Genomic DNA, 57160 nt, shown 5'->3' on the forward strand with positions numbered 1-57160 from the left:
CCCTCGCGGAGAAGAACCGGCCGATGACCCAGATGATCGGGCTCGGCTATCACGACACCGTGACGCCGGCCGTCATCCGCCGGAACGTGCTGGAGAACCCGGCCTGGTACACGGCCTACACGCCGTACCAGCCGGAGATCTCGCAGGGCCGTCTCGAAGCGCTGCTCAACTTCCAGACGATGGTGTCCGACCTGACGGGCCTGGACACCGCGAACGCCTCGATGCTCGACGAGCCGACGGCCGTGGCCGAGGCGATGATGCTGATGCGCCGTGCGTCGAAGGCCAAGTCCTCGACGTTGGTAGTCGACGCCGAGTGCCTGCCGCAGACCGTCTCGGTGCTGCGCACGCGGGCGGAGGTCATCGGCATCGAACTCGATGTCCGCGACCTCTCGCAGGGGCTGCCCGACGAGTTCTTCGGCGTCGTCGTCCAGTATCCCGGTGTGTCCGGTGTGCTGCGCGAGCCGGAGTTCTACTCGCGCATCGGTGAGGCCGCCAAGGAAGCCAAGGCGCTCTACTGCGTCGCGGGTGACCTGCTGGCGCTGACCATGGTGCAGGCTCCCGGCGAGTTCGGCGCCGACGTGGCCGCGGGCAGCAGCCAACGGTTCGGCGTGCCCATGGGATACGGCGGTCCGCACGCCGGTTACCTGGCCGTGCGGAAGGGGCTCGAGCGGTCGCTGCCGGGCAGGCTGGTGGGCGTGTCGGTCGACGAGGCAGGCGCCCCCGCGTACCGGCTCGCGCTGCAGACCCGTGAACAGCACATCCGCCGGGAGAAGGCGACCAGCAACATCTGCACGGCGCAGGTGCTGCTGGCGGTGATGGCCTCGATGTACGCGGTCTACCACGGCCCGGAGGGGTTGCGCGGGATCGCCGAACGCGTGCACGGTCATGCCACGGCGCTGGCAGCCGGCCTGCGGGACGGGGGCGTCGAGGTCGTCCACGAACACTTCTTCGACACGGTGCTGGCCCGGGTGCCGGGTAAGGCCGACGCCGTCGTCACGGCCGCCCGCGAGGCCGGCATCAACCTCGGCCGCGACGGCGCGGACCACGTGCGGATCGCCTGTGACGAGGCCACGTCGGCCGAGACGGTGGCCGCGGTGCTCGCCGCGTTCGGCGTCACCGCACAGCCGGAAGGCGACTCGGCGGTCCCGGTCGGACTCGAGCGCACCACCGAGTACCTGACGCACGAGGTCTTCCACACGTACCGGTCGGAGACGGCGATGCTGCGCTACCTGCGCCGGCTGGCCGACCTGGATTACGCGCTGGACCGCGGCATGATCCCGCTGGGCTCGTGCACGATGAAGCTGAACGCCACCACGGAGATGGAGGCGGTCACCTGGCCGGAGTTCGCGGGCATCCACCCCTTCGCCCCTGCGGAGGACGCGCTCGGCTACCGGGAGCTGACCGACCAGCTCAGTACCTGGCTGGCCGAGGTCACCGGCTATCACACGGTGTCGCTGCAGCCGAATGCCGGCAGCCAGGGCGAGCTCGCCGGGCTGCTCGCGATCCGCGCCTACCACCGTGCGAACGGCCACCCCGCGCGCGACGTCTGCCTGATCCCGTCGTCGGCGCACGGCACGAACGCGGCCTCGGCGGTGCTGGCCGGTATGCGCGTGGTCGTCGTGGCCTGCACCGACGACGGCGACATCGACCTCGCCGACCTGCGGTCCAAGGTGGACGAGCACAGCGACACGCTGGCCGCGATCATGGTGACCTATCCGTCGACGCACGGTGTCTACGAGACCGGGATCGCCGAGCTGGCCGACATCGTGCACGAGGCGGGCGGACAGGTCTATGTGGACGGTGCGAACCTGAACGCGCTGCTGGGACTGGCGAAACCGGGCGAGTTCGGCGGCGACGTGTCGCACCTGAACCTGCACAAGACGTTCTGCATCCCGCACGGTGGTGGCGGTCCGGGCGTGGGCCCGGTGGCGGTGCGTGAGCACCTCGCGCCGTACCTGCCCAACCACCCGCAATTCGAGGAGGCCGGGCCCGCGACCGGCGTGGGGCCGATCTCCGGTGCGCCGTTCGGCTCGGCGTCGATCCTGCCGATCTCGTGGGCGTACGTGCGGATGATGGGCTCGGCCGGGCTCACCAGCGCGACGCAGGTCGCCGTGCTGGCGGCGAACTACGTCGCCGCGCGGTTGAGCCCGCACTATCCGGTGCTCTACACCGGCCAGCACGGTCTCGTGGCGCACGAGTGCATCATCGACCTGCGGCAGCTGACCAAGCAGACCGGCGTGACCGTCGACGACGTCGCCAAGCGGCTCATCGACTACGGCTTCCACGCGCCCACGATGTCGTTCCCGGTGGCGGGCACGTTCATGGTCGAGCCGACCGAGAGCGAGGACCTGGGGGAGCTGGACCGGTTCTGCGAGGCGATGATCTCGATCCGTCGCGAGGTCGCCGAGGTCGCCTCGGGCACGTGGGAGGTCGAGCAGAGCCCGTTGCGGGGTGCGCCGCACACCGCCGAGCAGATCGCGGGGGAGTGGGACCGGCCGTACGATCGCATGCTGGCGGTCTACCCGGGCAAGACGCGGGCCAAGGGCAAGTACTTCTCGCCCGTGCGCCGCATCGAAGGCGCTTACGGTGACCGCAATCTCGTGTGCTCCTGCCCGCCCGTCACCGATTTCGAAAGCTGAGACGATGAAGACTCCGCTACACGACGTCCACAGTGGACTGGGCGCGTCGTTCACCGACTTCGCCGGCTGGGACATGCCGGTGCGGTACTCCAGCGACCTCGCCGAACACCGGGCGGTGCGCGAGGCGTCCGGGCTGTTCGACCTCTCGCACATGGGCGAGATCGAACTGGCCGGTCCGCAGGCCGCCGATGCGCTCGACTACGCGTTCAGCGGAAAGCTGTCGGCCGTGGCCGTGGGCCGCGCCCGGTACACCATGATGTGCAACGAGCGCGGCGGTGTGGTCGACGACCTGGTCGTCTACCGCCTCGCCGAGGAGCGCTACCTGGTGGTCGCCAACGCGGGCAACGCCGCCGAGGTGTCGGCCGAACTGGTGCGCCGCGCCGAGGGGTTCGACACGACGGTCACCGACCGTTCCGCCGAGACCGCTCTGATCGCGGTGCAGGGTCCGACCTCTGCGGCCATCGTCGGCGCCGTCAGCGACGCGGACCTGTCCACGCTGAAGTACTACGCGAGCGTGCCGACCACTGTCGCTGGGCGGGACGTGCTGCTCGCACGCACCGGATACACCGGCGAGGACGGCTTCGAGCTGTTCGTCGCGGCCGACGACGCGGCCGCCGTGTGGCAGGTGCTGACCGAGGCGGGCCAGGGCCACGGGCTCGTGCCGTGCGGTCTGGCCTGTCGGGACACGCTTCGCCTCGAGGCGGGCATGCCGCTGTACGGCAACGAGCTTTCCGCGGACGGGTCCCCCTTCGCGGCGAACCTCGGCCGGGTGGTTCGGTTCGACAAGGAGGGTGATTTCGTCGGCCGTGCGGCTCTCGAGGGCCGGCCCGAACCGGAGACGGTGCTGGTCGGGCTCACCGGCAGTGGTCGGCGCGCGCCGCGGCACGGCTACCGTGTGCTGCAGGGCGACGACGAGGTCGGGGAGATCACCAGCGGTGCGCTCTCGCCGACTCTCGGACATCCGATCGCCATGGCGTACGTGCCCGTCCGGTGCTCGGAGCCCGGCACCACCCTGTCCGCCGACATCCGCGGTCGCCTCGAACCCGTCGAGGTGGTCGCCCTGCCGTTCTACCAGCGTCGCTGAAAGGCCTGACATGACGATTCCCCAGAACCTGCGCTACACCAAGGAACACGAGTGGATCTCCGTCGACGGTGACGTCGCCACCGTGGGTATCACCGCATTCGCGGCCGAGGCCCTCGGCGACGTCGTCTTCGTCGAACTGCCGGAGGCCGGTTCGGAGGTGAGCGCGGGCACGCCGTGCGGCGAGATCGAGTCGACCAAGTCGGTCAGCGAGATCTACGCCCCGGTCGACGGCGAGATCACGGAGGTCAACCAGGCCGTCATCGACACCCCGGAGTCCGTGAACTCCGATCCGTATGAACAAGGCTGGCTGTTCAAGGTCCGCGTGGAGAGCATGCCGGAACTGATGGACGCTGCCGCCTATACCGCGCTCACCCAGGAGGGCTGACCATTGAGTTCGTTCGAAGCCGATCTGTCCACTGTAGACCCTGAGGTCGCGGCGGCCGTCAGCGACGAGCTGCGCCGCCAGCAGTCGACGTTGGAGATGATCGCCTCCGAGAACTTCGCGCCCGTATCCGTTCTCGAGGCGCAGGGCTCGGTGCTGACGAACAAGTACGCCGAGGGTTATCCGGGCAAGCGGTACTACGGTGGCTGCGAGCACGTCGACGTCATCGAGGACCTCGCGATCGAGCGTGCCAAGTCGCTCTTCGGCGCCGAGCACGCCAACGTGCAGCCGCACTCGGGTGCGCAGGCCAACGCGGCCGCCATGGTGTCGCTGCTCAACCCGGGTGACACGATCCTCGGGCTGGACCTCGCGCACGGCGGCCACCTGACGCACGGCATGAAGCTGAACTTCTCCGGCAAGCTCTACAACGTCGCCGCCTACCATGTCGACAAGGAGACCGGCCTGATCGACATGGCCGAGGTCGAGCGGCTGGCGAACGAGCACAAGCCGCAGCTGATCATCGCGGGCTGGTCTGCCTACCCGCGGCAGCTCGACTTCGCCGAGTTCCGCCGGATCGCCGACTCGGTGGGCGCCAAGCTCATGGTCGACATGGCGCACTTCGCCGGTCTGGTCGCCGCCGGCCTGCACCCGAACCCGGTGCCGTACGCCGACGTCGTCACCACCACGACGCACAAGACGCTCGGCGGTCCGCGCGGCGGCATCGTGCTGTCGAAGCAGGAGTACGCCAAGAAGATCAACTCGGCGGTCTTCCCCGGGCAGCAGGGCGGTCCGCTCGAACACGTCATCGCAGGCAAGGCCGTCGCGCTGAAGATCGCTGCCAGCGACGAGTTCAAGGAGCGGCAGCAGCGCGTGATCGAGGGCGCGAAGATCCTCGCGAACCGGCTGTCCGAGTCCGACGCGGCCGAGGCTGGAGTGCGCGTGCTGACCGGCGGTACGGACGTCCACCTGGTGCTCGTCGACCTGGTCAACTCCACGTTGGACGGACAGCAGGCCGAGGACCGGTTGCACGAGATCGGCATCACGGTGAACCGCAACGCCGTGCCGTTCGACCCGCGGCCGCCGATGGTGACGTCGGGGCTGCGCGTCGGCGCGCCGGCACTGGCCACGCGCGGTTTCGGTGCCGAGGACTTCACCGAGGTCGCCGACATCATCGTCCGTGCGCTGCAGCCGAGCACCGGCGATGCCGCGCTCGGTGAGCTGCGCGGGCGCGTCGAGCTGCTCGCCAAGAAGCACCCGCTGTACCCCGGTCTTTCCTGACGGCGGTACCAGCACCGATCGGCAACGGCCCGCTCGCGCCTCGGCGCGGCGGGCCGTTGCCGTGTTTGCCAGAAGAGTGCTCAGCCGGTGACAGAGTGCTCAGCCGGTGACGAGGGCCAGTGCGAAGCCGTCGTAGCCCTTGTCTGCGACGGTCTGCAGTGCCGTGGCGTCCACGCGCGGCTCGGTCGCCATCAGCTCGAACATGTCCCGCGTGCCGCGCACCCCGGGGTCGTCGGAGGCGGCGTCGGCGACGGCGCCGCCCCGGACGACGTTGTCCACGACGATCACCGTCCCGGGCCGGCTCAGCTCGAGTGCCCAGCGGAAGTAGTTGGCGTTGTTGGCCTTGTCCGCGTCGAGGAAGACGAGGTCGAACGGGGCTTCGTCGTGGAGGGTGGGCAGGGTGTCGAGTGCGGTGCCGACACGGATGTCGATCCGGTCGCCGACTCCGGCGCGGTCGACGTTGCCGCGTGCCACGTCGGCGAACCGCGGGTCGGCCTCGAGCGTGATCAGCGTGCCCTCCGGTGGCAGCGCGCGCGCGAGACAGATGGCGCTGTAGCCGCCGAGCGTGCCGACCTCGAGGATCGACCGCGCACCGACCATGCCGGCCAGCAGCGTGAGGAACCGGCCCTGTGGCGCGCTGACGGCGATGTCCGGGAGGCCGGCCTCCGCGGCCGCGCGGGCCGCGCCGTCGAGCGCCTCGTCGGAACCGAGCAGGTTGTCGGTCAGGTAGTCGTCCACCGTGGCCCATGTCCGAGGATCCATGCCCGGTAGGTTAGGCGCTGCTCGCGCAGCGTGCTCGGCAGTTTCCGCCGCGGCTCGGTGCCCGACAGTTGGAGAACCGGTACGCCGATTTGCGCCGGTGCCGGGTGCCGGTCGATCGAGAGTGTCGAATTCACGACCGTAGGCGCGGCGGGGCGGGTGCTGGCACTGCCCGTGATTGCGCTCGGTCAGCTGCCAACGGTCGTGCGGCGGTGTGTCATCGCCCTTGTGCGGGCTTCGCGTTCGGGGTGTTGAGGTGTTGGCTGAGGACGTGTGCCTCGTGGAGGAGTAGTGCGCCGAGTTCGGGTTGCCGCTCGGGTGTGAAGCGGGTTTCGATGCCGGTGAGTGTGAGGGCCCAGGAGGGGCGTCCGGCGGGGTCGAAGACGGCTGCTGCCATGCCCCAGCTGCCTTCGACGACGAGGCCGGGGTTGACGGCGTATCCGTCGCGGCGGGTGCGTTCGATGCGGGCACGGATGTCGTCGGGGGAGTGGGCCTGCCCCCATCGGCGGGTCAGGTCGGTGCGGTCGAGGTAGGAGTCGATCTCCGCGTCGTCGAGGAAGGCAAGGGTGACAAGTCCTGCCGAGACGACGCCGAGGGGGAATCGGGCGCCTTGGTAGAGCACGAACGAGCGGATGGGGAAATCGCCGTCCTCGCGGATCAGGCACACGGTTTCCTCGCCGCGTAGCGCGGAGAAGAAGGCGCTCTCGCCGGTTGCTTCGGCCAGCCGGTGCACGCTGGCGCGGGCGTGGTGGGTGACGTCGTAGCGGCTCCCCGCGGTCTGGCCCAGTAGGTAGAGCTCCGGGCCGAGGAACCAGCGGCCGGTCGACTGGTCGCGGTCGACGAAGCCTTCCTCGGCCAGCGAGGTGAGGAGGCGGTGCACCGTGGGTCGTGGGAGGTCGGTGTCACGGGCCAGCTCGGCGGTGAGGGCGCCGCTGTCGTTTCTCGCGGACAGCGCGCGCAACACGCCTCCGACTCTGCCGACCAGGTGTGCGTTCGATACCTCGCGCATGGCTCGAGCCTAGGCGTTCATTCAGTGAACGCCTAGGAAGGTGTGCGCTCGGTGTGCGATCACCTTTCGGTGGATATGCCTGGATATATTGCCAAACAGCGAGCGAGTCGTTGTACTTCTCGCCGTTCGGTAGTCGGACGGTGGGAGGTGACGAGGTGTCGAAGCTGCGTGCCGGGGCGCAGGAGGCGTTGGCCGATGTGCTCGTGGACGGGATGACGCTCGCCGTCGGCGGGTTCGGCCTGTGCGGGATCCCGAACGACCTGATCGAGGCGGTTCGGGACAGCGGGGTGACCGGGTTGACGGTGGTGTCGAACAACATGGGTGTCGATGGCAAGGGTCTCGGGATTCTGCTGGAGAACAAGCAGGTCGCCAAGGTCATCGCCTCGTATGTGGGGGAGAACAAGCTGTTCGCCCAGCAGTTCCTCGACGAGACCCTGGAGGTGGAGTTCGCGCCGCAGGGCACCCTGTCGGAGCGGCTCCGTGCCGGCGGCGCGGGTATCGCGGCGTTCTACACGCGTGCCGGGGTGGGAACTCCGGTGGCCGAGGGTAAGCCGCTGGCCGAGTTCGACGGGCATTTGCATGTACAGGAACGGGGGATCGTCGCCGACGTGGCGCTGGTGCACGCGCACACCGCGGACCCGGCGGGCAACCTCGTCTATCGGGCCAGCGCGCGCAACTTCAACCCGGTGGTGGCGACCTGCGGCCGGGTGACGGTGGTGGAAGCCGAACACCTCACCGGCGAGTTCCTCGACCCGGAACGGGTCGTGACACCGGGCATCTACGTGGACCGCATGGTTCAAGCGGCGCCGCGCGTCAAGGACATCGAGAAGCGTACGGTGCGCGCTCGCGCCGACGTGCCGACCGACTAGGAGCTACCCATGGCCTGGACACGTGACGACATGGCAGCCGTCGCCGCCGCCGAGCTGCGCGACGGCGACTACGTCAACCTCGGGATCGGCATCCCGACCCTGGTCGCCAATCATGTGCCGGACGGGGTGCAGGTGACACTGCAGAGCGAGAACGGCATTCTGGGTGTCGGACCGTTCCCGGTCGAGGGGGAGGAAGACGCCGACCTGATCAACGCCGGGAAACAGACCGTCACGGTCAACCCCGGCGCCAGCTACTTCGACTCGGCCGCATCGTTCGGCATGATGCGCGGCGGGCACATCGACATCGCCGTCCTGGGGGCGTTGCAGGTCAGCAAAGCCGGCGACCTGGCCAACTGGACGATCCCGGGGGCGCTCGTCAAAGGTATGGGCGGTGCGATGGACCTGGTCGTCGGAGCACGCCGGGTCGTCGTGCTCACCGACCACGTGGCCAAGGACGGTACCCCGAAGATCGTCGAGGAATGCACCCTGCCGCTGACCGGCTCGGGCGTCGTCAACCGGATCATCACCGACCTCGCGGTGCTCGACGTGACCGACACCGGCCTCCGCCTGGTCGCGCTCGCCCCCGGCGTCACCGAAGACGAGGTCCGGAACCGTACCGACGCGCCGATCGCGGAGACGGCCGAAGCCGGTCGCCGATAACCGCCGAACGCGGCGATGCCACGTTCAGTCAGGCGCACCACCGGCGTCCCACGCGTCGGTTCAAGACCTTCTGGATGCCCGGGTGCGAGTGTGGGTGCGAAAAGGTTGCTTATGCGGCCTGGTTCGCACCCACGGTGACGTCTTGCGCGAGTGTTTTCCACCTGTGAACGGGCTGTGCGACGACTGCCGGACGTCTCATCATCCTTCGGCCGTCGGTTCAAGTCCGACCCGGCCCATACCAGCGGAAACGCGCGGATGCGATCTCGTTCAGTGCTCGTACAGCCAAGGACTCGCCCGTCGACGTTTGCACCATGAGCCGTAGCGGAACGAGGCGGGCTTCCGTCTCGCTAGACGACCTGCGTGACCTGCTGCCGGAATGGCAGAGGCACCTGCGTGCCACCAACGACGATGTCGTTTACGGACTTCCCGCGGGTAAGGCTGCTACCCGGGTCGGACGGAGCAGGGTGCCGTTGCAGGTGAGTCGTGCGGGAGCTGGTCCTCGTGTATGCGGGTCGAGTCTCGGTGCGTCGGAGACGGCTGTGTGGCCTCGCCGGTGTCCCACACGTACGCGGCGACGGAGCCGTCCGTGAGCGCGTATAGCTGCCGGAAACGCGGTGCGATCAAGCCGCAGCGCACCACCACGTGCTTGGCTCGGGTGACGTCGGCGGCCGGCATCAACGAGGCTCGTCACTCAAGTCCATGTGAGCCGTGGTTCGATATGGCGCGGTGATGCGACGTTTCTTAGCGTGATGCGTCACTGTGCGACACCGGCAAGTATGGGCCGAGAAGTCGCCGATCCCTGTCGTGACGTGGTGCGTAAGGACTTCAGGCACTCACGTGCAAACACCGGTGCATGGCGCATCATCGGCATGTTCGGGCGCATCAGGGTTCGGCGTGATCCACGGTATCGGCGATAACGCTCCGCCCGGTGAGGCAGCGCCGACTGGCTTCGGGTTGCAATAAGCGCAACAGGAAGTTGCCCCAGGTTCTCGTCAGCCTCACGCTTGGGCGCCGGCAATGACGCGTAGGGCAAGAGTTCCCATGGCTGCGTCTTCGATGTGGTCAGCGGCGAAGGCTGGCCGCTGAGGCAAGGGAGATTGATGTGACGGCGTGGGAGCTTTTTACTGATCTGGGGTTTATGTGCCTCTTACTGCTGGTAGGAACATGGCTGCGAGCGCGGGTCAGGGTTCTCCAGGCTCTTTTCCTGCCGGCCAGTCTTATTGCGGGAATGCTGGGGCTCGTCTTGGGTCCCAACGGCTTTGGCGTTGTTCCATTCTCGGAGTCCCTCGCCGACTATTCGGGGATTCTCATTGCGGTGGTGTTTGCGGCCATGCCCTTCACTTCCCGGCTGGGATCTTTCTCCCAAGCGGTCAGAAACGTCGCTGCGACCTGGGCGACGTTCCAATCGGTTGTCATTCTGTACTGGGGAGTCGGACTTCTCTTCTCTCTGGGAATCATCACCATGTTGTTCCCGATGATGGATATACCTGACGGGTTCGGTCTGATGCTGGCCGCAGGCTTCATGGGAGGACACGGCACCGCTGCGGCCATTGCCGATGTCTACGGTGACAGGTGGGTAGAGGCTCAAGCGCTGGGGATGACGGCTGCCACGGTCGGGATCGTGGTAGCCATCGTCGGTGGGATTCTGCTGATCAAGTACGAGTCTCAGCGGGGTCGGACGTCGTATCTTCAGAAATTCAGCGATCTTCCCCAGGAGCTGCGCACCGGGATGGTCCACCCTGACCGTCGGCAGTCGGTCGGGAAAAGTCCGGTCTCGACCATGTCCATCGATCCGCTGGTCTACCACGCGGGGGTGATCCTGGCGGTATCGGCCGTGGCTTACCTCATCGCCGAATGGATCTCGCAGGCCGCGGGCGGTCTCAGCGTGCCCACCTTCTCTGTTGCGTTCCTGCTTGCGATCCTCGTGGTTCTCGTGATGCGGGCCACCAAGGCGAGCAGGCATTTCGACGTGCAGCTCTTCGAGCGCACCTCCAGCTCCGCCAGCGATCTGTTGGTGGCGTTCGGTGTTGCCAGCATCAGCCCCGACATCGTGGTTTCCTATGCCGGGCCGTTGGCCCTGCTGTTGACCTTCGGTGTGGTGTTCATCGCCTCCTACTACTTCCTGGTCGCCAAGAGGACCTTTACGGACCACCCCGTCGAACAGTCCCTGTTCCTCTGGGGAGTACACACGGGCACGGTGGCGATGGGGATCGCCGTGTTGCGCATCGTCGACCCGGAGATGAAGTCGAAGACGCTCGACTACTACGGGGTGGCCTATGTGCCGATCGGCTTCGTCGACATCGCGATCATCGCTGTGTTGCCCGTGTTGGTCATCGCAGGATGGGCGTGGACAACTGCGCTGGTGCTGACCGCTGTCGGGATCGCCATCATCACGCTCGCCAAGCTGACCTTCGCCCGCACTCCGGCTGCCGCGCAGACGGAGAAGGTGTAGTTGCAAGTCATGCAACACGTAGTTGCACCGGTCGCACCGGCGACAGACAGTGGTTCCATGGACGGCATCGGCGACACGGCGGCGGGGCGGGTTCTGGCGGTACTGGAAGCTCTCGCAGAGGCCAATCGAACCGGGCGGGCCGGCATGACGACCTCGTCTCTGGCGAGGGTTATGGACCGGGACAAGTCCAGCGTGTCGCGCCAGCTCAAGCCTCTGGTGGCCCTTGGTCTGGTGGAGAAGGACCCCGACGGCGTTCACCGCCTCGGGTGGCGCCTGTTCGCTGTGGCGGCTCAGGCGGGAGACCAGCGGCTGCTGCTGCTTGCGCCACCGGTGATGCGGCAACTCAGTCGTACTGTCGGTGAACGCACTCATCTGAGTATCCGTCGCCATGATCAGGTTCTGACGATCCTCACCGAAGGGCCGCAGCGTGCAGTGGAGGCGGTGAACTGGGTGGGTAAAACCGTTCCGATGACAAGCACCTCGACGGGGCGGGCCCTGATGCTCGATGACTCAGCCGACGAGGTTCGCAGTGTGGTCGCCCTCAGTTCCGAACGCAGCGCGGAGGGGGAATCTCCTGTCGGTGATTTGTCGCAGGTCAAAGGCACGTTGGACAGCATTCAGGCTGGCCGTTCGCTGGGCTACGTCGCCGTGGTCGACGAGTTCGAAGAGGGTCTCTCGGCGGTCGCTGCGCCGGTGCGTGATGTCCACGGCCGCATCGCTGCGGCGCTGAACATCTCCGTGCCCTCGTACCGCCTGGGCGGTGGCCTGCCCGACCTGGGGCGGCGCATCCGTCATGCAGCCGACTACGTCAGCACGACCCTGGCCTCACCGGAGGCCGGCCCGACGTATCCGCCCAAGGACCAATGATGTTCGACAGCCATGTACACGCGGGCCCCGATGTCATCGACAGATTCGGGGACGACACGGTCATTGCCGAGACCTATACCAACTCGGACTTCGACGGTTTCGTACTGAAGGCCCACTACGAGTCGACCGTTGGCCGCGCACATGCGGCTTCGCGCGCGGTCGGAAAGCCGGTCTACGGCGGTATCGCCCTCAACCAGCACTGCAGCGGAATCAACCCGAGTGCCGTCGCGGCGGCTCTGGCCGCAGGGGGTCGGGTGGTGTGGATGCCCACTGCGGACGCGCACACCCAGCACGCAGCCGACCTGCCCCGACTGTGCCGACAAGAGCCCCGTCTCGGGACGCACACCTACGCCATACCCCCATTGGACGAGACGGCGGCCGACGATGTCGAACAGGTTATGGCGCTCATCGCCGATCACGATGCCGTCCTGGCGACGGGACACCTCAGCGGCGAAGAATGCCGCTGGCTCGCCGAGAGGTCCCGCTATTACGGCATCAACCGGGTGCTGTTCACGCATCCCTCCTACACCGTCCCCGGGCTGAGCCCAGCGGCGACCGGAGAGCTCGTGGCTGCCGGAGGGTACGCCGAGATCACCACGTTTCAACTGCTCCACCAGCCGGGGTGTACTCCCGCAATGTTGGCCAGGGTCGCCGAGGCGGCCGGTCGCCGGCTGGTGCTGGCATCGGATGCCGGCCAGATCGACTCTCCGGCGCCACCCGATGCCCTGGAGATGCTCATCGACGCCCTGACAGGCGAAGGCCTGGACCGAAACTGGCTCGAGGACGCGGCCTCACGTGTGCCGCAGGGGCTTTTCGCTCCAGCCTAAAGATCCTCACCTCTGTGCCGCGGAAGATTTCTACGAAAGAAAAGGACAGAACCGTGATCGAAAACAAGACTGCCTTCTACAGTGAAGGTGCGCGCCTTCAGGCAAGTTTTTATTACCCCGAGAATGTGCCCGTCAATGTTTCCAAGCCGGTGGTCATCATCAATTCCGGCTATCAGGGTTTCAATGAATTCTACCCGAAGATGTTCGCCAAGCGGCTCACCTCGCAAGGGTTCAGCTGTTTCGGATTCGACTACCGAGGCATGGCTGACAGTGAGGGTGAGAAAGGAACCGTGCTCATCGAGCAGCAAGTCGAGGACGTTCGTAACGCTGTAACCTTCGTTCAATCCCGCGACGACGTCGACTCCCGCCAGGTCGGCCTCATCGGCTGGGGCATGGGGGCAGCCAACGTCGTCCTCGCCGCGCAACAAGGACCGAGGGTCGCTGCCGTTGCGGCGCTCAACGGTTTCTACGACGGCGAACGCTGGCTGAGGTCGGTGCACACGTACGACGAGTGGACCGCCATCCTCGAAACCGTCCGCCAAGACCGGACCCAACGCGTCCTTTGCGGTGAATCCGCACTGGCCGATACATTCGAGCATTACCCGTTGGACCCGGCGACCAAGGAGTACGTCGGTAAGGAGCTCGAGCAGGTCTACGGGTTCGGGCATCCGACTCGGCTGCAGTTCACCGAGTCCGTCATCTCCACCAAGGTCGAACGAGTCGTCCAGCACCTGGCTGGAACTCCGTTGTTCATCGGGCACGGCGTGCACAACACGCTGCATCCCATGACCGAAGCGGAGTCGCTGTTCGCCGCGGCTCCGTCGCCGAAGAGTTTCTACACGATCGACGGTCGCCACAACGACTTCATGTACGGAGACCATCCGGAGTTCATCCGGCTCTGTGAGCACGTGGAAGAGTTCATGACCGACGCCTTTCGTGACAGCGTAGAGCCCGCGCGTCTCGTTCGGGCCTGAACACGTCGGGAGAACTGATGGTGGCGCTTCGCAGCGACCTGACGACACGGGCCGCCTATGCCTCGGACGCGTCGATCTACCGGCGTGTGCCCGAGGTCGTCGTCGAGCCTCGCACCGAGGAGGACATCCGGCAAGCACTCGCTCTTGCGGCCCAGAAGGGCTGGCCCGTGGTCTCTCGCGGTGGAGGTACGTCGGTGGCTGGCAACGCGATCAGCACTGGCATGCTGATCGACACCTCACGGCACTTCAACCGCATCCTGTCCATCGATCCGGACGAGATGACCGCCGTGGTTCAACCCGGGGTTGTATGTGACCAGCTGCGTAATGCGGCCGCGGCGTACGGTCTGACCTACGGGCCCGACCCTTCGACGCATGCTCGCTGCACGATCGGTGGGATGGTCGGCAACAATGCCTGCGGGTCGCATTCAGTGGTCTGGGGTACCAGCGCCGAGAATCTGGTCGCCGTGACTGTGATGCTTGCCGACGGCAGAACGGTGCAGCTGCACAGGGGCGGAACCTCTGATCCGGCGATCGAGAGTGCGTTGGCTGCGATCCGAGATCAGAACCTGTCGACACTGCGTACGGAGCTCGGACAGTTCCCCCGGCAGGTGTCGGGATACGGGTTGCACCATCTGCTCCCCGAGAACGGATTCGATGTCGCCAAATCCTTCGCCGGGAGCGAGGGGACGTGCGGGATCATGACCTCACTCACCGTGAGACTGGTCCGGAAACCCGCCGCGACCGCGTTGAGCGTCATGGGATTCGACGACGTCTTCGATGCCGCGGCAGCTGCACCGCGGCTGAAGCTTGCGGGAGTGCAGACCATTGAGGGCATGGGCGCTGATCTGCTCACTGCCCTGCGTTCCAGGCCCGGGAGAGAGCAGGCCGGATCGGCGCTTCCCCGTGGGGGCGGGTGGCTCTACTGCGAAGTAGGTGCCGATACGCAGGACGAAGCCGAGCGGTTGGCTGCCGAGCTGCCTGGATACGTCTCAGACCTCGTGAGCGATTCGCTGGTCGTCACCGACCCAGGTCATGTCCGCAAGCTGTGGTCGATCCGTGAAGCAGGCGCGGGCATCGTCACCAGACTCCCGGACGGCGGCGAGGCGTGGCCAGGCTGGGAGGACTCGGCCGTCCCCGCGGAGTACCTCAGCGACTACCTGCGCAAGCTCTACGTGTTGCTCGATGAACTCGGGCTGGAGGGGATTCCGTTCGGCCACTTCGGAGAGGGCTGCGTCCATCTCCGGATCTCCTTCGACCTCGAGACCGAACAGGGCCTGGCCCGGTACCGCCGGTTCGTCGAACATGCTGCGGAGCTCGTCCGTTCCTACGGAGGCTCGGTGTCGGGGGAGCACGGCGACGGGCGGGCTCGTTCGGAACTTCTTCCGGCGATCTACTCACCAGCAGCGCTGAGAGCGTTCCGGGCATTCAAGGAAACCTTCGACCCTGACGGAGTGTTCAATCCGGGCGTGCTCGTTGCTCCCGAACCCATCGATCAAGGAGTACGCCCGGGGCCGGGACGGGACCAACTTGAGCTGACGCCGGTGCACGCCTTCTCTCGTGACGGAGGATCATTCACCAGTGCCGTCAACCGGTGTGTGGGTGTGGGAGCGTGCCGCTCCGACGTCGGAGCCATGTGTCCGTCCTTCCAGGCCAGCGGTGACGAGGTCCACTCCACTCGCGGGCGAGCTCGCGTGCTGGCGGAGATGCTGCGGGGCGAGAGCGTCAGCGAAGGATGGAAGTCCGCAGAGGTCCGCGAGGCGCTGGACATGTGCCTGTCCTGCAAGGCGTGTGTTTCGGAATGCCCGGTCAACGTGGACATGGCGACTTACAAGTCCGAGTTCCTTCATCATCACTACCGCCGCGGAGTCAAGGGGTTCTTCGGAAAGAATCGGCGGCCGCGCGCGCACTTCACCATGGGTTGGATGCCGCGCGTGCTGCGCTGGTTGGCGAAGGTCCCAGGCGCGTTGCGACTGGTCAACTTTGTCGAATCGTTCCGTCTTGTCGAAGAGTTCACCAAGCGGCTCGGCGGTATCGAACCGCGACGCCGGATGATCCGGTTCAACCCTGTCCCGTTGGGTCGTTGGCACAGCCGTCGGAAGAGCACATTCGAGGAGATTGAAAGGCCGGCTGTGGTGCTGTGGCCAGACACCTTCACCAACTTCGCCTCCGCCGGCCCAGGCAAGGGGGCCGTCGAAGTGCTGGAGGCCCTGGGTTACCGGGTGCTCATGCCGGCTGACGATGTCTGCTGTGGGTTGACGTGGCACTCCACGGGGCAGCTCGACACGGCGCGAAAGGTGCTCGGCCGGACATTGGATGTCATGGACCCGCTCATCGCGGGCGGCTATCCCGTCATCGGTCTGGAACCCTCGTGCGCGGCAGTGCTCAAACACGAGATTACCGAGCTCGTCCCTGACGATTCGAGGGCCCACAGGGTCACCGAACTCGCGTCATCCTTCGGCGAGTTCATCTCCCGGCACAAGGCCGAAGGTGGTTGCTGGCCGTTCGATTCTGTTCGGGGCAATGAGCCGTCGCGGGTGTTGTGCCAGGTCCACTGCCACCAGAAAGCCACTACCGGCTACGACGCAGAGCTGGAGATCCTTGCCAGCCTGGGCGTCGATGTCGATGTGGTCGGCGGCGGGTGTTGTGGACTGGCCGGCAACTGGGGATTCGAGCCCGGCCACTTCGAGATGTCTCAGGACCTCGGCGAGCGGGAGCTGTATCCGAAGGTGCGGGCGGCAGGGGAGAACGACATCGTCCTTGCGGACGGGTTCTCGTGCCGGACGCAGATCCACCAAGGCACAGACGTCGAAAGCTGGCACCTGGCGGAAGTGTTGGCAGCTGCGCTACGGGCGGGCAGGTAGGCCAGCTTCGATGGTAGTCCCGGTCGGTGCCAACGACTCGGTCGGCGTTCATCGAGTGTCGCATGCGGTGGCGGTGTGGATCGGTGACCTTGATTGTGCGTTGGTACTGGTAACTCGGTGTCGTGTACCAGTGGCCACCCGCACATCGGCGGGCACGGACCCGCAATCAACGCACCTTTGATGGGCTCACTGGTCGCTGTCAGTCCGGCAGTGTGTTCAGCACGAGCTGACAGGATCGGAAACCCGTTCCTCGGCCGACTGCGTGTCGATCGAGCCGCCGGGAGCGAGGGTGACTCAGCGCCGCTTTTTCATGTGGCACCCGGCGGTGATGTCGACATATGCCTCACGGAGCGGCGTCGATCATGGGTGAGTCCGGATGCCAGCATCGGGATCTGAGGGTCGCCGCGCCATCTGATCGGAGCGCAGAACCTCGCCTGCAATCCAAGTGCAGCATTGCGCGGAATGATGCCGGGGGCCAGGTGGCGGCACCTTGCGCGAGGGTATGCACGATGGCTTTGCTGAGGGTCGATCGGTTGCGCAACGCATACACGCGCACGGAGTCCTCGTCGCCGAAGTGGGCACTGTTGCATAGAAGCTCAAGTCGCGAGTCGGCGACCACCACCGATCGCTGTAGGCGCTCGGCCAGATCGCCGACGAGGAACTGCGCCTCATCGGTTGCCTTGCTGCTCATCCTGGAGAACAAGAAGGTCTCGGCTCACCGTCCGCCGGCGCCCTCGAAACAGCGACTGTCGCCACTGCCTGCGGGTGCGAGGCTCGGCCCGGTGGCCGGCGGCAGCCATGGCCGGTGCATCGGAGCCTGATCTACGCGACGTGTTCGCGCCGACATCCCTTGTGGGCGAGTTCCGCACAAGGTAGCTTAAATTCACCAAACGATTGGTAGGTCGGATTGGAGTGCTGCCTTGGCCAAGCTCAACTACACCGACGGTTCCGAGGTCCGTCGGACGTTCTGCACTCTGTGCCCACAGCACTGCGGGATGCTCTTCCGGGTGGACGGCGAGGGGGAGCCGCAGGCGTTCGACGGTGATCGCAACAATCCGGTCGCCAACGGCAAGCTGTGCATCAAGGGGACGACCGCGCTCGAGATCCACCGGCACGATGACCGCCTCAACTTCCCGCTGAAGCGAGTGGGCAAGCGAGGCGAGGGCAAATGGGAGCGGATCTCCTGGCAGCAGGCCATGGACGAGATCGCGGCGAAACTGCGTGATCTGCGTGAGCAGGACGGTCCCGAGTCGGTCGCGACGCTCGGCGGTACGCACAAGACGCCGGGCGATTGGGCGAGTTGGCGTTGGGCGGCGGATTTCGGTACCCCGAACTTCGTCAGCCAGGGACGCAATTGCGGCGTCAGCGAGTACATTGCCGAGATCTCGATGTACGGCTGGGACACCGTGTACCAGAGTTTCTACCCCGGTAAGACCAAGTGCATCGTGATCTGGGGATCCAATCCCGCGGAGTCGTCGCCGCCCTCGTTCGAGCGGCTGCGCCAGTGTCAGGCCCAGGGGGCCAAGCTGATCGTGGTCGACCCGCGCAGGACCAAGACCGCGGCGCGCGCTGATCTGCACCTGCCGGTTCGTCCGCGTACCGACGGCGCTCTCGCGCTCGGCCTGATCCACGTGATGATCCGCGACGGGATCTACGACAAGGAGTTCGTCGAGAACTGGTGCACCGGCTTCGACGAGGTGGAGAAGGAGGCCGCGCAGTGGACTCCCGAACGCACCGAAGAGATCACCGGAGTCCCGGCGGACGACATCGTGACCGCCGCACACATGTACGCCACGCTCGGTCCCGCGCGGTTGTCGTTCGGTGTCGCCGCGACGCAGCTCGGGGAGGGCGCTTCGCGGTCGGCGGTGCTCGGCAGATCGATTCTGCGCGCCATCTCCGGCAACCTCGACCGTCCTGGCGGCGAACCGCTCGGCAACCCCTACGACGAGAACACCTTCTCGTGGTTGCCCAACATCAACTTCGAGAAGCTGGTCGACCACCCGCTGCGCACGCGGGAGAGCGTGAACGCACATGAAACGCCCATCACCTCGATCTCCGGATACAAGGCTTTCCGGGAGGCCACGGCGAAGATCTACCCGGAGGGTCACACGGGCACCGCCTACGTCCTGTTCGCCAGCCAGCCCGCCATCTACCGCGCCATCACCGAGCAGGACCCGTACCCGGTCAAGGCGGTACTCGTGCAGTGCGGCGAGCCGTTGCTGTCGATGGGTGCGGGCAAAGCCGCTTACGATGCGTTCACCAGTGAGAAACTGGAACTCCTGGTGACCATGGACATGTGGATGACCCCGACCGCGCAGCTGTCGGATTACGTCCTGCCGGCCGCGGATTTCATGGAGCGCGCGGACCTCAGTGCTCACTGGGGCATCGGCAACTTCTTCGTCGTCGGCCAGCAGAGCACCGAACCGGTGGGGGAGCGCCGCAACGACTACGACCTGTGGGCCGAGTTGGGGCGCAGGCTCTCCGACGATCCGGACTACTGGCCGGAGACCGTCGAGGGCATGTTCGACCGTTTCCTGGCTCCCTCGGGCAAGAGCTACCGCGAGTGGGCCGACGGAGAGGTGAACCACCGATTCATCAAGCCGGTGTTCTACAAGTACAAGGAACGCGGCTTCGCCACTCCCTCCGGCAAGGTGGAACTGGTGCCCAGCCTGTTCGAACGATTCGGGGTCGAGGCCCGTCCCGTCTACACCGGACCGCCGTACTCGGTGCCCGACGCCCCGGAGGCGGAGTACCCGCTGCAGATGATCCCGGGCAGCAGGGTCCGTGAGCTCACGGCCTCCAACCTCCGGCAGAGTGAGCGCCTGAAGCGGATTCATCCCGAGCCGATCTGCGATGTCCATCCTGACACCGCCACGCAGTACGGAATCTCCGACGGGGAATGGATGATCATCGAACGGCCGGAGGGGGCAATCAGGCAGCGGGCGCGACTGGACCCCTCGTTGCGGCGGGACACCGTCAATCCCGACGGTTACTGGTGGAACCCCGACGAGGCGCAGTACGAGCCGCACCTTTCGGGTGTGTGGGTGTCGAACGCGAACGCCATCACCCCGGGCGCGCCGGAACTGTCGAGCTTCGCGGGCGACCAGCCGCTGCGCGGTGCGCGGTGCCGTATCCGCGCCGGTGAGGAACCGGTAGCGCCGCCGAGGGAGCGAGTCCTGACCGGGACGACGACGGAGGACTGATGACTACGCGGGATCAGGGCGCTTTCGGCGGTCGGGCCGGCGGATGCCTCGTGATCGGCGGCAGCGGCGCGATCGGGCGGTCCGTCGCGGTTCGGCTTGCGGAACTCGGCGGCGACGTGACCGTGACCTACGCCGGCAACAGCGCCGCGGCCGAGGAGACCGCCCTGGCCGTGAAGGAGGTGGGCCGGGACGGTGTCGCGGTCCACCTCGACCTCGGCGACGCCTTCCGGGTGCGTGAGGTCGTCGGAGAAGCGGTCGCGCGGCACGGCGGGCTGCACACGGTGGTGCTGGCCGCGTCCCCGACGAACTTCCAGGGCTGGACCAGCACGATTCCGCCGGAGCAGTACCTCGAGCAGTTGCGCGTGGACTCCGGCGGCACCTACACGGTGATCTCGGCGGCTCTGCCTTCCTTGCGGGAGAGTCGCGGCTCGGTGGTGGTCGTGTCCACGGTTGCCAACCGACGTTTCGTGCTGCGGGACGTCCTCTCGAGCGGTCCAAAGGCGGCGAACGAAGCGGTCGTGCGGGCGGTGGCGGCGGAAGAGGGACGCTACGGCGTGCGTGCGAACGCCGTGGGTGTCGGCATTCTCGATGAGGGTATGACGCAGGTCCTGATCGACCACGGCGACATTCGGCCCGAAAGCCTCGAGGTGGCGCGTGGGCGGATTCCGCTGGGCACATTCGGCAAGGCGCGCGACATCGCGGCCACGGTTGGCTTCCTGGTCTCCGATGAGGCCCGTTATGTGACCGGCCAGTGGATCGACGTGGACGGAGGTTATTCGCTGTGACGGCTGCTGCTGATCCGGGACTCCCGGTTCGGTATTGACGCCGACGACGTCGTCAACCGGTCGGAGACCTGGTTCTTCGCGAACGCTTCACATGATCCGTGAGGTGTCGGGCCCCTCGTTGACGCGGGGAGCTGCCGCGACTCCGGCTCTGTTCTCGACCATGTGATCCGTGCCCGCTGGTGTTGGTCTCCCGCGCGTGACCGGGTCGGCCGAAGGTGTTCGGCGAGCGACCAACGCAAACCCGATCACGTGACCCACGTCACTATCTCCACGTTCGTGTGTGCTTGACACCACACCCCCTCGTCGAGATTAATTGACCAATCGGTTGGTGGAACAATATGAGGAGGCGCAATGACGCGCACCACCACGAGAGGCCGGGCGTCCCGGTTCCTCGCGATACTCTCGGTTGTCGCCCTGGCGATCAGTGGCTGCGGAGGTGCCGCATCCAACGCGGGCGGTCCGGTGGAGATCCGTGCAGCCCAGGTGCTTCCGCCGGGCGGCTCGCAGTCGGACCTCATCGCATGGTTCATGTCGGAACTGGAGAAGCGCACCGACGGTCAGGTCAAGACGGACGTCACGTACGGCGGCGGACTTCTGGCGGGCACCGACACGCTTCCTGGGCTGCAGCAGGGGCGCGCCGAGGCGGGCAACGTCGTACCCGCGTACTTTCCCGCCGAGTTGCCACTGAACAACATCAACATGGTGCCGATCTCGGATGCGGACCAGTCGGCTCGACTGCGGGCGTTGCAGGACCTCGCCGACGGAGTGGAGCAGTTCGAGCGAGAGTTCGAGCAACAGCAGATCGAACTCATCGGTTTCCTGCCCAACAACGCGTCCGCTGTGACCTTTGGTCCGGAGGTCACCTCGCTGGCCGACGTGGAGGGGCTCAAGATCCGCATCCCGGCGCAGCCGTCATCGGTGGTGTGGGAGGAACTCGGCGCCAAGGCGACGTTTCAGGCATCCGAAGAGGTGTACGAGTCGGTCGAACGCGGGATCGTCGACGGTGTCACGTACCCGATGGACACCCAGGTCGCCAACGGCATCACCGATGTCGCGAAGTACATGGCCTCGGATGTCGGCGAGAGTGGTGGTTCGGTCTTCGCCTTCAGTAGTCGCACTTACGAGCGACTGCCCGAGGATGCCAAGGAGGTCGTGGAGCAACTGAAGAAGGAATGGCCCGCCAAGGCCGACGAGTTGATGACCAAGTACGACCGACAGGCGTGTCGTGATTTCCTCGAGTCGGGCGGAACCATCGTGCGCTGGAGCAAGGCGGACCGCGAAACGATGAAGGAAGCGGTCGAACGCCTGGCACCGCCGGTGTGGAAGGCCGAGGCGGCCAAGTCCGTCGACCGGTCCGTGGCGGACGAGTTGTGGCAGCAGTACACCGATTCCCTGGCCCGTCACTCCGGCGAGACGGGCTATGTGAACGGGCTGAGTACATGTGGTCGGAACTAGCGACGTGGTGCGGCACGGCCGGGATCACCGTGATGTGGTCAGGAAATGCCGCTGATGCGGAGCGGAGGGGTCGCCGATGAGCACGGTGGAGCTCTTCCTCGTGGTCGTCGGGATCCTGGCGGGGTGTCTGCTCGTGGGCATGCGCATCGCGCTGGCGCTGACCTTCGCAGGGTTCGTCGGCTATTACCTGCTCGACGGCTGGGACGTCGGCATGTCGACGTTGGGTGCGCTGCCGATCGAGAGCGCCTCCAAGTTCACGCTGCTGGTGATCCCCATGTTCGTGTTGCTCGGCAATGCCGCCGAGCGTGCGAACCTCGCGGAGGGTGCCTATCGCGTACTCGGGTGGTTTCTCCGTGGCCTGCCCGGCGGTCTGGCGGTGGCGACTCTGACGGCGTGCGCGTGTTTCGCCGCCGTCAGTGGCTCCAGCATCGCCACGGTGATCTCGATCGGCAATCTCGCCATCACGGAGATGCGCAAGGCCGGCTACGCGATGCATGTCGCCGCCGGTGTGGTCGGCGCGGCCGGCACGCTCGGTGTCCTCATTCCGCCGAGCGTGCCGCTGGTCATCTACGGCGTACTGACCGGTGAACCCATCGGCGCGCTGCTCATGGCCGGCATCGGGCCGGGTGTGGTCACCGCGACCGTGTACGGCGTCAGCATCATGATCCGGGCCAAGCGCAAACCGGAGCTGTTCGGCAAGGGAGCAGAGGAGGTCCTTCCGCTCAGCGACCGTCCCGCACTGCTGGCGGGTGTCTACAGCCTGTTCCGGATCGGTCTGCTGTTCGTGATCGTCATCGGCGGAATGTATTCCGGCCTGTTCACGGCCGTGGAGGCCGCGGCGGTCGGTGCGTTCGTCGCGGTGCTCATGGTGATCATCGAACACCTCCGAAAGCCACGGGAACTGCGGCGCAACCTGTGGGGTGCGCTCACCGCCGCGGTCAGTCTCAACGGAATGGTCTTCTCGCTGCTCATCGGCGGGGCGATCTTCTCGTCGTTCATGGTGGCGGCCGGCGCTCCGCAGCTGCTCACCGACGGGCTGACAGGTCTGTCCCTGCCGGCGTGGCTGATCGTCGCCCTGCTGTTGATCGTGCTCGTCCCGATGGGAATGTTCCTCGACCCGACGTCGATCCTGCTGATCATGGTTCCGCTGACCTACCCGGTCGTCAGCGAGCTGGGTATGAACGGGATCTGGTTCGGGCTGCTGTTCGTCAAGTTGATCGAGATCGGCCTGCTCACGCCGCCGCTCGGGCTCAACGCCTTCGTCGTCGCGGGAATTCGGAAGGACATCGAGATCAGCACCGCCTTCCGCGGGGTGCTGTGGTACGTGCGACTGGACATCGTCGTCGTGGTCCTGATGTTCACCTTTCCCGCGATCGTCACCTTCATCCCGAGCCAGATGGGACTGAGCTCATGACCGAGCGCGCCGCCACGGGAGTCGGCAGGATCGCGGGTGCGGCCGGCCGAGGGTTCGCCGCCGCCGTGCACGCCCTGGCGCGGGCGATGTCAGTCGTGTCGGTCGTCGGCATGTTGTTCGTGATGCTGCTCGTGACCTACAACGTCGTGCTGCGCCTGTCCGGGCAACCGGAGGTACGCGGCATCGTCGAGTACGTCGAGTTGGCGATGGCGGTACTGGCCTTCTTCGCCCTGGGCGAGGCGGAACGACGCCGACAGCACGTCTCGATGTCGTCCGTTGTGGACCGGCTGTCGGGGCGCACGTACCGGGTCGTGCGGTTCGTGGGCGGGTTGGGTGCCGCATCGGTCGCCGTGCTGCTGGCATGGGCGTCCTGGGACGTGCTGGCTGCCGCACTGGAGACGGGTGAATACAAGCTGGGTCTCGTACGGCTGCCGATGTGGCCGGCACGGGTCGCCGTGTTCGCCGGGTTCCTCATCCTTGCGCTGGAACAGATCGTGACGGCTGTCGAGGATGTGCGACGTGGGCCGGAAGGCGGTACCCGGGTCCACGGTCTGTGAGCGCGGGCCTGTCGGTCACGGCCAGGTTGTGAGCAGGGAACGCAGGGTCGAGAGCAGGCTCAGCGGCTGGTCGAGCATCACGTGATGCGCGGCATCCGGCACGAAGAGCAGCGGTGTGTCGGGCCGCCCGGCCAGTGCCCGCCGCGCGCCCTCGGCGAGATACGAACGTTCACCCATGACCACGGCGAACGGCCGACACGCCTCGTCGAGGTCGCCGCCGAACCGGACGATCTGGTGGTCGCCGGTCGGGTTGGCGAAGATCCGCGGGTCGAACCGCCACTGCACGCCCGCAGCGGGCGCGTGCGGCTCGTCGACCGGTCGCAGGCCGTGCCAGGCGATGTGGTCGACGTACCAGTCGTTGTCGCACGGCTGCGGAGGGACGAGGCGAAAGCGGGCGACTCCTTCGGCGGCCGCAGCGTAGATCCGGTGCGGGCGCACCTCCCGTTCGGCCAGCGGCTGCTCGGGGGCAGGTGCGTCCGGCCAGGCAGGTGTGTCCACCAGCACCACGCGCCGGACGTGTTCGGCCAGGGCGGGATCGGTCAGGACGACGGAACTCGCGATCCCTCCGAGCGAGTGCGCGACGATGGTCGCCGGGTCGGGCGATACGGCCTCCGCCACCGCCACGACCTCGCGTGCCCACGTTCCCACTGAGTAGACCGGCCGGTGGTCGCTGAGTCCGTGCCCGGACAGGTCGAGTGCGACGACGTGTCCGCCGTGGTCGAGCAGTGCGGCCAGGGGAGCCCACCACATGGCGTGCGCCGCGCCGCCGTGGACCAGCACCGTCGCGGGTGCAGCGGGGTCACCCCAGCTGAGGTAGCGGATCGTCACGCCGTCGCACACGACCCGGCCCATCCGTCGCTCGCGTCCGAGTGCGTGGGACGCCCAGTCGGGCGGTTCGGCGACCCCGGCAGATGTCGGTGGTGTGCGGTAGTCCGCAGTGTCGGCGCGTCCGATGCGTTCCGTGGCGGCCATGCACACGTCCCCTCCGGTATGGGTACTTGATCCTGGATCGCTCTGACAATTAAACTACCAAACGAACGGTTGTCAAAAACTCGATCAGGTGGGCGTTTCGGCGACGACGTCCCGCGTCGGAAGGGGCGTTGATGACACAACACGTTGTTCCGCGGCAGCTGGTCGACCGACTCGGCCGGCCGCTGACCGATCTGCGGTTGTCGGTGACCGACCGGTGCAACTTCCGGTGCCGCTACTGCATGCCCCGTGAGCTGTTCGGTGCCGATCACGCGTTCCTCGAGCGTTCCGAGCTGCTCGGTTTCGAGGAGATCACCCGACTGCTCGGGGTTCTGCGGCGCGGCGGGATTCGCAAGATCCGACTGACCGGAGGTGAGCCGCTGCTCCGCAGTGGGTTGCCCGAGCTCGTGGCACAGCTGTCCGAAGTGGATGGTTGCGGGTTCGACGATCTCGCGATGACGTCGAACGGTGTGCTGTTGCCGAAGTTCGCCGACGCGCTCGCGAGTGCGGGGCTGCACCGTGTCACGGTGAGCCTGGACGCGCTGGACGAGCCGACCTTCCGTGCCATGGCCGACACCCTGGTACCGCTCTCGGCGGTGCTGGACGGGATCGCCGCCGCGCAGCAGGCCGGTCTGGGGGTCAAGGTCAACACCGTGGTCCAGCGCGGTGTCAACGACCACCAGATCGAGGATCTCGCCGCGTGGGCCCGCGAACAGGGTGTGTGCGTGCGGTTCATCGAGTACATGGACGTCGGTACGACCAACGGCTGGGTGCGCGACAAGGTGGTGCCCGCGGAGGAGGTACGTGCCCGCATCGATGCGCTGTGGCCGCTGGAGGAGGTCGCCTCTGAGGCGGCCGGCGAGGTCGCGACCCGTTTCCGTTATCGCGACGGCGGGGGAGAGGTCGGCATCATCGCCTCGGTGACCAAGCCGTTCTGCCGTACGTGCACCCGCGGCCGGATCTCCGCGGTGGGCGAGCTCTACACGTGCCTGTTCGCGGCGACCGGGTTCGATCTGCGCACGCTGCTACGCGGTGGGTGCAGTGACCGGGAGCTCCACGACGCCGTCGCCGACGTCTGGGGCGGCCGTGCCGATCGCGCGTCCGAGCTGCGCGGTGCCGGCGGTCTGAGCGGGCCGCGGGTGGAGATGTCCTACATCGGCGGTTGACCGCATTATCGGCGAGCCCATCGATCAGAAGGAGAACGCGATGCTCGACATCACCGACATCTACCACACCGGCTTCGTCGTGCCGGATCTCGACGCGGCGATGGCCGAGTTGGCCACCGTCTTCGGCGTGACCTGGAATGCCGTCGAGGAGCGGGACATGCCGGTGCTGACACCGGACGGGCATGTCGACGCGCACATGCGCTTCGTGTACTCGCGAGGCGGATCGCCGCGGCTGGAGCTGCTCGAGCCGGTTCCCGGGACGGCCTGGGAATCACCCGTGAACGCCTTCGGCCCCGGCGGTGCGCACCACATCGGAGTGTGGGCCGACGATTTCGCCGAGACGTCCGCAAAGCTCGAGGCCGCGGGTCTGCCGCGGGTGTTGACCTTCGACGACGGTAGTGGCGCCGCCGTCCGGTTCGCCTACCACCGGCTGCCCAGTGGGCCGTTCGTGGAGCTCGTGGACGGTACGCGGCGTGCCGAACTCGAGGCGTGGTTCGAGGGCGCCGAGTATCCGGCGCCGGACTCGAGCACCTTCGGGTCCTCTGATGCCGGCTGATCCACGGGCATGGGCGTCGCATCCGCTCGACGCCGTCGCAGCGACCGCCGTCGCCGGTGAGGTGCTCAGCCGTTACTGTTGGGCGATCGATGACGGGGCGTACGACGAGCTGCACGAGCTTTTCCTCCCGGATGCCCGCGCCGACTACGGTGCGTTCCGGTGCCGGGGCGACGAACTCGCGGACGTGATGGCCGGCCTCCACCGGCATCTGCGCACCACCCAGCATCTGCTCGGCAGCGTGCACGCCGCAGCCGAGGAGGTGGGCGGGGTGCGGGTCCGCAGCCACGTCCGTGCCACTCTGGTGGGGCGCCGCGAGGGTGCGGGCTCGGCGCGGGTCGAGGTTGCCGCGTCCTATCGTGATCTGCTGTGCCGCGCCGAACGGGGCTGGCGCATCGCCGAGCGTACGGTCGATGGCCGGTGGATCGCCGGGGACCGGACTATTCTGCCGTGGTTCGGCCGCGCGTGGCGGAGTGCAGGCGCCGCGGGTACATCTAGCACAAGGGGGACGTGACCACATGTCGAAGACGGGCACCGAGCCGGCCAAGCGCGGGCGACCGCGCCGTGGACCGGACCCCGAGCGCTTCGCCGAGATCGTCGAGGCCGCCGCAGCGGTGATCCTCGAGAAGGGGTACAGCGCCACCAGTATTCAGGACATCGCCGACCGAATCGGGATCCTGAAGGGAAGTCTGTACCACTATGTCCGATCCAAGGAAGACTTCCTCTACAAGATCATCAAGGACGTGTACGACGAGGCGATCGCCGACATGCGGTCGGTGACCGAGGCCGAGCGTGCGCCCCTGGAGCAGCTGGCCGCCTTCGTGCGTGCGCACGTACTGTTCGCCGCCAAGCACCTCGTCGCCTACACGATCCAGCTGCGCGAGTTCGACCGGCTGAGCGAGGCGCGGCGCGCCGAGATTCGCGAGGGTGGCGACACCTACGTCGTGGTGCTCCAGCGGATCCTCGAGGAAGGGCAGCGTGAGGGTGTCATCGACGGGGCGATCGACCCGCGGCTGGCGAGCATCATGATCACCGGTGAGCTGAATTCGATGACGCGGTGGTACCGGCCCGACGGGGCCAAGAGCGCCGAACAGCTCGCCGACGTCTACTCCGGGATGATCGTCTCTTCGGTCGCGTCCGAGGCCGCGGTCTCCTCGGCCGGCGGAATCGAGGTGTTGCGCGCCGCGTTCGTGCAGGCCTGACGCGTCGCAGCCCGAGTCCCAGCTCCAGTCCCAGCCCCAGCCCCGAGCCCCCGTTCCGGTTCCCCGCCGACCCGGTGGTGGCTCGGGGTTTTTCGTTGCCGCTTCTTGGCACGGCCCGCGCCGTCTGGCAGACTTCTACCAATCAGTCGGTTGATTAAATCGGAGGTCTCGATGGCGATGACCGAGAGCGAGCTGGCGGCGATCGTCGGCACGCCGATCCCGGGCGGGTCGTACACCGTCGAGCCGTACGTGGACTGGCTGCTCAACGATGTCGTCGAGTCCTCGCGGGACGGGCGGGTCGCACACCCGCTCTTCGCCTACGTCGCCGTCGCCGTCGGCAAGACTGTGAGCTGGGACGGGCTGTTCGAGATCTGCGGTGCGACCGCCGACGACGGTCCGATGTTCGGCGAACACGAGACGGTGCTCGAACGGCCGCTGCTGGTCGGCGAGACCTTCACCGTCGGCGGGGAGTTCATCTCCGCCGAACGCAAACGGGGTCAGCGGACCGGGGTCTTCGACATCGTCGGCTTCCGGCTCTCGCTCACCGACGTCGACGGCGCGACCGTCGCCTCCACCTACAACTCGATCGTCTTCCCGAGGAGGGGTGCATGACCGTGACGAACGGACGACCCGCCGTGGACGCCGGAACGGTACTGCCCGAATGGGAGCTGCCCGCGGTGAGTGCCGAGAAGATGAAGACGATGGCGTTGGTGCTCGCCGACCCCAATCCGATTCATTTCGACCTGGACTCGGTGCGCGAGCTGGGTATGGGCGATCGTCCGGTCAACCAGGGGCCGAACAACCTCGCCTACGTCATGAACATGCTCGCGGTCTGGTCCGGTGGTCACGAGCACCTGCGGGGCATCCGGGTGCGCTTCCGTGGCAACGTCCTCGGCGGCGACCGGGTCGTCGCGCGGGGAACCGTCTCGGGCCTGCGCGACGAAGCCGAGTGTGTACTGGCCGACTGCGACGTCGAGCTGGTCGTCGACGATAAGGTCGTGCTGGCCGGCACGGCGACCGTCGACGTCACGCACCTGACCGGTTCGCCGCAGTGACGACGGGCGGCTGCTGATGGGTGTCGACCTGGGCGTCGGGCTGTGGAGCTTCCAGTCCACTGTGTCCATGCCGCGTTCGCTTCCCGGCCTGTACCGGGATTTCCCCGCCGTCGCGCGACGTGTGGAGGAACTCGGTTACGCGCACCTGTGGCTCGCCGAGCACCGACTCTGGTACGACGGCTGGTGCCCCGCGCCCCTGATCCCGGTGGCCGCGGCCGCGGGCGCGACCAGCACGCTGCGCTTCGGCACGGCCGTGCTGCTGCTGCCGCAGCACGACCCCCGGCGGCTGCGCTCGGTCGCGGCGGCGGTTGATGCCGCGGCGCGGGGACGCCTCGAACTCGGTGTCGGTCTGGGGCACCGCGATGCCGAGTTCGACGGTGTGGGCCTGGCGCGCACCGGCCGCGGCCGCCGCATGGACGCCGGACTGGAGGTGCTCGACCGCGAGCCGCCGTGTGGCCGGTCGAATGCGGTGTGGGTCGGCGGGATGGCGACCGCCGCATTGGAGCGGATCGGACGGCACGGGATGTCGGCGCTGCTGCCCCAGACCCTCGACGCTGCCGGCATCCGCAGGGCGGTCGACACGGTGTACGCGGCCGCCCGGGCGGCAGGACGCGAACCCGGGCGCATCGGCATGGTCAAGGACGTGTGGGTCGACCCGGACGGAGACCACGCACGTTCCTGGTTCCTGCCCCGACTGCGACGGCACTACGTGGAGGAGGCCGGTGCGTGGTGGGTGCTGGACGGCTCCCACGGCTTCGCACGGCCCGAACGGCTCGACAAGCAGGTCGACCGGGCCGTGCGCAGCGCCGCGGTGGGTACTCCCGCCGAGGTCGCCGCGAGCGTCGCGGAGGCCGAGGAGGCCGGGGTCGACACGATCGTGGCCAGGATCAACTTCGATTTCGTCGCCGACCACGAGCTGGACCGGCAGCTCGAACTGCTGGCCTCGACCGTGCTCAAGGAGGTGACGGCATGAGGATCGGCGTGACCGTGCCGCTCGGCACCGTCCCCCCGGCCGAGGTCGCGGGAGTGGCCGCGGCCGTGGAGGCGGCGGCGCTCGACCTGGTGTGGCTCGACGCGGCGGACGGGCAGGAGAGTCCCGAGGCGGCGCTGGTGGCTGCCGCCTCGTGCGCCGAGGGCACGCGGACTCTGCTCGTCGGTGCAGGCACCTCGGTGACCGGTCACAACCCGCTCTATCTGGCCGAGGAACGGCATGTGGCCGATCAGCTGCTCGGCGGTCGGCTGGTGCTGGGACTGCGTGGCGACGACTACGACCGGCTCAGCGAATGGACCGGGTTCCTGCTCTCGGCCGCGGCGAACGTCCCGTTCTTCCATCGGGGCGCCGAACACGCCGTCCCGGCCGGGCTGCCGCAGCATACGGTGAATCCGGAGCAGCGGGTGCGGGTGATGCCCGCGCCGCAGTCACTCGAACCCCCGCTGTGGCTGCTCGGTGACGCAGCCACGCCGGTGGCAGCGCAGTATGCGCTCAGCCCCGTGGTGGAGCGGGACGGTTCCGCTGTATGGCGCCGGGTGGCCGACCGGCTCGGGTCGGCGGCCCGGCGGTTGCGCCGTCCGGCATTTCGCGCGTGGGATCCCGGCCGGGAGGACGCCGCCGCCCTCGCCACCCGGCTGAGGGCCGAGCGCGACGACTGGGGCCTCGACACCGCGCTGTTACGGCTTGACCTGGCTACGGGATCGGCGGCATGGCGCGCAGCAGTGGCCGACCTGGCCTCCGTGGTCCGCCCACGGCTTCAGCAGGACCGGCTTCCGGCGGGCCTGGAGGAACTCTGGGATGCCGAACGCCGCGCACATCCTTGCCCGCGAGTGGAATGAGAGGCAACGACATGACCGAAACACGGCCCGAGGCGTACATCGTGGACGCCGTCCGGACTCCGACAGGGAAGAAGGGCGGGGGCCTCAGCGCCTTGCACCCCGCGGACCTGCTGGGCGAGGTGTTCACCGCTCTGCTCGACCGTACCGGTGTCGATCCGTCCACAGTGGATGACGTGATCACCGGATGCGTCGCCCAGCTGGGAGACCAGGCGTTCAACGTCGGACGGAACGCGTGGCTCTCCGCGGGACTGCCCGTCGAGGTCCCCGCGGTCACGATCGATCGGCAGTGCGGATCCTCCCAGCAGGCGGTGCATTTCGCGGCGCAGGCGATCAAGGCCGGCGAGCAGGACATCGTGGTCGCCGGGGGCGTCGAGTCGATGAGCCGGGTCCCGCTCAACAGCTCCGGGGACCCGGGCCTCGGCTACGGGTACCCGTTCGCAGGCGAGGGCTGGGCCGAACACTTCGGTGCCGAGGAGATCCATCAGTTCCGCGGCGGCGACCTCATCGCTGAGCGCTGGGGGATCGACCGCGAGGCCATGTTCGACCTCGCCATCGCCAGTCACGCCAACGCCGCCAGAGCGCAGGAGGAGGGGCGTTTCGACGATCAGCTGCTGCCCGTCGCGGACGTGACGGCTGACGAGGGCGTGCGGCGCACGGCCGACCGCGACAAGATGCGCGGCATTCCGCCGATCAGGGACGGGGGCTTCCACAACGCCCCGCTCGCCAGTCAGATCGCCGACGGCGCCGCCGGACTCCTGGTGGCCTCCGAGCGCGCGGTGAACGAACTGGGACTGACACCCCTTGCTCGCGTGCATACGACCACGGTCGTCGGCAGCGACCCGGTGCTGATCCTGTCCGGACCGATTCCCGCGACCCGCAAGGTCCTCGACAGGGCCGGACTGTCCGCCGACGACGTCGACCTCTACGAATGCAACGAGGCGTTCGCCGCCGTCGTACTGGCCTGGGCGAAGGACGTGGGCGTGGACCTGGACAGGGTCAACGTCAACGGCGGGGCCATGGCGATCGGCCACCCGCTCGGCGCCTCGGGTGCGCGGCTGATGACCACGCTCGTGCACGAGATGCGGCGCAGCGGCGCGCGGTACGGCCTGCAGACGATGTGCGAGGGCGGCGGCCTGTCCAACGCAACCGTGCTGGAGCGGGTGTAGCGATGCGCCGCGCCGTCGGTCCGAGCCGAGGGGCGTGTGCCAGGGAGGAACACGATGAGTACGACCGACCAGACCACCGAGCCCGTGGACGATCCGCGACCGGGGTTCACTGACGGCCCGGACGGTGGCAGCGTCACCGGCTGGCGGTGCACCGCATGCCGACACCCTGTCGCACAGCTGGTGCTGTACTGCCCGGTCTGCCGGTCGCCGGTCGCCGAGAGTGCGTTCGCCCCCACCGGCGAGGTCTGGGCGTCGACATGTCTGCGGGTGCGTGTGCCGGGCCGGACCCCGCCGTTCGCGGTGGCCTACCTCGTACTCGACGACGGGCCGCGAGTGCTCGTGCACACGCAGGGCGATCACCCACAGCCGCCGGGAAGCCGGGCGCGGGTCACCGGGGTCGCCGACACCGGCGATCTCGTCGCGGAACCCGAACAGGAGGAACTCTCATGATCGGGACCGCCTTCGTCCAGGGCGTCGGCACCTCGAGCTTCGGCCGCCAACCGGGTGTCGGCGCGCCGCTGCTGGCGCAGCAGGCCGTGGGCGAGGCGCTGGCCGACGCCGGTGTCGACGACGTGCGGGACATCGACGCGGTCTTCGCCGGCACGGTGTTCGGCGCACCCGGCACGGCGCAGCGCATGCTGCAACTGCTCGGCGTGACCGGGGTGCCGGTGCTGACCTTCGAGAACGCCTGTGCGACGTCGACGACCGCGCTGCACGAGGCTCGGCAGTCGGTGCTGTCCGGCCGTTTCGAGCGTGTGCTGTGCCTCGGCGTGGAGACGATGACGCTGCACTTCGCCGGGCCGATCACACCGGAGCACACCGATGCCGAAGGGCGCGCCGGCCTCGCGTTGCCGGGTGTCTACGCGATGGTCGCCAGCAGGTACGAGCACTTGTACGGACTCGAACCGAAGGCGTTGGCGGCGGTCGCGGTGAAGAACCGCCGGCACGGTGCGCTCAATCCACGGGCCCAGCACGGCGCGGAGGTCACCGCCGAACAGGTGCTGGCCTCGCGCATGGTCGCCGACCCCCTGACGTTGCTGCAGTGCTGCGACATCTCCGATGCCGCGACCGCCGCGGTGATCGGCCGTGGGCGTGGCGTCGACCGCGACGTGCCGATCGCCGCGTCGGCGCTGCGTTCGGGAGAACTGTGGGACCACCGCAGCACTCATCCGTGGGGTTACGAGCTGATGGCGAGGGTTGCGGGAGAGGCCTGGCACGAGGCGGGGATCGGTCCCGGTGACGTCGACCTGTTCGAGGTGCACGACGCCTTCACCATCGGTGAGATCACGGCCACCGAGGCACTCGGCATCGCGGAACCGGGTGGTGGTGGCGATCTGGTGCTCTCGGGGCACACCGCGCTCGGCGGACGGCAGCCCGTGAACCCCTCCGGCGGCCTGCTCAGCCGCGGGCACCCGCTGGGCGCCACCGGGCTGGCGCAGATCGCCGAGGCCGTGTGGCAGCTGCGGGGAGAGGCCGGGCAGCGGCAGGTGGAAGGCGCCAGAATCGCCGCCGTCGAGACGATGGGCGGCGGTACGGCGGGAATCGACGGAAACGGGTGTGTGGTGGTGGTGCTCGGTGGCTGAGACGGTGGAGCTCGACGACGTGCTCGGCGGGGAGCGGCTCGCCGATCCCTATCCCTATTTCGCCCGGATGCTCGAGGAGCATCCGGTGTACTGGAACCAGCGGTACCGGGCATGGTTTCTGCACAAGCACGAGGACGTGCTGTGGGCACTGCGGCATCCGGGGTTCTCGTCCGACCGCGTGCGACCGGTCTACGAGACGCACCTCTCGCCGGAGAAGCGCGCGGAGCGGGAGCCGACGTTCGACGTGCTGCGGCATTGGATGGTGTTCCTCGACCCGCCCGAACACACCCGCCTGCGCAAGCTCGTGACGCCCGCGTTCAGTCCGAAGCGGGTGGCGGCCTGGCGACCGCGGGTCGAGCAGGTGGTGAAGGAGACCCTGGCGGCACTGGAGGGCACGACGCGGTTCGACTTCATCGCGGATTTCGCCTATCCGATTCCGGCGATCGTGGTCGCCGAACTGATCGGTGTGCCGGCCGCGGACCGCGACATGTTCAAGAAGTGGTCCGACGACATCCTCACGCTCGTGTTCGGCGCACAGGGTGAGCCCGGCCGGCGGGAGAAGGCCCAGCAGGGACTCATCGAGCTGACCGACTACCTCGCCGATCTGATCACCCGCATCCGCCGCGAGCCGGGTGACGACGTCATCTCCAGCCTCGTCACCGCCGACGAGGTCGATCCGCCCCTCGACGACCGGGAGATCATCTCCACGTGCGCGCTGCTGGTGTTCGGCGGCCACGAGACGACCACCAACCTGATCGCCAACGGCACTCGCCAGCTGATGCGCCATCCGCGCCAGTGGCAGCTGCTGCGGGACGAGCCGGAACGGGTGAACACGGCGGTGGAGGAACTGCTGCGATTCGACGGGCCCTCAAGGCTGGAACAGCGGCTCATGGCTGAGGACGTGGAGCTTCGCGGCGCGACGCTGCGCAAGGGAGACAGCGTCTTCCTCGTGCAGAGCGCGGCTAATCGCGATCCCGATGTGTTCGACCGTCCGCACGCGCTCGACATCACTCGCGTCCGCAACAACCACGTCGGCTTCGGGTTCGGCGTGCATCATTGCCTCGGCAACTTCCTGGCGAGGTTGGAGGCACAGGTGGCATTCCCCGCGGTGATCGGGGCGATGCCGGACCTGGAACCGGACGGCACCGAGGAATGGCACACCACGATGATGAGCCGTGGCATGAAGACGATGCCGGTACGGCGTGGGGCTGCGGTATGAGCGAGCGGGCGGGCGTGCTTGCCGGGAAGGTCGCCGTGGTCACGGGTGCGAGCGGTGGGATCGGGCGCGCGGTCGCCTGCGCATTGGCCCGTGCGGGTGCGGACGTGGGACTGCTCGCCCGGCGCCGCGAGGCGCTGGAGGAGACCGCCGCCATGGTGGAACCCACCGGGCGGCGGACCGTTGTGGCCACCGCGGACGTGACCGATGAGGACCAGGTGGCCGAGGCCGTGGCCGGTGTGGCCGCCGAGCTGGGCGACCCGACCGTCGTGGTGAACAACGCCGGCGGCGCGCGGTTCCTGGCACCGCTGGCCGAGATGCGGCTGTCGGGGTGGCAGAAGACGGTCGCCCTCAACCTCGATGCTCCGTTGATCTGCGCGCACGCGGCTCTGCCGGGCATGATCCGCGCCGGCGGCGGATCCGTCGTGCACGTTGGGTCGATCGTCGGTGAGTCGGCGCAGCACGGCATGGCCCATTACGGCACGAGCAAGGCGGGGCTGACGATGCTCAGCCGCGCCATGGCCCGGGAATGGGGGCGGCACGGGATACGCAGCAACGTCGTCGTACCGGGTCTCGTCGACTCCGGCGCACACGAGCACTACGAGAGTGACACCAACATGGGCCGGCTCTACTCGGCCGAGATCCCGCTCGGGCGCTGGGCCACGCCGGAGGAGATCGCGGCGCCCGTCGTGTTCCTCGCCTCCGATGCGGCCTCGTACGTGACGGGCGGGACTCTCGTGGTCGACGGCGGGCAGACCAGCTGACCGGACCGCAGATTCATGGGGAAGGGCGGAACATGACCAGAACCGTGATCGTCACCGGCGCGGCCGGTGGTGTGGGACGGGCCGCGGTGGCGCGTTTCGCCGGCGCGGGCGACCGGGTGGTCGCGGTGGACCGGGATGCGGAGGGCGTGCGGACGCTGGCCGACCGGTACGACAGCGTGACCGATGTCGCCGCCGACGTCACCGATCCCGACGACGTCGCCCGCGTGATCGCCCCGGCGGGGGAGGTCCACGTCCTGGTCAACAACGCGGGTGTGATCGACCGTCTCGGACGGGCACACGAAGCCGGGCTCGACGAGTGGAACCGGCTGCTCGCGGTGAATCTCACCGGCCCGTACCTGTTCTGCCACGAGGTATTGCCGGGGATGCTGGAGCGCGGCGGCGGCGTGATCGTCAACGTCGCGTCCGTCGCGGGACTGCGTGGTGGCCGCGCCGGAGCGGCGTACACGGCGTCGAAACACGGTCTGGTCGGGCTCACGCTGAACATCGCCGCCACACTCGGCGACCAGGGGATCCGCAGCAACGTCGTGTGCCCCGGCTCGATCCGCACCGGGATGCAGGTCGTCGACCACGTCTTCCCGGCCGCCGCCGAGGGCCTGCAGCGGGACCGCCGCAAGCCGCCGCCCGCGGAGGCCGACGAGATCGTCGACGCGATCGTCTACCTTGCCTCGCCGCAGGCATCCCGGATCAACGGCACGGCACTGCCGGTCGACGGCGGGTTCATCGCCTACTGAGACGCCGGTACGCCGAGGCCGGCACACGAGGCGCGCAGACGAGGCGCGCCGGACGTTCGTTCCCTGTGCCGCCGGCGTCAGCGGATCGCGATGACCGCCTTGACCACCGAATGCGGATTGTCGTGGGCGAACGCGAGTGCGTCGCCGACCTCGTCGAGGCCGAAGGTGTGGCTGATCAGGCTTCGCACGTCGGCCTGTCGTCGCTCGGCAAGTGCGACAGCGCCTGGGAAGTCCAGTGTGGACCGGCTGCCGTAGACGTCCAGCTCCTTTGCCGTGAACGTGCGCATGTTCAGGCCTACGGCCTGTTCCGAGACACCGACCAGGGAGACCCGTCCGGCCGTTGCGACGACGTCGAACGCACGCTCGACGACGGGCGCTGCACCTGTGGCCTCCACGACCACGGGCGCCCCCTCCCCGTCGGTCCACGCGTCGACCCGCTCGGGCAGCTCGTCGACGCCCCGAACGGTCTCCTCCGCACCGAGCGCACGGGCGAGGTCCAATCTGGACTCGTGTAGGTCAGCGATCAGGACTCGGGCGCCGGCATCCCTGGCCGCCACGACGACACCGAGTCCGATCGGACCGGCACCGAGGACGACGACCTGCTCGCCGGAGCGCACGTCCGGGCGCGTGACCGCCCGCAGACTCACCGACAGCGTCTCGGCGAGTGCTGCGACATCGGCGTCGAGCCCGGTCGCGGCGTGACAGTTACCCACGGGCACTGCCACCCGTTCCTGGAACCCGCCGGGCCGATGGACCCCGACCGCGTCCATCGAGCGGCACGTGTTGCGACGGCCGGTCCGACACGGATAGCAGGAGCCGCAGGCCACCACCGGTTCGACCGCCACGCGATCGCCGACCGAGAGCATCCCGGCGTAGGCGTCGGGCAGTACGGCGACGGTGCCGCTGATCTCGTGGCCCTGCACGACCGGCAGCGTGGTGGCATAACTGCCGTCCCAGATGTGCAGGTCGGTGCCGCAGATACCGACGCGGTCGACCTCCAGCAGGGCCTCGTCCGGGCCGGCGCGTGGAGGTGAGGCCGGAGCTACCGTGACTGTGCGCAGTGCCGTGGTGGTGGCCGCGAGCGGCATGGCTCCGCCGCTCACGACATCACCTTCGGCAGCGCCGCGACATGCGGATGGTCTCGTTCCTCGGCGCCGTGCCCGGTGGCGCCTCCAGGGCTGCCGAGTGCGCCGAAGAACTCGGCGTTGACGGCGGTGTAGGCGGACAGTTCCGTGGGCACGTCGTCCTCGTAGTAGATCGCTTCCACCGGGCACACCGGCTCACAGGCTCCGCAGTCGACACACTCGTCGGGGTGGATGTAGAGCATCCGGTCGCCCTCGTAGATGCAGTCGACGGGGCATTCATCCATACAGGCCTTGTCCTTGAGGTCCACACAGGACTCGGCGATCACGTAGGTCATCGGGTCTCCTCTGTTGCCGGGTGTTCAGGTCAGGGAGGGGCACATCGGTGCGGGATCGGACAAGGACGCGAGCAGCTTCCTGCGGACCGCCACGGCCCGTCGGGGCAGTCCGAGTGCGAGTGCGCCGACCAGGCGGTTGTCCCGGAAGTAGCCGACGACGGCGGCGTGTTCGGCGAGGTCGCCCTCGAGAACGTCGATCCGGTCGGCAAGACCCGGTGCGCCGAAGGACTGCAGGCGCAGCTCGTACTGATCGGACCAGAAGGAGGGCAGGGGAGTGAACGGCGCCGGATCGGTGTCCGCGCCGGCCAGATCGCCGAGCAGGGTCGACGCCGCCCGTCGCGCGGTGTCCAGGGGCATCTGCCAATGCTCGACCCGACGTGGGACGTCGTCGAAGAGCGGGTTCGGGAACCGAGCCACGTCACCGACGGCGACCACGCCGGGGACGGATCCGGCCCGCATCCGGTTGTCGGTCTCGATACCGTCGGTGAGGTCGAGGCCGTTGCCTGCGAGCCATTCGACACAGGGCGACGAGCCCACGGACTGCACCACGACGTCGCCCGCCACGGACGTGCCGTCGTCGAGCTCCACGATGTGCACCCGGCCCTCGGTTCGCACGGACGACACCGCAGAGCCGAGCCGGAACTCCACGCCCTCCTGCTCGTGCCGGGTCCGCACCGCGTCGCCGACCGCACGGCCGAGCGGTCGCAGCATCGGCGCCTCGTCGAGGGCGACCACGGTGACCCGGCAGCCCAGTCCGGCCGCCGTCGCGGCGACCTCACAGCCGATGAACCCCGCCCCGAGCACGACCACTCGCGGGTGCGACCGCAGCGCGCCGTGCAACGCGCGGCAGTCCTCCACCGTGCGGATGACGTGCGTCGCGCCGCCGGTGCGGTCCACACCGGCGGGCAGCTGTCGCGGCCGCACCCCAGTGGCGGCGACCAGACCGTCGTATCCGAGGGTGCTGCCGTCGGCGAGGGTCACGGTGCGGCCGGCGAGGTCCGCGGCCACGGCCCGGGCGCCGAACCGCCACTGTGCCCGTCCGGCCTCGAGCCCGTGTTTGAACGCCAGCGCGTCGGGGTCCGGTCCCGTCACCAACGCCGTCTTGGACAGCGGCGGGCGGGTGTAGGGCGCGTGTGTCTCAGCGGAGACGACGACGATCTCGCCCTCCCAGCCGCCGGTCGCGATCGCCTCGGTGACGCGGAGTCCGCCGAGGGAGCCGCCGACGACGACGATGCGTCGGTCCCGGGTGGACGCCATGCTCATCCCTCGATCGTGATGGCCTGCACCGGGCACGCCATCGCAGCGGCCTCGACCTCGCCCCGTGCGGTGTCGTCCACCGTCGGCCGGTAGACGAGGCCACCGGCGTCGTCGAGATCGAACACCTCCGGCGCGGCGAACACGCACTGCCCGTAGTTCTGGCAGACGTTCATGTCGACGCTGATCTTCACGGCTTGCCTCCGCCCTTGAGTCCCGGGTCGGTGTAGAACCGGTCGGTGAGTTCCTTCTGCAGGTCGTCGTTCTCGGCATTGCCCGGGTGGGGCAGCCACCGGTCGCCTCCGACCTGGTAACGCGTGGCGAGTTCGATCAGCACACCGTGCGCCTTGGACTCGGGCAGGAAGTTCCACTTGAGCCACGGCATGGTGTCGGGGTGGCTGTCTTCGTCGAGCAGTACGGGCAGGCCTGCCTCGCGGCACTGCTGCATGGTGTGCCCGAAGTTGTCGCTCAGGAACGCGATGTGGTGGACGAACTCACCGCGTTTGGCGAGCACCTTGTGCACCCAGCTGTCGGGCGAGCCGGGTGCCCACATCTGGATGGAGACACCGGTCGGATCGGGGTTCTGGAAGGTGGCCCACACCATCTCTGTGCCGTCCGAGCTGCCGCGGGAGTAGGTGATCGTCTCTGTCAGCTCGGGGGTGAGCACGCCGAGGATGTCCTTCCAGTCCTCGATGGCCTGGTCGAGATCCTTCACGCAGAGCGCGACGTGGTCGATGTGCACGCGGGTCATGGAGGTCCTTTCGTTGGCCCTGATCGCTCCACTATTACACCAAACGATTGGTTGATGAAAGTCCTCGTTGTGCTTGACATCGCCCGGGGGTCGGTGTTCCATAAATCGAGCAATCGTTTGGTGGAAATCACGAGGGCTGTCGAGGTGCCGCTGCGCCGAGCCGCCCACCAGGAGGAACCGTGGACTTCGCGCTCACAGACGAGCAGGAGGCGTTCCGGAAGACCGTCCGGGAGTGGGTCGAGAAGGAGTGCCCGAAGGAGGCGGCACTCGAACTGGAGAAGCAGGAGTTCGAATACCCCCACGAACTCTTCGCGAGGATGGCCGAGGTGGGATTCCACGGCATCGGGATCGACGAGGCCTACGGCGGTTCCGGTGGCACCGAGCTCGATCAGGTCATCCTGATCCGCGAACTCGCCCGTTCCCTGGGGGGTATCGCGTGGATCTGGGGCATCAACGCCTTCGCCGGAGCGAAATCCGTCGGCTACTACGGCACGGAGGAGCAGAAGCGTCGGCTGCTGCCACAGGTTGCCGACGGCTCGAAGAAGTTCGCGATCTCGGTGACCGAGCCGGCCGGGGGGACCGACCTACTCGGCGTGCTCGCGACTACAGCCACCCGTTCCGAGGGTGGCTGGGTCATCAACGGCCAGAAGATCTGGTCCACGCAGGCCCACGTCGCCGACTACCTCCTCCTGCTGGCCCGTACGGAGAAGAACCCGGCCAAGAAGACCGGTGGTACCACACTGTTCCTCGTCCCACGCGAGGCCGAGGGCGTCGAATGCAGGCAGATCCCCAAGCTAGGCATGAAGAACGTGGGATCCTGCGAGGTGTTCCTCGATGACGTGTTCGTGCCGGACGAACTCGTGCTCGGCGATCCGGGGCAGGCGTGGTACATGCTGCTCAAGACCCTCAACAACGAGCGGATCGTGATGTCCGCGCTCGCGTTGGGCATTCTCGACGGCGTCATCGAGGAGGCCAAGCGTTATCTCGACGAGCGCGACGTGTTCGGCAAGAAGCTCGGCCGGATGCAGGTGCTGCAGCACTACTACGCCGATATGCTCATCGCCCAGAAGTCGGCGGAGCTGCTGATCTACGAGGCCGCGTGGCGCCAGGCCGAAGGGTTGGACTGCGGCATGCAGGCCAACATGGCCAAGATCGTCGCGTCCGAGGGCGCGGTCACGGCCGCCGACCGCGGTATCCAGATCTTCGGCGGCATGGGCTACGCGCTCGAAACCCAGATGCAACGGTACTGGCGGGACGCGCGCCTGTACCGGATCGGGCCGATCGCCAACGAGATGGCCCGCAACTCGATCGCCGAGATGGCCGGGCTGCCCCGGTCGTTCTGAGCCGGCCCCGCCGGACGTCGGAATCCGTGGGGGTGGCGAGGACCTGGTGTCACCGGCGGTGCCGGTGGTGCACTGTCGTCCTGTGATGTGCGCCCGGCGGGTCGAGTCTCGGCTGTCGGCAATCAGCGCACGCACACGAGCAGCAGGGAGGACACCGCGGTGACGACAATGGAGACGTCCTCGCAGCAGGTTCCGGTACCGAGAACCGTGCCAGCCGGTCGCGGCGCGGCCGGGTCGCCCGGGTGGGCCGAGGCGGTTCCGATCGGCGACGTGGTCGTGCGGGCGGCCGCACTGTGGCCCGACTCCGAGGCGCTGGTCTTCCCGGGAGAACGACTCACCTTCGCCGAGCTCGCCGCCGACGCGGAGCTGGCCGCACGCGCGCTTCGCGCGATGGGCGTAGGGCCGGGGGACCACGTCGGCATCCTCATGGCGAACTGTGCCGACTTCGCGCGCGTGTCCTACGGCGCGACGATGCTCGGCGCCGTGGCGGTGCTGATCAACGCGCGTTACCAGGGCGACGACCTGGCGCACGTGCTCGGCGACGCCGACGTCAAGGTGCTCGTGTCGGCTTGCCACGCGGGGCAGCCGTTCGGGCTCACCGACCGCATCGAGGCCGCGATGCCGGAACTCGACCCGCGCCGTCGCGACGCGTTCCCGGTGCCGTCGGTGCCCACGCTGGAGGCCGTGGTCGTCCTCGGCGACGGTGAGTGCGGACCGGCGTACCTGCGCCGGGAGGGGTTCTACACGGGTGCCGAGCACATCACGCCGGAAGAGGTGCACGCGCTGCGCAGACAGGTGTCGCTGCGCGAGGTCGGCATGATGATGTACACCTCCGGAACCACGGCCCAGCCCAAGGGCTGCGCACTCAGCCACGAGATGGTGGTACGCAACGCCATCGCGGTGGCCGACCGCCTGGACGTTCATGGTGGGGACCGCTTCTGGGATCCGCTACCGATGTTCCATATGTCGTCGGTGCTGCCGATGAACGGCTGCTTCTACACGGGCGCGACGTTCCTGTCGATGGAGCATTTCGAGCCCGACGGAGCCATCGCGATGCTCCGCTCCGCGCGGCTCACGCATTTCTACCCGACGTTCCCGACGATCACCCAGGCTCTGGCCGACCATCCGGAGTTCTCTGCCGTGGACTGGAGCGCCGTGCGCGTGATCAACGGTGTGGCGCCGCCCGCGACGCTGCGCGAACTGCAGAAGCTGTGGCCGCACGCCGCCGTGGTGACCGCGTACGGTTCCACGGAGACCGGTGGGTGCGTCTCGTTCTCGGTCCCCACCGACACGCTCGAGCAGCGCACCAACACGAGCGGGCCGCCGTTCCCCGGAATTCAGGTACGCGTTGTCGACGCCGAGACCGGCGTGCCGGTGCCGACCGGTGAGCGCGGCGAGATATGTGTCCGCGGCTATTCGATGTTCGAGGGCTATCGGAACGACCCCGAGGCCACCGCGGCGGTGATCGATGACGAGGGCTGGTTCCACACCGGCGACATCGGCACGGTCGACGCGGACGGGCGGATCTCGTACCTGGGGCGGCTGAAGGACATGCTGAAGGTCGGCGGGGAGAACGTGGCCGCCGTCGAGATCGAGGAGGCGCTGCAGCGACATCCCGCGGTCGGTATCGCACAGGTGGTCGGCATTCCCGACGACCGGCTCGTGGAGGTCCCCGTCGCGGCGGTCGAGCTGCGGGACGGGCACGAGATCACCGGCGAGGAACTGCGGGAGTGGCTGCACGGGCGGATCGCCAGCTTCAAACTGCCCCGGTACGTGCGTGTGGTCGACGAGTGGCCGATGGCCGCGACAAAGATCCAGAAGTTCCGCCTGCGCGAGGCACTGTGCGCCGAGCTGGGAATCGACCTGCCGTGAGCGCCGAGCCGGCGTCCGCGGCAGGCACGGCGGGCGGTGTCGGCGCCGCGGGCACTGCGAGCGCCGTGGCGGGGCTGGTGACGCGGTTCGATCACATCGCCGTCGCGGTGCCCGACCTTGCCCCGGCGGCCGCGCTCTACGCCGATCTGCTCGGCGGCACGTTGATCGCGGGCGGGGACGACGACCGGCTCGGGCTCCGGACGGTGCAGCTGCGCTTCCCGCCGGGCGTGAAAGTCGAGCTGCTGTCGCCGCTGCACCCTGAGTCGTACCTCGCGGCCTATCTCGACCGCCACGGCCCCGGTTTCCACCACATGACCTGTTTCGTCCGGGACGTCACCGAGGCGGCGAGGCGACTGGAGGAGGCCGGTTTCCGCACCGTCGACACGCGTACCGGAACCGGATGGTGGGACGAGACCTTCATCCGCCCTTCCTCCGGATTCGGCACGTTGGTCCAGCTCACCGATTCCCCGCTGTCGTGGTCGGAGCCGGTCATGCCAGACGGGGCCGGGATCGCGGACGTGCTGGCGGGTCGGATCGAGTGGAACGAGGCGCGGCCACGTTGGAAGGCCACCACGCACCCGGAATGAGACCCCGGTGCGCGGGCCGGCCGGAGAAAGCGGGAGGGAAGCGGAGGAGAACGCGATGGGGCTTCCGCACGGGGCAAGCATGGTGCAGGTCGCGTACGCGACCACGGACGTGCGTACCAGCGCCCGCCGTTGGTACGAGCTCTACGGGGCAGGGCCGTTCTACGTGCGCGAACACGTGCCGGCTCCGCGGGTCCGGGTGCCGGGGAGGGCGGGACCGTGCTGGACGGCGTCTTCGACCACACCTGCGCGCTGGGACAGTGGGGCCCGGTGATGGTCGAGTTCGTCCACCATCACGCGCTCGAACCGGCTCCGCTGGAGCGGGACATGCGCAGGCACGGTATCGGCGTCCACCATGTCGCGTGCTTCGTCGACGACCTCGAGCAGGCGTGCGAGCGGATGGTGGAGGGCGGGGCGCGGGTGGTGGTGGACGCCGAGACGCCCGAGGTGCGATTCGTCTTCCTCGATGTGGGACCGGCCATGGGGCATCTGGTCGAACTGTACGAGCGAACCCCCTATCTGTCCGAGCTGTACGGGCGCGTGGCGCGCGCCGCCGAGGGGTGGGACGGCACCGACCTGTTCCGTGAGCGATGACCGGACCGCCGCCGGAGCGGGCGGACACGGACTGCCTGCGGGCGCTGGCTTGTCTGGACTTCCTGGACACCGAGCCCGAGGTGTTCATCGCTGCCGCTGCGGCGGCAGGGTTCGACGGGGTCACTCTCCGTGTGACAGGCAGCCGCACCTCGGTCGCCGGTGACGTCGGCCGGGACCCCGGCCGGCGCGCGCGGGTGCTGGCCGCGCTGCGGTCTACGGGGATGCACGTGCTCGACGTGGAGGTGCTCCGGCTGCGCTGCGATCTCACGGCAGGCGAGATCAGGTCCGTGATCGACGGTGCCGCCGAACTGGGCGCGCCACGTGTACTGGTCGTCGACAGCGAGCTCGGGACCGATCGCGCACGCGACCTGCTCGCCGGGATCGTCGATGAGGCCTCTGCGGTCGGGGTGCTGCCGTGCCTGGAGCCGATGGCGTTCACGGCGTGTCGCACGCTCTCCGACGCGCTCGCGACGGCCGTGCCGGCCGGGGCGGGGGTGCTGGTCGACGCGCTGCACCTGCACCGTTCGGGCGGGACGCCCGCTGACGTGGCGGCCGCCGTCACGGCCTGCGGCGATGCCTGCATGCCCTACGTGCAGCTGTGTGACGCGTCGTGGGAACCGCCGGGACATGAGTCCGGCGGGGAGAACGACGCGCTTCGACGGGAGGCGATCGGACGGCGGTTGCTGCCCGGGCACGGCGACCTCGATCTGATGGGCCTCCTCGCGGCGTTGCCCGGCAGGCCGCTCGTGGTGGAGGCGCCCACTGCGGGCAGCGCGGCGATGTCGCCGGAGGCGCGGGCAACCGCTGCGGCGACGGCGCTGACCGAGCTTCTCGATAATTTCTACCAAACGATTGCTTGACTAGTTGCGTGTCGATCTGGAAGTGTCGTGGATCACGCGCAGACGTTCCGTGGCTGAGCAGAGTGGCTGAGCAAACCCGGAGGACACCGTGACACTGAGCGCCGACCCGACCGTTCACATCGGCCGCCTCTACATCGGCGGCGAATGGGTGCACAAGCAGCGAGATGCCCCGACCTACGAGGTCGTCTCACCCGCGACCGGGGCGGTGGTCGCCACGGCCCCGGACCCAACGATTGACGACGCCGACCGCGCCGTGGCCGCGGCACGCGACGCGTTCGACCACGGCCCGTGGCCGACGTTGCCGCTCGCCGAGCGGATCGAGGCGCTGAGCCGGTTCTGCGATCGTTTCGAGGAGCGCAAGGAGGAGTTCGACCTGGCGTGGGTCACCGAGTCCGGGCCCACGCTGGCGCACTCCGCCGCGCTCAACGGTGGCGTCGTGCTCATGTGGCGGGATCTGCTCGAACGCGCCAGGTCTGTGGCGCTGTCCGAGCGTCGCGAGGTGCCCGACGGGGTCGTGGACGTCGTTCGGGAGCCGATCGGCCCGGCCCTCGTCATCACCGCGTGGAACGGTCCCGGGCTCTACCTTGCGATGAAACTGGTCCCGGCCCTCCTCGCCGGCTGTCCGGTGGTGCTGAAGATGGCGCAGGAATCGCAACTCACCGCCGCCCTCGTCGGCGAGATGGCCGACGCCGCCGGGCTGCCGCCCGGAGTGTTGAGCGTGCTGCCGGCCTCGGCAGAGGTCAGTGCCCACCTCGTCGAGCATCCAGGCATCGACAAGGTCAGCCTCACCGGCTCCATCGGTGCAGGGAAGGCAGTCATGAGCGCGTGCGCGGGCCGGCTGGCCAACGTGACGCTCGAACTCGGCGGCAAGTCACCCGCCATCCTCCTCGGCGACGTCCCACTCGAGGAAGTCCTGCCGTCCCTGGTTCCGGGGTTCATCGCGTTCAACGGGCAGATCTGTGCTGCCCTGACACGTGTTCTGGTTCCCCGTGCGCGGCACGACGAGGTGGTTGCCGCACTGGTGGCGCGGCTGGAGGCGATGCGGGTCGGAGACCCTGCCGACGACTCGTCGGATCTCGGACCGCTGGCCAGTGCGCGGCAGTTCGAGCGGGTCATGAACTACATCGCCACCGGGAAGGCCGAGGGCGGCGATCTCGTCCTCGGCGGCGGCCGGCCGGACGGACTCGACCAGGGCTTCTACGTCGCGCCGACGGTCTTCGCGAACGTCGCACCAGACGCGACCATCGCCCAGGAGGAGATCTTCGGGCCGGTGCTCAGTGTCATTCCCTACGACGGCGTCGACGAAGCCGTCGCTATTGCCAACGGCACGGCGTACGGCCTGGCTGCCTCGGTGTACGCGGCCGACGAGGAACTGGCCCGCACGGTCGCGGGCCGGATCAGGGCGGGCACCGTCGCGGTCAACACGGCCGGTGTGTCGATGTTCGCGCCGTTCGGCGGATTCAAACAGTCCGGTTTCGGCCGCGAGTTCGGTCTCGAAGGGCTCGGGGAGTTCCTCCAGTACAAGTCCGTCAAGGTGAAGTGAGCGGGAGAGATCCGATGAAGTCTCACGGTGCGGTCCTTCTGAAGACCCAGCAGAACGTGCGTAACGACTGGCACGTCGAGGAGCTGGAGGTCTCGCCGCCGAAACGCGGTGAGGTCATGGTGAAACTCAAGGCGGCCGGCCTGTGCCACTCCGACAACCACGCCGCGGCCGGTGACCAGGCGGTGGACTTCGCGCCGTTCCTCGGCGGCCACGAGGGAGCCGGCATCGTCGAGCAGGTCGGCGAGGACGTCACGGAGCTGTCCGTCGGCGACCACGTCACGTGCACCTTCATGCCCTCCTGCGGAAAGTGCGTGCCGTGCGTGCGCGGCGTCGGACAGTTGTGCGACCGGGGAGCGGGTCTGCTGCAGGGCGTCATGCTCGACGGCACCAACCGCATCCACACGGCGGCGGGCGAGCCCGTCGGCCCGATGACCTATCTCGGCACGTTCAGCGAGCGCATCGTCACCCCTGTCGATTCGGTCATCAAGATCGACGACGACATCCCGTTCCCGGCTGCGGCCGTGGCCGGGTGTGCCGTACCGACCGGCTGGGGGACGGCCGTGCGGATCGCGGACGTCGAGATCGACGACGTCGTCGTGGTCCTCGGCGTCGGCGGTGTCGGCATGAGCGCGGTGCAGGGCGCCAAACACGCCGGAGCCCGGGAGATCATCGTCATCGACCCGGTGGAGTTCAAGCGGCAAGAGGCGCCGAGGTTCGGAGCGACGCACGTGGCGGGCTCGATCGAGGAGGCGATGGGGCTGCTGACGGACCTGACCCATGGCCGGATGGCCGACAAGGTGATCGTCACCATCGGAGTGGTCGAAGGCACGATGATCCAGCCGATGCTGGGAATGCTGGCCAAAGGCGGCACGATGGCGATCGCCGGCGTGTCGTCCATGTGGGACACCGAAGCCGCTTTCAACGTCTTCGGCTTCGTGATGATGCAGCAGACAATCAAGGGCGGTCTGTACGGTGGCCTCCAGCCGCACGTCGACATTCCGCTGCTTCTCGACCGCTACCGGCGCGGGCAGCTGATGATCGACGAGATGATCACGCGCACCTACTCGCTCGATCAGATCAACGAGGCGTACGCGGATATGGAGGCCGCCCGCAACATTCGGGGCGTCATCCTCTACGACGACTGAACCGGTTTACCGGGAGCGTCCGGTGCAGCATCGCATCTTCCTCGTGCCGCCGAGTGGCGACGCCGACCGCGGGCGACGGCACTGGGAGCATCGCCACGGTGACCTGTTCGTCCGGACTCCCGGACTGCTCGGCTACCGGCAGAACCGACCGGTGGCCGAGCAGTGGGCCCGTGGCACGGCCCGCTTCTGCTCCGAGACATGGTTCGCCGACCGCGAATCCGAACGGCGAGCCTACGCATCCGCGTACTACCGCGACGTCGTGACACCCGACGAGGCCGTATTCCTCGTCCGCGACCAGGCGTGGACGGCGGCTGTGCTCGAGGGCCCCGAGTCCGCATTGCAGCCGCCCGACGGCGGCGCCGCCGTCCTGTGGTTCGACGAATCACCGCCTCGCGGCATGTCCTGGGATAGCTGGGAGCTGGCCGTACCTGTGCCGCCACCGGGACGGGGCAAGAGGCTGTACACGACGGTCGTCGCCGACGTGGGCCGGGCGCTCACACTGGGCGCCGATGCCGGACCGGTGGCGTTGGTGGTCCGGCCGCGCGACTACCCGACGACCGGATGAAACGTCCACATTGGAGGGAAAATGCGCGAGGGGCGCGTGGCATTGGTGACGGGAGCCGGCTCCGGGCTGGGGAAGGCGTTCGCGGAGCTGTGGCTGGACCGGCACGGGCCGGTCGTCGGTGTGGACGTCGCCGCCGAGCGGATCGAGTGGCTCAACCGGGACCTCGGCCGCGGGCATCCGTCTGCCGGGTTGTGTGCCGACGTGACCGAGGCTGCCGGCAACGAGGCCGCCGTCCGCCTGGCGGAGGAGCGCTTCGGCGGGCTCGACGCGGTCGTTCTGTCCGCGGGCATCACGGCGTGGGGCGACATCGAACAGCTGGACATGGCGGTGTACGACCGGGTGATGGACGTGAACGTCAGAGCCGGTGCGCTCGGTATCCGGGCTGCAGCTCCGGCGCTCCGGCGGTCGGATGGCGGTTCGGTCGTCCTGCTGTCGTCTACGTCGGGGACAGCGGGCGAGCCGGAACACTGGGCGTACTGCACGTCGAAGGCGGCCGTCGCGAACCTCGCCCGTTCGGCGGCCGTCGACCTCGCAGTCGCGGGCATCCGCGTCAACGTGATCGCGCCGGGCCCGGTCCATACCGAGCTCACCCGGCCGATCAAGGAAACTCAGCCGGACAAGTACGACGCCCTCCGCCGGAGTCTGCCGCTGCAGCGTTGGGGAGAACAACACGAGATCGCCGAGGCCATCGCGTTCCTCGCCTTGCCGGCGTCGTCGTTCGTGACCGGGGCGGTCCTGCCCGTCGACGGTGGCGTCACGGCGATCACGGCTCAGCTGGCGCCTCGGGAGGTACCGCTGTGAGGGTGGCGGTGCTTTAGCCTGGTTCTCGTCATATCCTCGTGCGCACGAGCCGAGGGTTCGACTGGTGTGACCGCGGAGCTCCCCGGCGTGCGAGTGTGGGTGCGGAAGGGTTCCCACGATGCCTCGTTCGCACTCACCGTGACGTCTTGCGCGAGTGTTTTCACCTGTGAACGCGCTGTGCGACGACCGCCGGACGTCTCATCATCCTTCGGCCGTCGGTTCAAGTCCGACCCGGCCACAAGATCGGGCACAAGACCGGCTGTGACGAAGCTGCACAGTAGGTCGACCAAGAATGTGTCGAGTACGAACCCGTCGTTCCCGTATGCCATCGACGAGCCATTGCGCAGTAGGGACTGTGAGTCCACGACGAGCCGCAGGTGCGTGGGCTGGATCGATCGCACGATCCGGCCGGCGCTCGGCGAGGTCGGAGTTCCAACTCACGAGGCATGGGAAGCCTGGCTGCGGCCGGCCACGACGACCGATATGTGCAGGCGGGGGTTCGCGTGCTCCGGCGGTCCATAGTGGACCTCGAAGTCGATCGTCGCCGATGCGCAGGGAGGGGCCACGCGTGTTCCGGCGAGTAAGGAGGGTTTGCGGTGGGACATGTGTCCGCGCGGTGGGCGATGTCCTCGCCGACCATCCTGTTCTCGCCCCGCACGGCCTGGTCGAGAACAGGATGGTCGGCTTTCGTCCTCGGAACACGATGACCGGCAGTGTGTTCGAGGTCCACGGAGCGTCGGAGCCATCGATATCGATCCCGGGTCAAACAATATGAATGTCAAGTACATGCTATGTACGACATTCGAGGTGTTCGCCACTCGTGTGAGGCGATCCGGCAGGTGGTCGAACCAGATCCGAGGCGGCTACACTTTTCGGCGACCGTCCGGTTTCGGGTTCATTCGCACGATATCGGGCATTCGAATTCACGTGTGTCACGAAGCCGGTGGTGTTCGGACCTGTCGACCAGTAGTGCCGTGCGACCAGTAGTGCCGTGCTGGCCTGCGCCGGATTGGCTGGGATACCACCCGGAGTGCATCCGATCTGTTGCAGCGAATCTCATCATTGGAACGCGTTGAGAGGCATATCATGACCAAGGCAAGAACGTTCGTCCTCGTCCACGGTGGATTCAGCGGAAGCTGGTCGTGGTGCCGGCTCGCTCCGTTTCTGCGAGATGCCGGGCACCGTGTGTATGCCCCGACGCTCACCGGCAGCGGCGATCGTTCCCACCTCAGGACGCCCGACACGGGGCTGAGCACGCACGTGCAGGACGTGTACGAGCTACTGCGCTGGGAAGATCTCTCGGACGTGATTCTCGTGGGGCACAGCTACGGAGGAATGGTGATCACGGGCGTCGCCGATCGCGCGCCTGAGCGCATTGGGCAAATGGTGTACCTGGATGCCGCGCAGCCTCTCGATGGTGAGGGACTGGTGGACGTGGCACCGTTGTCCATGCAGTACGCGGCGCAGACCCGGCGCATTCTCGACGGCGTCGATGTCGTCGGTGGAACGGCGTTCGAATCGCAAGGGCGTCAAACCGCACCGACTCTGCCTGCCCTGCCGGAGAATCCGACTGCCGATGAGATTCAGGAGTGGGTCGACGCTCATGACACGCCCTTCCCCTGGAAGGCGTTCGCGGAGAAACTCTCGCTCCGGAACGAATCCCGGGTGCGCGCGATCCGCCGGGCCAGCGTCAACACCACGTGGTCGTTGCGCAGCGAACCCGAGAGCGAGGCCGCTCAGCGGCGACTTCAGGCCGACAGCGTCTGGGAGGTCGACACGGGACACAACCTGCAGTTGCTCGAGCCGCAGCAGGTGGCCGACATCCTGGTCTCCGTGTGACCGTGCCGTCATAACTTGAACGAAGGGGTGGGCACCGATCGTTAGTCGGTGCCCACCCCTTACTCAGGGTCGGCGGTCCGGTGTTCCCGCGTAGTTGGTCGCGGTCGCACCGGCCGTCTCATGCCGGTTCGAGCAGAATGAGGTACATCGCATTCGGGGAAAGGTCGACGCTCACACTGTGGGACGCGCCGGGTTCGATGATCTTCTCGTCGACCTGCTGAAGGTCGGCCTTGGCGGGGTCGGCGAAGTAGTTGCTCGTCGTCTGATCGATCCGGAACATGCGCTGCCGCACCGGTTGGCTCTTCAGTGAACGAGGCAGATCCGACATGTCGACTTCCGTGCGATACGTCGTGTCGTTGACGTGCTGCCAGTTCCACACCATGACGGAGGCACCGGCCTTGTCCTTCGACGCGGTCGCGTAGACACCGTTGTCCCCCTCGAGCGGCGGGCCGGTCTCGGCGGACACCCGAGTGTCCTTCAACCGGGACTGCATCAACATCATGTTCCCGTAGGGCGTGAAGATGTCCTTCTCGGGCCCGTCGGCCGTCCGGGTCACCAGCTGATCCTTGCGTTCCTCCACCCGGTGCCGGACGCACCAGTTGAACATGTAGGTGTCCGACTGATTCGCGAACAGGTGGCTGTAAGTCGCCATCCCCGCCGCCTGGCGCAGATAGTCGTTCTTCGGTTCGGGGTCGTCGAAGGATGGCCCGGGGTAGATGCCGGTCTCCGTCACGAAGCTGGGAATGTCGTCGGACAGGCCTCGATCCGCCAGCATCCTCTCGATGTTCTTCCGGTCCGAGGCGACAACCCTGAGGTCGTCCTTGTACGGATTCGCGACCTGGTAGTTGTCGTCCCACGACAGGTACGCGTGGTACGACAAGAAGTCGAGCCGCTTGGCGCGATCCCGATCGGCCGCGTACGCGTCGAGGAAGGGCTCCAGCCACTTGGCGTCGCGGGACATCAGCGCGGGTCCGCCGACCTGGATCCGCTCCTTGCGGCGAAGTCCCCGGTTGACCTCGTCAACTGCCTCGTAGAACGGCCTGTAGTAGCGATACAGTTCGTCGGGCTGCAAGATCGGCTCTTCGCCTTGGTTCAGAGCCTCTCCGTGGAAGTTCCAGTCCGGCTCGTTGAACACCTCGACGTAGTCGACCGCCGGATACTGCTCCTTGAGGCTGTGGATCATGACCTCGAGCAGCGGCTCGAGGTCGCGGAGTGGCCTATCGCCCCGCATGAAGGCCATCGGGTTGAGGTTCGCCATGACCGAATCCGACACCGTGCTGGCGTGAGTCAGGTAATCGTCCAACGTGGAGAAATCGCACGAACGCGACTCCACGTCGCAGCTGTTGAACAGATCGAATTCAGCCGGCGCATTCGGACTGCTCAGCCACACCCGGTAGATTTCGCCGTGAAGTCCTTGCTTGTTCAGGTAGTCGACGTCGTCGCCGCGCTCATCAGGCCACGCAGTGGCATTTCCGAAGTTGTTGTATTTTTCCGTCCTGGGGAGATCACCCTGTTTGTCGCCGAACTCGACGTTCACCGTCGCCGCTTCCGGGGTGTCGGCACCTGCGGCCGCCTCGGCGGCGGCAGTCATGGAGCTCGAGCCGACGGCGAGCGCCCCTGCCATTGCGACGGCGCACCATCGGCCCGGATTTCTCCGCCCGGACTGCCGGTTCAAAAAATTCGGCATTCGCGAACTCCTATCCGTCAAGGCCCGCAACCATGCGAGCGGCCCGAGATTGACTGGACCGATCCGAGGAGGCAAGGAGTACCGTCATACTCACATGAAGTTCCAATGATGGATCGGCTAGTGGTCTGCCGTGTCGTGACCCGTCGAGATCACGCCGTTCGCGCTCATGGGGCACGAATGTCGTACCGGGGAAAGGCAACTGCCGTCGTTGTCTGCGTCAACGGCCGCGCGGCGCTCACCGACGCGGCAACCGGGAGCGGTCTTGCTTCTCGTCCCGCCCAGTGGAACCTCTGTGAGGCCTGAACCACCGGCGACCGGCGCGCACGGCAACCCGCGCGACTCGGCAATGATCTCGCCGCTGAGCTGCGGGAGGGCGACGTGGAGCAGTGTCACCGCCACCCCGACGGGTCCCGCGGATCACGGCGCCGATCGCCGCCGATGAGGGTGAGCGGAGTCGGCGAGTCCTCTATTCTGGGGCCACGGTAGGTGCGACGTCGACGTCGACGCCGTCGGTGGTCGCGCTTTCACGGCATACCTGCATGAAAGGCCGACCATGACCCGAGCGGACGGGCGGAACGCCGACGGCGGCGTCGAACACTCCGGGAGGCGGGGCCGACTCCTGGTCGTCGACGACGAGCCGGCCATTGTGGACACCGTTGGTCGTTTTCTCCGTTTCGCCGGTTACGAAGTGTGTACCGCTGCGACCGCACACGAGGCGCTCACCGCCGCTCGTGCGTTCCATCCCGAACTCATCCTGCTCGACATCATGCTTCCCGATGGCGACGGTTTCGACGTCATGAAACGACTTCGGCGTGACGGGCTCGCACAGGCCGTGGTGTTTCTCACCGCGCGCGACACCCGGGCCGACCTGGTCAAAGGGCTCACAGAGGGCGGCGACGACTACATCACTAAGCCGTTCGGACTCGACGAGGTCACCGCCCGGGTCATTGCCGTACTGCGCCGGACTCGTCCTGTCGGAACCACCGATCCCACGTTGTGCGTCGCCGATCTCACGCTGGACCCGGTGTCGTACACCGTCCGCCGCGGAGACACCCCGGTCGAGCTCACGCCCACCGAGTTTCGTTTGCTGCGCTATCTCATGCTCCACGCAGACAGGGTCGTGCCCCGCGCACGACTGTTGGAGCATGTCTGGTCGTACGACTTCGGCGGCGACGACACCGTGGTCGCGACCTACATCAGCTACCTCCGGCGCAAGATCGACACGCTCGGCCCCGCGCTCATCCACACGCGCCGCGGCGTCGGCTACCGCATCGGCGCCAATCCCAACCCCGCGGAGCCGGCATCGTGAGCCGGACACGCCGAGTCCCACTTCGGATACGCCTCACCGTCCTGCTGACCTCGCTGTGTGCCGTTGCCATGGCCGCGACGGCAACCACCTGGCGGGTGTGGAACGACGCGCTCGCGATCGTCGTCGTCGAGTTCATCGGGCTCACTCTCGTCGCGGGACTGAGCACTATCGTCATCCGCCGCGAGCTACGGCCACTCGAGCAGGTGGCCGCCAGCGCCGATGCCATCGCCGCGGGCGCCGCGGGCCACCGTCTTGCGGAGGTCTCGACCATGCCCAGCACCGAGATTGGCAGGCTCTCCGACGCCCTCAACCGCATGCTCGACCAGGTGGAAACGTCTCTCGCCGCCCGCGCGGCCTCCGAACAGCGGATGCGTCAGTTCGTAGCCGACGCGTCCCACGAGTTGCGCACACCGCTGCAGTCGCTCCGCGGTTACGCCGAGCTGTACCAGCGGGGCGCTCTGACCCCCGGCCCGGAGGTCGACGACGCCGTCGACCGCATGCTCTCCGAGGTCCGCCGCATGGGAAACCTGGTCGAGTCGCTCCTGACCCTGGCCCGTTTCGACGAGACCGAGAGGGCGGAGCGCGAGCCCGCCGACCTCAGCCGGCTCGTCGCCGAGTCCTGCCGCGACGCGGCCGTCGTCGAGCCCGACCGGCCCCAGCACTGTGACATCGAACCGCACCTCACAGTGTTGGGCGACGAGGCGAAGCTACGCAGTCTCCTCGCGAATCTGCTCGGCAACGTTCGTACCCACACACCGCCGGACACGCGATGTGCCGTCGGACTCCGTCGATGTGACGGTTCGGTGACTCTCACCGTCCGGGACGAGGGCCCCGGTATCCCCGAACACGCACGCGCGCACGTCTTCGACCGCTTCTACCGTGCGGACCGCAGCCGCAGCCGGTCCAGTGGCGGCAACGGACTCGGACTCGCCATCGTGGCCGCCGTCGCCGAACTGCATCAGGCGTCGGTCGAACTGCGCAGCGCAGCTGGTTACGGCACGACCGTCACGGTGGCCTTTCCGGCGATGACGCGGTCCGCTCGATCCGGCAGGGGAGTCGAGCAGACCGCGTACGAGCGGGCCCGCACCTCCCGCATCGGAGCATCTCCCACACCGTAGATGCGCTTCAGGGAAAGCCGGTGAGCATGATGAGCCCGGCGATGGATCGACCGACTCACCACGAACGACGGCGACACCGCCGTTCCCGCTGACCACGGCGGAAGGTACGTCGGCGGCGGAACCGTGCAACGGTGGCTGAACGCACCATGTCCGTTCCGGGCGTGCGGTCAGCCGAAGATCGGCAGGATCTGGGGCAGGTCGATCGACCGCAGGATGCCCGGTGGTGCGGCGCAGACGGCAGGCACTGCGTTGACGGCCGGGTGTGCGGTCAGGCCCGGGGTGGTGGCGGCGTATTCCTCGGCCGGGATCGGGAAATCGATCCGCACGTCGAGCGGTACGTCACCGTCGACCTGGAACCGCCAGCCGGACTTGATGAGCTCCCAGTCGGTATCCAGGTCCCGGGTGCAGAACCAGTTCGTGCGGAAGGTCAGGATCGGCCGACCGGCTCGCATCCCGGACACGCTGAGCCGGGTGCCGGCCACGGTGCCCGGCTCGACCACTCCGGCTGCGATCTCGGTGCGGCTGCGTGCGAGAGCGATCTCGGCATGGGTCTCGACATCGTCGAGCGGAGTGCCGAAGGCGTCGGCCAGCATGTGGAACGAGCGTTCACGACTGCGCTTCAGGTTCTCCGTCAGCGCCGCAACGTCGGCGTCCTCGGGGCGCCGGCCGAAGCCCATCGCGCCGAACACGATGTTCGGCGAGGCGCGTTCGGCGACGTCGGAGTACTCGTCGAGGGTGAGGCCGTCCAGGCGGCGCAGAAAGGACAGGAGGGTGACCGGCAGGGCGTCGGTCACGATGCCGGGACTGCTCCCGGTCGAATAGATCGAGCTTTCCCCGTGGGCGCAGGCAATTTCGAGCCGGGCCCGCAGCACCGGTTCGACGAGCTCGGGATTCTGGAAATCCTGTTTCGTGGTGACGACGTCGGTGCCGGCCTCCAGCAGCCGGACCAGATCGTCGGCGTCCAACTGATACGGCATGTAGAGCACACAGTCCGCATCGAGGGCGATGATCTCGTCGACATTGCGGGTAGCGGCCACCCCGACCGGAGGCAGGCCGCAAAGGGTGCCGGCGTCGACGCCGTCCTTGGCCGCGGTGTGTACCAGTACTCCGGCCAGCTCCATCCGGGGATGTTCGATCACCGTCCGCAAGGACCGCGATCCGACGTTGCCCGTTGCCCATTGCACGATTCTCAGCCGTTTCATGTTGCGCACTCTCCGGGCGCGGAGGCGGCTGGTCCAGTGGGCGGTCCCGGCCAGCGGCACCGATGTCGGAGTCCGGCCCTTCTCAAGCCGAGTGAGCAACCACAATGCAATGCCGTCACCACGACCGGCCCCGCGAGCCGCGGCTGCCCGTTCTGGACCTCGAGCATTGCGGTGTCTGCGGACCGGAACGTACCGCGGCCGTGAGCTAGCGAACCTCGACCCGCAGACGCCGGATGCGGAGGGTTCTGAGCAGCCAGGCCGATTCGACTCGCTCGTAGGTTTCGTGGTACCAGCCGTACCCGAGCAGCACCGTGAAGGAGGCGCTGGAAGGCATGAAAAGCCGGTCGCTCATTGCCCACACCGCCTCGGCGGTGGTGGAGTCGGTGACCGTGATCTCGCTCTGGTGACCCTGGTGCACGCTCACCACACCGCTGCCGGCGGACCCGGTCTCCGGCCACGCTTCGCGACCTTCGAGGACGCGGTTCATGGACGGCACGTGGTCCACGCCGCTCGCCGGATCCGTGGTGCACCCGCGGTAGTCGAGCACGCAGTCCGAGTGCAGCACCGAACGCACCAGCATGCCGTCATTCGTGTCGACACCGCGGAAGTACCGCGCCTTGGCCGTCCGGATCGCTTCGACGGCCGCGAGTCGTTGCAACTCATCCACGTGGAGACCCCATATCGCTGTAGATTGACACTGACGTCAGTGTAAGTGAAGGGAGTGTCGATGGACGAGGACGCAATGGTGCGGCCCTTTCGGATCGGCGTGCCGGGGCCGGATCTCGACGACCTCCGCCGCCGGCTGGCGACGGTTCGCCTGCCTCGCGAACTCGACGAGACGAGCTGGAGCCGGGGAGTCACCGTGGAAGCCATGGGGGAGCTGCTGGTGCGATGGCGGGACGGGTACGACTGGCGGGCCGAGGAAGCCGAGCTGAACCGGTT

Annotated in this window: 55 protein-coding genes (1 of these 55 cut by a window edge); 43 read left to right on the forward strand and 12 right to left on the reverse strand. The window is 67.8% G+C overall.

Annotated elements, in window-relative coordinates:
- The 4 genes from gcvP to glyA form a co-directional block, all read left to right on the forward strand.
- On the forward strand, positions 1-2639 hold a 2639-nt coding region (gene gcvP / locus FB384_RS21960), incomplete at its 5' end, for an aminomethyl-transferring glycine dehydrogenase (protein ID WP_183786723.1).
- Between the two features lie 4 nt (positions 2640-2643).
- Entirely contained in the window at positions 2644-3723 is a 1080-nt protein-coding gene (gcvT, locus tag FB384_RS21965; protein WP_183786724.1) for a glycine cleavage system aminomethyltransferase GcvT, read from the forward strand.
- A gap of 10 nt (positions 3724-3733) precedes the next feature.
- The gene (gene gcvH, locus FB384_RS21970) at positions 3734-4108 is read left to right on the forward strand and encodes a glycine cleavage system protein GcvH (RefSeq protein ID WP_183786725.1); all 375 of its coding nucleotides are present in this window, start codon (positions 3734-3736) and stop codon (positions 4106-4108) included.
- 3 nt (positions 4109-4111) lie between these two features.
- Positions 4112-5383, forward strand: a complete 1272-nt coding sequence (gene glyA, locus FB384_RS21975) for a serine hydroxymethyltransferase (protein ID WP_183786726.1) — start codon at positions 4112-4114, stop codon at positions 5381-5383.
- Between the two features lie 99 nt (positions 5384-5482).
- Here glyA and FB384_RS21980 read toward each other — a convergent pair whose 3' ends face one another.
- Both FB384_RS21980 and FB384_RS21985 read right to left on the reverse strand, forming a co-directional pair.
- Positions 5483-6145 (reverse strand): O-methyltransferase, encoded by a 663-nt coding sequence (locus tag FB384_RS21980; RefSeq protein WP_183786727.1) that lies wholly within the window; start codon positions 6143-6145, stop codon positions 5483-5485.
- A 214-nt stretch (positions 6146-6359) separates the two neighbouring features.
- A complete protein-coding gene (locus FB384_RS21985; RefSeq protein ID WP_183786728.1) occupies positions 6360-7151 on the reverse strand; it encodes an IclR family transcriptional regulator in 792 nt (263 codons plus the stop codon).
- A gap of 155 nt (positions 7152-7306) precedes the next feature.
- On the opposite strand from FB384_RS21985, the gene FB384_RS21990 reads away from it, so the two are divergent.
- The 7 genes from FB384_RS21990 to FB384_RS22020 all read left to right on the forward strand — a co-directional run bounded on the left by FB384_RS21990 (position 7307) and on the right by FB384_RS22020 (position 16661).
- A complete protein-coding gene (locus FB384_RS21990; protein WP_183786729.1) occupies positions 7307-8020 on the forward strand; it encodes a CoA transferase subunit A in 714 nt (237 codons plus the stop codon).
- A gap of 9 nt (positions 8021-8029) precedes the next feature.
- Entirely contained in the window at positions 8030-8680 is a 651-nt protein-coding gene (locus FB384_RS21995) for a CoA transferase subunit B (protein ID WP_183786730.1), read from the forward strand.
- A gap of 1102 nt (positions 8681-9782) precedes the next feature.
- Positions 9783-11132 carry a sodium/glutamate symporter gene (locus tag FB384_RS22000; RefSeq protein ID WP_183786731.1) on the forward strand — a complete coding sequence of 450 codons (1350 nt, stop codon included), beginning with the start codon at positions 9783-9785 and terminating at the stop codon, positions 11130-11132.
- Between the two features lie 57 nt (positions 11133-11189).
- On the forward strand, positions 11190-11999 hold the full coding sequence (locus FB384_RS22005; protein ID WP_183786732.1) for an IclR family transcriptional regulator: 810 nt from the start codon (positions 11190-11192) through the stop codon (positions 11997-11999).
- Complete coding sequence (locus FB384_RS22010; protein ID WP_228726596.1) at positions 11996-12826, forward strand: DUF6282 family protein; 831 nt, start codon at positions 11996-11998, stop codon at positions 12824-12826. The genes FB384_RS22005 and FB384_RS22010 overlap by 4 nt, the downstream gene beginning before the upstream one ends.
- Before the next feature lie 53 nt (positions 12827-12879).
- Entirely contained in the window at positions 12880-13800 is a 921-nt protein-coding gene (locus FB384_RS22015; RefSeq protein ID WP_183786733.1) for an alpha/beta hydrolase, read from the forward strand.
- A 17-nt stretch (positions 13801-13817) separates the two neighbouring features.
- Positions 13818-16661: an FAD-binding and (Fe-S)-binding domain-containing protein gene (locus tag FB384_RS22020; protein WP_183786734.1), complete on the forward strand. Its 2844-nt coding sequence runs from the start codon at positions 13818-13820 to the stop codon at positions 16659-16661.
- A gap of 343 nt (positions 16662-17004) precedes the next feature.
- Here the strand turns inward: FB384_RS22020 and FB384_RS22025 are convergent, their stop codons facing one another.
- Positions 17005-17352: a hypothetical protein gene (locus tag FB384_RS22025; protein WP_183786735.1), complete on the reverse strand. Its 348-nt coding sequence runs from the start codon at positions 17350-17352 to the stop codon at positions 17005-17007.
- 229 nt (positions 17353-17581) lie between these two features.
- Here FB384_RS22025 and FB384_RS22030 point away from each other — a divergent pair, with 229 nt between their 5' ends.
- The 5 genes from FB384_RS22030 to FB384_RS22050 all read left to right on the forward strand — a co-directional run bounded on the left by FB384_RS22030 (position 17582) and on the right by FB384_RS22050 (position 24075).
- Positions 17582-19864: a molybdopterin-containing oxidoreductase family protein gene (locus FB384_RS22030; RefSeq protein WP_221213550.1), complete on the forward strand. Its 2283-nt coding sequence runs from the start codon at positions 17582-17584 to the stop codon at positions 19862-19864.
- Positions 19864-20649, forward strand: coding sequence for an SDR family NAD(P)-dependent oxidoreductase (locus FB384_RS22035; protein WP_183786736.1), 786 nt, complete (start codon positions 19864-19866; stop codon positions 20647-20649). Before FB384_RS22030 ends, FB384_RS22035 begins: the two co-directional genes overlap by 1 nt.
- A 351-nt stretch (positions 20650-21000) precedes the next feature.
- On the forward strand, positions 21001-22104 hold the full coding sequence (locus FB384_RS22040) for a TRAP transporter substrate-binding protein (RefSeq protein ID WP_183786737.1): 1104 nt from the start codon (positions 21001-21003) through the stop codon (positions 22102-22104).
- Positions 22105-22180: 76 nt separating this feature from the next.
- Positions 22181-23518 carry a TRAP transporter large permease gene (locus tag FB384_RS22045; protein ID WP_183786738.1) on the forward strand — a complete coding sequence of 446 codons (1338 nt, stop codon included), beginning with the start codon at positions 22181-22183 and terminating at the stop codon, positions 23516-23518.
- Positions 23515-24075 (forward strand): TRAP transporter small permease, encoded by a 561-nt coding sequence (locus FB384_RS22050; RefSeq protein WP_183786739.1) that lies wholly within the window; start codon positions 23515-23517, stop codon positions 24073-24075. The genes FB384_RS22045 and FB384_RS22050 overlap by 4 nt, the downstream gene beginning before the upstream one ends.
- A gap of 15 nt (positions 24076-24090) precedes the next feature.
- On the opposite strand, the gene FB384_RS22055 is transcribed toward FB384_RS22050, so the two are convergent.
- On the reverse strand, positions 24091-25047 hold the full coding sequence (locus FB384_RS22055) for an alpha/beta fold hydrolase (protein WP_183786740.1): 957 nt from the start codon (positions 25045-25047) through the stop codon (positions 24091-24093).
- 131 nt (positions 25048-25178) lie between these two features.
- Between FB384_RS22055 and moaA the strand changes: the two genes are divergently transcribed.
- From moaA to FB384_RS22125, 14 genes are all read left to right on the forward strand, one after another.
- Positions 25179-26210 (forward strand): GTP 3',8-cyclase MoaA, encoded by a 1032-nt coding sequence (moaA, locus tag FB384_RS22060; RefSeq protein WP_183786741.1) that lies wholly within the window; start codon positions 25179-25181, stop codon positions 26208-26210.
- Positions 26211-26250: 40 nt separating this feature from the next.
- Positions 26251-26766 (forward strand): VOC family protein, encoded by a 516-nt coding sequence (locus FB384_RS22065; RefSeq protein WP_183786742.1) that lies wholly within the window; start codon positions 26251-26253, stop codon positions 26764-26766.
- Positions 26756-27277 carry a nuclear transport factor 2 family protein gene (locus FB384_RS22070; protein ID WP_183786743.1) on the forward strand — a complete coding sequence of 174 codons (522 nt, stop codon included), beginning with the start codon at positions 26756-26758 and terminating at the stop codon, positions 27275-27277. The genes FB384_RS22065 and FB384_RS22070 overlap by 11 nt, the downstream gene beginning before the upstream one ends.
- 4 nt (positions 27278-27281) lie before the next feature.
- Positions 27282-27965 (forward strand): TetR/AcrR family transcriptional regulator, encoded by a 684-nt coding sequence (locus tag FB384_RS22075; RefSeq protein WP_183786744.1) that lies wholly within the window; start codon positions 27282-27284, stop codon positions 27963-27965.
- Positions 27966-28136: 171 nt separating this feature from the next.
- Positions 28137-28577, forward strand: a complete 441-nt coding sequence (locus tag FB384_RS22080) for a hypothetical protein (protein ID WP_221213551.1) — start codon at positions 28137-28139, stop codon at positions 28575-28577.
- Positions 28574-29020, forward strand: a complete 447-nt coding sequence (locus FB384_RS22085) for a MaoC family dehydratase (RefSeq protein WP_183786745.1) — start codon at positions 28574-28576, stop codon at positions 29018-29020. The genes FB384_RS22080 and FB384_RS22085 overlap by 4 nt, the downstream gene beginning before the upstream one ends.
- Before the next feature lie 16 nt (positions 29021-29036).
- Positions 29037-29993, forward strand: a complete 957-nt coding sequence (locus FB384_RS22090) for an LLM class flavin-dependent oxidoreductase (RefSeq protein WP_183786746.1) — start codon at positions 29037-29039, stop codon at positions 29991-29993.
- Positions 29990-30850, forward strand: a complete 861-nt coding sequence (locus FB384_RS22095; protein WP_183786747.1) for an LLM class flavin-dependent oxidoreductase — start codon at positions 29990-29992, stop codon at positions 30848-30850. Before FB384_RS22090 ends, FB384_RS22095 begins: the two co-directional genes overlap by 4 nt.
- Before the next feature lie 11 nt (positions 30851-30861).
- Positions 30862-32016 (forward strand): acetyl-CoA C-acyltransferase, encoded by a 1155-nt coding sequence (locus FB384_RS22100; protein WP_183786748.1) that lies wholly within the window; start codon positions 30862-30864, stop codon positions 32014-32016.
- A gap of 54 nt (positions 32017-32070) precedes the next feature.
- Positions 32071-32466, forward strand: a complete 396-nt coding sequence (locus FB384_RS22105) for an OB-fold domain-containing protein (RefSeq protein WP_183786749.1) — start codon at positions 32071-32073, stop codon at positions 32464-32466.
- Entirely contained in the window at positions 32463-33599 is a 1137-nt protein-coding gene (locus FB384_RS22110; protein ID WP_183786750.1) for a thiolase family protein, read from the forward strand. Before FB384_RS22105 ends, FB384_RS22110 begins: the two co-directional genes overlap by 4 nt.
- Positions 33592-34818 carry a cytochrome P450 gene (locus FB384_RS22115; protein WP_323985403.1) on the forward strand — a complete coding sequence of 409 codons (1227 nt, stop codon included), beginning with the start codon at positions 33592-33594 and terminating at the stop codon, positions 34816-34818. Before FB384_RS22110 ends, FB384_RS22115 begins: the two co-directional genes overlap by 8 nt.
- Positions 34815-35579 (forward strand): SDR family NAD(P)-dependent oxidoreductase, encoded by a 765-nt coding sequence (locus FB384_RS22120; RefSeq protein ID WP_183786751.1) that lies wholly within the window; start codon positions 34815-34817, stop codon positions 35577-35579. The genes FB384_RS22115 and FB384_RS22120 overlap by 4 nt, the downstream gene beginning before the upstream one ends.
- A gap of 32 nt (positions 35580-35611) precedes the next feature.
- Positions 35612-36331 (forward strand): SDR family NAD(P)-dependent oxidoreductase, encoded by a 720-nt coding sequence (locus FB384_RS22125; protein ID WP_183786752.1) that lies wholly within the window; start codon positions 35612-35614, stop codon positions 36329-36331.
- 77 nt (positions 36332-36408) lie between these two features.
- Here FB384_RS22125 and FB384_RS22130 read toward each other — a convergent pair whose 3' ends face one another.
- Genes FB384_RS22130 through FB384_RS22150 form a run of 5 tightly spaced genes read right to left on the reverse strand, consistent with a single transcriptional unit; the run spans position 36409 to position 39756 of the window.
- Positions 36409-37434, reverse strand: coding sequence for an alcohol dehydrogenase catalytic domain-containing protein (locus FB384_RS22130; RefSeq protein WP_183786753.1), 1026 nt, complete (start codon positions 37432-37434; stop codon positions 36409-36411).
- On the reverse strand, positions 37431-37751 hold the full coding sequence (fdxA, locus tag FB384_RS22135) for a ferredoxin (RefSeq protein WP_183786754.1): 321 nt from the start codon (positions 37749-37751) through the stop codon (positions 37431-37433). The genes FB384_RS22130 and fdxA overlap by 4 nt, the downstream gene beginning before the upstream one ends.
- A gap of 24 nt (positions 37752-37775) precedes the next feature.
- Complete coding sequence (locus FB384_RS22140) at positions 37776-39014, reverse strand: NAD(P)/FAD-dependent oxidoreductase (RefSeq protein ID WP_228726597.1); 1239 nt, start codon at positions 39012-39014, stop codon at positions 37776-37778.
- Complete coding sequence (locus tag FB384_RS22145) at positions 39011-39199, reverse strand: ferredoxin (protein WP_183786755.1); 189 nt, start codon at positions 39197-39199, stop codon at positions 39011-39013. The genes FB384_RS22140 and FB384_RS22145 overlap by 4 nt, the downstream gene beginning before the upstream one ends.
- Entirely contained in the window at positions 39196-39756 is a 561-nt protein-coding gene (locus tag FB384_RS22150) for a VOC family protein (protein ID WP_183786756.1), read from the reverse strand. Before FB384_RS22150 ends, FB384_RS22145 begins: the two co-directional genes overlap by 4 nt.
- Positions 39757-39935: 179 nt before the next feature.
- Between FB384_RS22150 and FB384_RS27380 the strand changes: the two genes are divergently transcribed.
- From FB384_RS27380 to FB384_RS22200, 10 genes are all read left to right on the forward strand, one after another.
- On the forward strand, positions 39936-41099 hold the full coding sequence (locus tag FB384_RS27380; RefSeq protein WP_183786757.1) for an acyl-CoA dehydrogenase family protein: 1164 nt from the start codon (positions 39936-39938) through the stop codon (positions 41097-41099).
- A 168-nt stretch (positions 41100-41267) separates the two neighbouring features.
- On the forward strand, positions 41268-42971 hold the full coding sequence (locus tag FB384_RS22160; RefSeq protein WP_183786834.1) for a class I adenylate-forming enzyme family protein: 1704 nt from the start codon (positions 41268-41270) through the stop codon (positions 42969-42971).
- Entirely contained in the window at positions 42968-43558 is a 591-nt protein-coding gene (locus FB384_RS22165) for a VOC family protein (protein WP_183786758.1), read from the forward strand. The genes FB384_RS22160 and FB384_RS22165 overlap by 4 nt, the downstream gene beginning before the upstream one ends.
- A 216-nt stretch (positions 43559-43774) precedes the next feature.
- Positions 43775-44149 carry a VOC family protein gene (locus FB384_RS22170; RefSeq protein WP_183786759.1) on the forward strand — a complete coding sequence of 125 codons (375 nt, stop codon included), beginning with the start codon at positions 43775-43777 and terminating at the stop codon, positions 44147-44149.
- The gene (locus FB384_RS22175) at positions 44146-45009 is read left to right on the forward strand and encodes a sugar phosphate isomerase/epimerase family protein (RefSeq protein WP_183786760.1); all 864 of its coding nucleotides are present in this window, start codon (positions 44146-44148) and stop codon (positions 45007-45009) included. Before FB384_RS22170 ends, FB384_RS22175 begins: the two co-directional genes overlap by 4 nt.
- An 88-nt stretch (positions 45010-45097) precedes the next feature.
- Positions 45098-46552, forward strand: coding sequence for an aldehyde dehydrogenase family protein (locus FB384_RS22180; protein WP_183786761.1), 1455 nt, complete (start codon positions 45098-45100; stop codon positions 46550-46552).
- A gap of 14 nt (positions 46553-46566) precedes the next feature.
- A complete protein-coding gene (locus FB384_RS22185) occupies positions 46567-47697 on the forward strand; it encodes an NDMA-dependent alcohol dehydrogenase (protein ID WP_183786762.1) in 1131 nt (376 codons plus the stop codon).
- A gap of 22 nt (positions 47698-47719) precedes the next feature.
- On the forward strand, positions 47720-48262 hold the full coding sequence (locus FB384_RS22190; RefSeq protein WP_183786763.1) for an EthD domain-containing protein: 543 nt from the start codon (positions 47720-47722) through the stop codon (positions 48260-48262).
- 21 nt (positions 48263-48283) lie between these two features.
- On the forward strand, positions 48284-49063 hold the full coding sequence (locus tag FB384_RS22195; RefSeq protein WP_183786764.1) for an SDR family NAD(P)-dependent oxidoreductase: 780 nt from the start codon (positions 48284-48286) through the stop codon (positions 49061-49063).
- Between the two features lie 1086 nt (positions 49064-50149).
- Positions 50150-50902 carry an alpha/beta hydrolase gene (locus FB384_RS22200; RefSeq protein ID WP_228726611.1) on the forward strand — a complete coding sequence of 251 codons (753 nt, stop codon included), beginning with the start codon at positions 50150-50152 and terminating at the stop codon, positions 50900-50902.
- Positions 50903-51020: 118 nt separating this feature from the next.
- On the opposite strand, the gene FB384_RS22205 is transcribed toward FB384_RS22200, so the two are convergent.
- Positions 51021-52493, reverse strand: coding sequence for a hypothetical protein (locus tag FB384_RS22205; RefSeq protein WP_183786766.1), 1473 nt, complete (start codon positions 52491-52493; stop codon positions 51021-51023).
- 649 nt (positions 52494-53142) lie between these two features.
- Here FB384_RS22205 and FB384_RS22210 point away from each other — a divergent pair.
- Complete coding sequence (locus FB384_RS22210) at positions 53143-53898, forward strand: response regulator transcription factor (RefSeq protein ID WP_183786767.1); 756 nt, start codon at positions 53143-53145, stop codon at positions 53896-53898.
- 68 nt (positions 53899-53966) lie between these two features.
- Entirely contained in the window at positions 53967-55016 is a 1050-nt protein-coding gene (locus tag FB384_RS22215) for a sensor histidine kinase (RefSeq protein ID WP_183786768.1), read from the forward strand.
- 167 nt (positions 55017-55183) lie between these two features.
- On the opposite strand, the gene FB384_RS22220 is transcribed toward FB384_RS22215, so the two are convergent.
- A complete protein-coding gene (locus FB384_RS22220; RefSeq protein WP_183786769.1) occupies positions 55184-56218 on the reverse strand; it encodes an NAD(P)H-dependent amine dehydrogenase family protein in 1035 nt (344 codons plus the stop codon).
- Between the two features lie 205 nt (positions 56219-56423).
- Positions 56424-56885, reverse strand: coding sequence for a nuclear transport factor 2 family protein (locus FB384_RS22225; protein ID WP_183786770.1), 462 nt, complete (start codon positions 56883-56885; stop codon positions 56424-56426).
- Between the two features lie 60 nt (positions 56886-56945).
- On the opposite strand from FB384_RS22225, the gene FB384_RS22230 reads away from it, so the two are divergent.
- On the forward strand, positions 56946-57160 hold the start of the coding sequence (locus tag FB384_RS22230) for an epoxide hydrolase family protein (RefSeq protein WP_183786771.1). It continues 952 nt past the right edge of the window; the window shows 215 of its 1167 coding nt (coding positions 1-215); the start codon lies at positions 56946-56948; its stop codon lies off the right edge, out of view.

Origin of the sequence: Prauserella sediminis (assembly GCF_014195435.1) — a bacterium.
GTDB lineage: Bacteria > Actinomycetota > Actinomycetes > Mycobacteriales > Pseudonocardiaceae > Prauserella > Prauserella salsuginis.

Excerpts from the sequence above, each read along its gene's own strand:
- FB384_RS22210 (WP_183786767.1), top strand. The coding sequence starts at position 53,143 with ATGACCCGAGCGGACGGGCGGAACGCCGACGGCGGCGTCGAACACTCC.
- FB384_RS22070 (WP_183786743.1), top strand. The coding sequence starts at position 26,756 with ATGCCGGCTGATCCACGGGCATGGGCGTCGCATCCGCTCGACGCCGTC.
- FB384_RS22110 (WP_183786750.1), top strand. The coding sequence starts at position 32,463 with ATGATCGGGACCGCCTTCGTCCAGGGCGTCGGCACCTCGAGCTTCGGC.
- FB384_RS22160 (WP_183786834.1), top strand. The coding sequence starts at position 41,268 with ATGGAGACGTCCTCGCAGCAGGTTCCGGTACCGAGAACCGTGCCAGCC.
- FB384_RS22075 (WP_183786744.1), top strand. The coding sequence starts at position 27,282 with ATGTCGAAGACGGGCACCGAGCCGGCCAAGCGCGGGCGACCGCGCCGT.
- FB384_RS22045 (WP_183786738.1), top strand. The coding sequence starts at position 22,181 with ATGAGCACGGTGGAGCTCTTCCTCGTGGTCGTCGGGATCCTGGCGGGG.
- FB384_RS22125 (WP_183786752.1), top strand. The coding sequence starts at position 35,612 with ATGACCAGAACCGTGATCGTCACCGGCGCGGCCGGTGGTGTGGGACGG.
- FB384_RS22105 (WP_183786749.1), top strand. The coding sequence starts at position 32,071 with ATGAGTACGACCGACCAGACCACCGAGCCCGTGGACGATCCGCGACCG.
- FB384_RS22215 (WP_183786768.1), top strand. The coding sequence starts at position 53,967 with ATGGCCGCGACGGCAACCACCTGGCGGGTGTGGAACGACGCGCTCGCG.
- FB384_RS22050 (WP_183786739.1), top strand. The coding sequence starts at position 23,515 with ATGACCGAGCGCGCCGCCACGGGAGTCGGCAGGATCGCGGGTGCGGCC.
- FB384_RS22140 (WP_228726597.1), bottom strand. The coding sequence starts at position 39,014 with ATGAGCATGGCGTCCACCCGGGACCGACGCATCGTCGTCGTCGGCGGC.
- FB384_RS22200 (WP_228726611.1), top strand. The coding sequence starts at position 50,150 with ATGACCAAGGCAAGAACGTTCGTCCTCGTCCACGGTGGATTCAGCGGA.
- FB384_RS22185 (WP_183786762.1), top strand. The coding sequence starts at position 46,567 with ATGAAGTCTCACGGTGCGGTCCTTCTGAAGACCCAGCAGAACGTGCGT.
- FB384_RS22100 (WP_183786748.1), top strand. The coding sequence starts at position 30,862 with ATGACCGAAACACGGCCCGAGGCGTACATCGTGGACGCCGTCCGGACT.
- FB384_RS22090 (WP_183786746.1), top strand. The coding sequence starts at position 29,037 with ATGGGTGTCGACCTGGGCGTCGGGCTGTGGAGCTTCCAGTCCACTGTG.
- FB384_RS22195 (WP_183786764.1), top strand. The coding sequence starts at position 48,284 with ATGCGCGAGGGGCGCGTGGCATTGGTGACGGGAGCCGGCTCCGGGCTG.
- moaA (WP_183786741.1), top strand. The coding sequence starts at position 25,179 with ATGACACAACACGTTGTTCCGCGGCAGCTGGTCGACCGACTCGGCCGG.
- FB384_RS22065 (WP_183786742.1), top strand. The coding sequence starts at position 26,251 with ATGCTCGACATCACCGACATCTACCACACCGGCTTCGTCGTGCCGGAT.
- FB384_RS21985 (WP_183786728.1), bottom strand. The coding sequence starts at position 7,151 with ATGCGCGAGGTATCGAACGCACACCTGGTCGGCAGAGTCGGAGGCGTG.
- FB384_RS22020 (WP_183786734.1), top strand. The coding sequence starts at position 13,818 with ATGGTGGCGCTTCGCAGCGACCTGACGACACGGGCCGCCTATGCCTCG.
- FB384_RS22040 (WP_183786737.1), top strand. The coding sequence starts at position 21,001 with ATGACGCGCACCACCACGAGAGGCCGGGCGTCCCGGTTCCTCGCGATA.
- gcvT (WP_183786724.1), top strand. The coding sequence starts at position 2,644 with ATGAAGACTCCGCTACACGACGTCCACAGTGGACTGGGCGCGTCGTTC.
- FB384_RS22035 (WP_183786736.1), top strand. The coding sequence starts at position 19,864 with ATGACTACGCGGGATCAGGGCGCTTTCGGCGGTCGGGCCGGCGGATGC.
- FB384_RS22120 (WP_183786751.1), top strand. The coding sequence starts at position 34,815 with ATGAGCGAGCGGGCGGGCGTGCTTGCCGGGAAGGTCGCCGTGGTCACG.
- FB384_RS22080 (WP_221213551.1), top strand. The coding sequence starts at position 28,137 with ATGGCGATGACCGAGAGCGAGCTGGCGGCGATCGTCGGCACGCCGATC.
- FB384_RS22205 (WP_183786766.1), bottom strand. The coding sequence starts at position 52,493 with ATGACTGCCGCCGCCGAGGCGGCCGCAGGTGCCGACACCCCGGAAGCG.
- FB384_RS22025 (WP_183786735.1), bottom strand. The coding sequence starts at position 17,352 with ATGAGCAGCAAGGCAACCGATGAGGCGCAGTTCCTCGTCGGCGATCTG.
- FB384_RS22085 (WP_183786745.1), top strand. The coding sequence starts at position 28,574 with ATGACCGTGACGAACGGACGACCCGCCGTGGACGCCGGAACGGTACTG.
- gcvH (WP_183786725.1), top strand. The coding sequence starts at position 3,734 with ATGACGATTCCCCAGAACCTGCGCTACACCAAGGAACACGAGTGGATC.
- FB384_RS22010 (WP_228726596.1), top strand. The coding sequence starts at position 11,996 with ATGATGTTCGACAGCCATGTACACGCGGGCCCCGATGTCATCGACAGA.
- FB384_RS22220 (WP_183786769.1), bottom strand. The coding sequence starts at position 56,218 with ATGAAACGGCTGAGAATCGTGCAATGGGCAACGGGCAACGTCGGATCG.
- FB384_RS21980 (WP_183786727.1), bottom strand. The coding sequence starts at position 6,145 with ATGGATCCTCGGACATGGGCCACGGTGGACGACTACCTGACCGACAAC.
- FB384_RS22150 (WP_183786756.1), bottom strand. The coding sequence starts at position 39,756 with ATGACCCGCGTGCACATCGACCACGTCGCGCTCTGCGTGAAGGATCTC.
- FB384_RS22005 (WP_183786732.1), top strand. The coding sequence starts at position 11,190 with ATGGACGGCATCGGCGACACGGCGGCGGGGCGGGTTCTGGCGGTACTG.
- FB384_RS22095 (WP_183786747.1), top strand. The coding sequence starts at position 29,990 with ATGAGGATCGGCGTGACCGTGCCGCTCGGCACCGTCCCCCCGGCCGAG.
- FB384_RS21995 (WP_183786730.1), top strand. The coding sequence starts at position 8,030 with ATGGCCTGGACACGTGACGACATGGCAGCCGTCGCCGCCGCCGAGCTG.
- fdxA (WP_183786754.1), bottom strand. The coding sequence starts at position 37,751 with ATGACCTACGTGATCGCCGAGTCCTGTGTGGACCTCAAGGACAAGGCC.
- FB384_RS22055 (WP_183786740.1), bottom strand. The coding sequence starts at position 25,047 with ATGGCCGCCACGGAACGCATCGGACGCGCCGACACTGCGGACTACCGC.
- FB384_RS22175 (WP_183786760.1), top strand. The coding sequence starts at position 44,146 with ATGACCGGACCGCCGCCGGAGCGGGCGGACACGGACTGCCTGCGGGCG.